A 57,671-nucleotide genomic window follows, 5' to 3' on the forward strand; every position below is an offset into this window, starting at 1 on the left:
GCTGGACCGGCTACGACAGTGACAAGGGCTGCGGACCCATCACCATCCGCGACGGCCTCGAACGCTTCTACGCCATCGTCGATGGCTACTCTCTCGCAGCGCAACATCTGTGCGCAAGTTAGCCCGCTTGCAGGAGAGGAGAACCCACAAAGAAAAAGAGCGGTGTCCGAAGACACCGCCCGAGTTTTAGGGAGGAAACGCCCAAGACGGGCATATGACAAACACAGAGGCCGCACAGCGGCGTTTGTCACGAACCGAATATGGTGCACCTGCGAACAGGAATCAAGCTTCTTTTTCCCTTTCGTTTTCAACAAGCTAAATGGTGGTTCACAGACGTCCTGGTGTTGCATTTTTGCAACGCAGCAGAAACCCGCATGCGGGTCATGCGGAGAATGCATCGATCGGGCTCTTGGACGCCGCGGGGCGAAACCGGCAACATCGTGCCGGATCAATCACTTGCGTCCGGACAGCCGGACGCGGCCAGGGAGGATAGCATGGCCCGCCGCAAGATCGTCGTCGCGATGATGATGCACGAGACGAACACTTTTTCCCCGGTGCCGACCGCGATCGAGTCGTTCGGCCGCATGGGCGCCATGAGCGGGCCGGCGGCGATCGCCGAGCTGATCGGCACCAACACCCAGGTCGGCGGCTTCATCGGCGTCGCCCAGGCGGCCGGCGCCGAGTTCACCTTGCCGATGGCGGCCAGCGCCCATCCCTCGGGCCCGGTCCAGAAGGCGGCCTATGAGGAGATGTGCGACGCCATCGTCGGCGAGATCCGCAAGGGCTGCGATGCCGCCTTTCTGGCGCTGCATGGCGCCATGGTGGCCGAGCATGTCGACGACGGCGAAGGCGAGCTTCTGCGCCGCGTGCGGGCGATCGCCCCCGACCTGCCGATCGCGGTCGGGCTCGACTTCCACGCCCAGATGACGGCGGCGATGATCGACAACGCCACGGTCGTCACTGGCTACCGCACCTACCCGCATATCGACATGGGCCACACCGCCGAGCGCGCCGGCCGCACCCTGATCCGGGCGCTCGACGGCGAGGTCGCGCCGAGGATGGTGTGGGGCTTCCGCCCGATGCTGACCAGCACGCTCTCGCATACGCCCTCGCGCCAGCCCATGAAGGACATCATGGACCGCGCCAATGCGGCCGAAGACTCCGGCCAGGTGCTGAACGCCTCGGTGTTCGGCGGCTTCCCGCAGGCCGACATCCCGCACCTCTCGTGCTCGGCGGTGATCGTCTGCGACCAGCGCACCGCCGAGGGCGAGATCCTGCTCAACCGGCTGCTGGACATGGCCTGGGAGCGGCGCGAGGCCTTCCTCTATACCGGCGAGGCGCTGTCGGCACAGGTCGCGCGCGCCAAGACGCTGGACGGCGGCCCGATCATCCTGGCCGACCACGGCGACAATACCGCCTCGGGCGGCACGCAGGACGTGATGAGCGTCGTCGAGGAGGCGATGAGGCAGGGCCTGGAGGACGTCGCGGCCGGACCGATCTGGGACCCGGGCTGCGTGGCGCAGATGATCGCTTCAGGAATCGGCGCCACGGTCACGCTCGAGCTGGGCGGCAAGGTCGACATGCCGCAGCTCAACCTCAAGGGCAGGCCGCTGCGGGTGACGGGCACGGTGAAGTGCATCACCGACGGCGAGTTCGTCGTCACCGGCCCGATGGCGACCGGCACCAGGGTGCGCATGGGCCGCACTGCCGTGCTCGACACCGGCAAGATGCTAATCGTGGTGTCGGAGAAGCGCAGCGAGCCGTTCGACCTCGGCGTCTTCACCCACTGCGGCATCGACCCGCGGCGCAAGAAGTACGTGCTGATCAAGTCGCGGCAGCATTTCCGGGCCGGCTTCGAGCCCATCGCCAAGCATATCGTGATGTGCGACGGTGACGGCGTCACCAGCTCGGACCTCAAGCTGTTCGACTACAAGAACCGTCGCCAGCCGCTCTACCCGTTCGAGCCCGACCTGCAGCTCGGCCGCAACGAGGCATAGTCAACACCCCGTCTTTGGCTGTTTGGGATCCCTTGTTTGTATTGTAATCTGCATATCTGGTTTCGGTTGGGGGGCGACAATGAAGACGGCAAAATCGCCGAAGCGAACTGACAGGGGGTACCATCCGACACGATCGCGGCGCGGCTGAGGGCCGCCGCGATGCGCATGTCGTCCGGAAGCACTGCCCGCGGTGCCGCGGGCGGAACCGCCGTGGCCGGCGGTCCCGAGCTCTTCCACTTCGTCATGATCAAGCCGACGCACTACGACGACGACGGCTATCCCATTCAGTGGCTGCGCTCGGCCATCCCCGCCAACACGCTGGCGGCGATCCATGGCTTGGCGCTCGACTGCCAGAAGCGCCGGGTGCTGGGCCCCAACGTCGTGATGCGGCTCTCGGCGTTCGATGAGACCAACATCCGGATCCGGCCGCACAAGATTGTCGCCGCCATCAGGCGGGCAGGCGGCCGCGCGCTGATTGGCCTCATCGGCGTGCAGTCGAACCAGTTCCCACGCGGGGTCGATCTTGCCCGGCAGTTCCTCGCGGAAGGCGTGCAGGTCGCCATCGGTGGCTTCCATGTGTCCGGCTGCCTCGCGATGCTACCCGAGCTGCCGCCGGAGATCCGGCAGGCCCAGGCGATGGGCATCTCGATCTTCGCCGGTGAATCGGAGGACGGCGGCCTCGAGGAAGTGCTGCGCGATGCCTACGCCGGCACACTGAAGCCGCTCTATAGTCGCATGAAGGATCTGCCGGCGCTCGAGAGGCAGCCGGTGCCGATGCTGTGGCGCGACGCCGTGCGGCGCACCGAGGGTCACCGCTCGAGCTTCGACCTGGGGCGCGGCTGTCCGTTCCAGTGCTCGTTCTGCACCATCATCAACGTGCAGGGTCGCAAGAGCCGCTTCCGCACGGCCGACGATCTGGAGCTGATCATCCGCGACAACGCCAAGCAAGGCGTGCGCAAGTTCTTCATCACGGACGACAATTTCGCGCGCAACAAGGACTGGGAAGCGCTGTTCGACCGCCTCATCTGGCTGCGCGAAACCGAGGGCTTGAAGTTCAAGCTGGTGATCCAGGTTGACACACTCTGCCACAAGATTCCGGGCTTCATCGAGAAGGCCAGCCGCGCCGGCGTCAACCGCTGCTTCATCGGGCTGGAGAACATCAATCCCGACAACCTGATGGCGGCGAAGAAGCGCCAGAACAAGATCACCGAGTATCGCTACATGCTGCAGATGTGGCGGCGCCACGGCGTGACGACCTATGCCGGCTACATCCTGGGCTTCCCCAACGACACGCGCGAGTCGATCCTGCGCGACATCGAGATCATCAAGCGCGAGCTGCCCGTCGATCTGCTGGAGTTCTTCGTCCTGACGCCGCTGCCGGGCTCGGAGGACCATCGCAACCTGCTCAGCAGCGGGACCTGGATGGACCCCGATCTCAACAAGTACGACCTGAACCACCGCGTCACCCATCACGCGCAGATGTCGGATGTCGAGTGGGAGCAGGTCTACGAAGAGGCCTGGCACACCTACTACAGCCCGGAGCATTTCAAGACCGTGATCAGCCGCGCCGCGGCGCTGCCCGCGGGGCGGCCACGCGCCAAGATGCGGCTGATGCTGTGGTTCTACATGATGCTCTGCATCGAGCGGGTGCATCCGCTGGAGGGTGGTGTGCTGCGGCGCAAGCACCGAGTCGATCGCCGTCCTGGCCTGCCGATCGAAAGTCCCTTCGTGTTCTATCCGAAATACTGGGCCGAGACGGTGCGCAAGGGGTTGCGCTACGCCGGGATGTTCTACGACGGCTACCGCATCTATCGCAGCGTCGAGCGCAATCCGGCGAAGGGAGCCTACACGGACCTCGCCATCGCGCCGCCCAGCGCCGATGAGCTGGAGACGCTCGAGATGTTCAGCGTGACATCCGGCGGCAAGGCCGCCGTCGCCAAGAAGCAGCGCGACGACGACCAGCGCGCCAGGCTGACACGGCTGCAGGCGACGACGTAGTCACCATCGTCGCCGTCGGAAACACGCACGCCGCGATATCCGGCCGCCGCGCCGCGGCGTGGAGCACCCTGGGCGACTGATGCTCCCGCCTTGCATCCTGCCCGCGGTATGTGATCTCGTGCACCTCGTCACGTCAGCCAGGACTTCGGCCATGCCCGCTTATGACCTGCTTCTCCGCAACGGCACGCTGCTGGACGGCAGCGGCGCCCCCCGTCGCGTCGCCGACGTGGCGATCAAGGACGACCGCATCGCCGCCATCGGCGCGGCCGGCAGCCTGCGCGGCGACAACGACATCGACGTCGCCGGCAAGGCGGTGGCGCCGGGCTTCATCGACGTGCACACGCATGACGACACGGCCCTGATCGAGAACCCGACCATGGCCATGAAGGCGAGCCAGGGCGTCACCACGGTGGTGTGCGGCAATTGCGGCGCCAGCGCCGCGCCCTATGTGCGGCTGCAGAACACGCCGCATTTCCTGTCCCTGATCGTGAAGCAGGACGCCTTCCTGTCGCGCACCTTCGCGGAGTTCGCGGGCAAGGTCGAGGCGGCGAAGCCGGCGATCAACGGCGCCTTCCTGGTCGGCCATTCGACCCTGCGGCTGAGCGTGATGGGCAACGACCTGGAGCGCGCCGCGCGGCCCGACGAGGTGGCGACCATGCGCGGCATGCTCGACGGGGCGCTGGCCGACGGCGCCGTCGGCATGTCGAGCGGCCTCTTCTATCCACCGGCCATGCATGCCACCACCGACGAGGTGGCCGAGATCGCCAGGCCGCTGGGGACACACAAAGCCGTCTACACCGCCCATATGCGCGACGAGGGCAACGAGATCCTCAAGGCGATGGACGAGACCTTCGAGATCGGCCGCCGCGCCGGCGCCGCGATCGTGGTGTCGCACCACAAGTGCTCGAGCCGCCAGAACTTCGGCCGCATGCGCGAGACGCTGCCCAAGCTCGAGGCCGCCGCCAAGGACTGGCCGATCGCGTTCGACGTCTATCCCTACGTCGCCGGCTCGACCATCCTGCGCAAGGAGATGATCGACCGCGCCGAGAAGGTGCTGGTCACGTGGTCGGACGCGCTGCCGTCGGCCAGTGGCCGCGACCTGCGCGACGTCGCGCGCGACATGGGCTGCTCTGTCTACGAGGCCGCCGACCGCCTGCAGCCGGCCGGCGCGATCTACTTCCAGATGAGCGAGGACGACGTGCAGAAGGCGCTGTCGCATCCGATGGCGATGATCGGCAGCGACGGGCTGCCGCTCGACAAGCACCCGCATCCGCGCCTGTGGGGCACCTTCCCGCGCGTGCTGGGCCATTACAGCCGCGACCTGAAGCTGTTCCCGCTCGAGGATGCGGTGCGGCGCATGACGTCGATCTCGGCCAGGAATTTCGGCCTCTCCAAGCGCGGGCTGGTGCGCGAAGGCTACTATGCCGATCTCTGCGTGTTCGATCCCGCGACGGTGGCCGACACCGCCACGTTCGAGAACCCGATCGCGCCCGCGGCCGGCATCGAGATGACGATCTGCAACGGCGCGCCGGTGTGGCAGGCCGGCAAGGTCACCGATCGCCGGCCCGGCCGCGTGCTGCGGCTGCAGGAACTGCAGAAGGAGGCATAGTGGGAGGGCCGGCTTCCAGCCGGCCCCGGGCGGGCGATCAGGATCAGAATGTCGACCGTGACGCATGATCAAGACAACTCGCGGACAGACAAAGGCTGGTATTCACGGGGATACCTTCCCCACTTCGACGGCACCGGCATAGTCCAGACCGTCGTGTTTCGACTGCACGACAGCGTGCCACTGCATTTGCGGCAGCAACCGACGCCGCGAGAAGTGGAGCGTGCTTTCGATGCCGTTCTGGACTCCGGCTTTGGCGCTTGCTGGCTGCAGGATCCCCAGATCGCCGACATCACCGAGCGCGCGCTGTTGCACTTCGATGGAGAACGCTGCAGGCTGATTGCGTGGTGCGTCACGCCGAACTATGTCCACGCGATGCTTGAAACATTGGCGGGCTATTCCCTGCCCGCAGTCGTCCATTCCTGGAAATCGTTTACAGCGACAGTTGCAAACCGTTTGTTGGCACGCACGGGACCATTCTGGGCGCGGGAATTCTTCGATCGCTACGTGCGCGATGATCGCCATTTCACCGCGGCTCGAAACTATATCGAAGACAACCCCGTAAAGGCTGGGTTGGCGACGCGACCGGGCGATTGGCGTTGGAGCAGCGCTCGTCATCGACTTCGCGAATGAGGCCGGCTGGAAGCCGGCGCTCCCATCGTCACGCGAACGGATCGGCCATGAACGGCCACTGCGCGCGCGAGGCCTTGGCGTAGGGCATGTTGAGGAAATCGGGCGCCACGGCGCCGGGCACGGCGACGTAGAGGATCTCCGATGCCACCGGCGCGTATTCAGCATGGAAGTGCTGCATCGACTTCACCACCACCACCTTCAGCGAAGCCGGGTCGACACCGACATTGGTGAAGGCGTCGATGCTCTTGCACTGAGCCCGCAGCGTGTTGCACACGACCGCGATGCCATTGATGTCGAACGCGGCCATGTCGCCGACATAGACGTGGCTGCCGCCGAAGCCGTGCGTGCGCGCATCGCGCTTCAGGCCAATCACCCTGGCGCGCACGTCCAGCGCCGGCCCCGACATCGGCCCCAGCTTGCCGCCCAGACGCAGGTCGATCTCGGCGCCTTCGCCGATCTCGAAGCCCAGGCGCACGGCCATCGGATCCCAGAACATGGCGATGGCCGCATCCTTGATGCCGCGCGCCAGCATCGCCTGCAGGATGAAGGTGGAGTCGCTGGCAGCTCCGCCGCCGGCATTGTCCGAGACGTCGGCCAGCACCAGCGGCTTGGGCAGGTTGTGGCTGGCGGCACGCGCCATGGCCTGGTCGAGCGTGCTGTAGGCCGGCTGGGTCTGCTGCCGCAGCCCGAAGAACTCCATGCCCAGCTCGCGCGCCAGGCGGTCGGCCTTGGGCTTGTCGTTGTCGGTGATCACCAGCAGCTTGCTGCCCATGTCGGCCACGTCGGCCCAGGGGAAGCCGTGGATCACGGACACCGACAGCACGCCGTCCTTGCCCTGCAGCGCCGTGCACTTGTCGACGAAGCCGCGCATGGGCTGGCGCGTGGTGTGGAAGACGCCGATGGTGCGGCAGTCGAACCAGCCCATCACCGGCCGGGTCTTGCCGTCGAGCATGTCGGCGATCAGGTCGAAGACGTCGACGGCGCGCTCGGAGACGTCGACATGCGGATATTCCTTGAACAGGACGATGACGGAGGCGTTCTCCAGCTTCTGCCGGCCGACATTGGCATGCAGGTCCAGCTCGACGCCGATTGGCACGTCGGGACCGACCACGCGCCGCACATGGGCCATCAGGTCGCCTTCGGCATCGTCATGGCCCTCGGCCACCATGGCACCGTGCAGGCACAGCAGCACGGCATCGACCGGCAGCGCCGCCTTGAGGTCGGCGATGATCTCGTCGCGGAAATCCTCGTAGACCTTGCGCACGGTCTTGCCGGCCGGTTGCGCGAAGGCGCACAGGCTCTCGGCCACCTGCCAGCCGCGCGCCTGCGCCATGCGGCGCCACACCGCCAGCGGCGCGCCGAACATCGGCGTCTTGTCGCCGTAGTCGCCCTTGCGGAAAAGACAGGTGTCCTGGAAGAGCTGCAGCCCGGTCGGCAAGGACGAGAAGGTGTTGGTTTCCGTGCCGAGCGTGGCGGTGAAGATCTTTTTCATCGGACAGCAGGCCCCCCTTGTTGGAGGCCCGACGCTACCCGCTCTTCACGCTGCCGGGAAAGACGCACGCACGGACGCGCGGCGCAAACCGGTCATGCAGGCATAAAATCGCCGTCCCGGCGAAGGCGCAGGTCTGCCGCGCCCGGGACGGCGGCAAGGCCGCTCAGCGGCGGTCGATGATGGTGTAGTCGGCGTCGCTGACCCGCGTTCTCGTGGCAGGCACACGCACCGGTACAGTGCGGCGCGGGCGGGCCATGCCGCTGAACCAGTCCCGCGTCTTGTAGACCAGCACGCCGATCGCCACCGCAACCACCGCCGCGGCGACAATCGCCAGGCCGAACGCCAGCATTGCGATCACGCCGATGGCGACCACGAAGCCGCGCAGCCAGAGGGACAAGGGCAGACGAGACAAGGAGCGCAGAAAGGTCATTGTTGTAATCCCCGGAAGCCCGCCCATGCGCGCTTCCACGCAATATGTAGGGTGGCCAGGTGCCTTTGTCACCCCCTCCCACCTAACCCCTTGAAACGACTACCTTAATCTCGCCCAGGCTGATGCGCGCGCCGTCGCGGAGGGGAATTGGCTGGTAGGGTGCAATGCGCTGCCCGTCGACCGCGGTGCCGTTGGTCGAGCCCAGGTCCTCGACCGTCAGCACGCCACCCGGGCCGGCCCTGAAGCGGGCATGTCGGCGCGAGATGCTGTCGTTGTCGATGGTGAGCTGGCAGTAGCGCTGCATGCGGCCGAACACCACACCCTCGTGCTGCTGCAGCAGGCCGCCGTCGAGGCGCATGTCCACGCGCGTGCCGGCACGGTCGGCGCCGACCAGGCGCCAGCCGACCGGCTCCGCCGATGACGGCGCATAGGAGATCGATGCCAGGGGCGCCGACACGGTCGGCGCGTGCGGCGCCCCGAGCGACGGCTGTGGCGCCGCCTGCGAGGGCGTCTCCATCGTGGCGGGGCGCTGCGGCGGCAGCGATGTCGGCGCCTCGGCCCCCCGGTCGACGGCCATCACGCGATGCACCCGCACCGGCCGTGATATGTTCTTCACCTGCTGGTCGCCGAGATCGAAGAAGCCGAAGCCGATCTTGCCCTCGACCGCCTCGCGCACGCGCGCCGAGACGACGACGGTGCCCGGCTCGGCCAGCGCCTGGATGCGGGCCGCCACGTTCACCTCGTCGCCGAAGATGTTGTCGCCGTCGACGATCACCTCGCCGATGTTCAGGCCGATGCGCAGCAGGACGTGCCGCTGCGGCGGCCGGTCGGCGTTGCGCTGAGCCATGGCCACCTGCAGCTCCATCGCGCAGCGCACGGCGGCGACGGCGCTGGTGAACTCGACCAGCATGGCATCGCCGGCCGTGTTGACCAGGCGCCCAGTATGGCGCCCCAGCGCCGGCAGCCAGACGTGGTCGAACAACGTCTTCAGCTCGCGGAAGGTCTGGGTCTCCGCCCCTTCCATGAGCCGGCTGTAGCCGACCACATCGGCATGCAGGATGGCCGCCAGTCGCCGGTCCATCGTGCTCCTACTCCTTCATCTCGAAAAAGGTGATCTCACCCGGCCGCTCGATATACCACGCCGTGCTGGGCGCGATCTGCCCCGGCGGCACGACCGCCGGACCGGTCGGCTCGAGCATCACCCATGGATGGCCGCCATGGGCGATCGTGACGTCGCCCTCCTGCGGCGGCAGGTCGACGGCCAGCGCCACGTGCTGCGGCAGGACGACGAACAGCAGGCGCCGCGCCGGCGTCAAGGTGCGCAGGATCGCCGCCAGCGCCACGGTCTTGCTGTCGCAATCGCCGCGGTTGAGCTTGAACATGGCCGGCGGTGGCGCGAACTCGATGCCGCCCGTGGTCAGCGGGCTGATCAGATCGTCGTAGGGGATCGCCTGCACGAAGCTCAGCGCCCGGGCCAGGCGGGCGCGCTCGTCGAGCCCGCCCGTCTGCGCCGACAACGCGCCTGCCACCGGCCGCAGAGCGGCCACATAGCGCAGCGCCGCCTCGGGATAGTCCATGTGGATGGCGTCGCCCACGGCGCGGCGCGCGTGCTTGCGCAGCCATTCCTGCCGGGCGGCCTCGATGATGCCGTCCAGGCGCGCCTCGAAGGCTTCGCGCCGGGCGGTGCTGTCGGCCAGGACCACGAAGGAGACGCCGCCGCCGCGGGGGATGGTCTGCACGGTCACGCCGGCGCGCCTGGCCTCCCGCTCCAGCGCTGCCTGGATGTGGCCGTAGAGGTTCGGCATCGAATAGTCGCGAAACAACGCCATCGCCGCGTCGATTGCGGCCGACGGCAGCGGGAACGACAGGCTGCGGGCCGCCCCGCCGGCATCCTTGAACGCGTAGGAGAACTGGACGTCGCTGCCGGCCGGCCGCCAGCTGAAGGCGCTCTGCTGCGCGCTGGCCGGCGACGCGCCGCACGCCAGCATGGCACCAAGCGCGGCTGCCGCCGCGACACGCCCGATCCGACCCCCACGCAAACCCGTCCCCATCAGCCGTGTCCATCTCATACAAGCCCGGCGGCGGCGATGCCACCCCGCGCGCGCTCACAAGGCGATCGCGTATGGTCCTGTTGTCATCCCGAGTGGCGCTGCGCGCGGCCAGCAGAGACAGGAACCTATTGGTGCCGCAGATTGAGGGTGCACTGGGGCCGGAAGGCATCGGGCCGGCCGCCGATGGTGCGCGCCGAGCCGGTGATGGCGATCGCATCACCTGCAGGACGGCCGCGCAGCGAGGCCATCCACTCGCGACCCTCCTGGCCGATCCAGGCCAGATCGGACACCGCCGAGCTGTCGCTGACCCGCAACGCGATCGTCATGCCCTGCACGGTCGCGCTGCCCTGCCCTGCCGCCACCCGCATCGTCACCGGTCCTTTCGGACCACCGGGAAAGCATTCCACCGTGCCGCTCCACGTGCCATCGACCCCGGCCGGGCGCGGCACCGGGGGAGGCGGCGTGGGCGGGATCGGCTCGGGAGGACGGCGGGCGGCCTCCTCCTGCCGCCGTCTCGCGTCGGCTTCGGCCTTGCGGCGGGCTTCATCCTCCTGCCGCCGCCGGGCATCAGCATCGGCCTTGTGCCGCGCGTCCTCAGCCGCCTGGCGGCGCGCCGCCTCCTCCTGCTGTCGCCGGGCATCGGCGTCGGCCTGGCGACGAGCCGCTTCGGCCGCCTGACGGCGGGCTTCCTCCTCCTGCTGGGCGCGGGCTTCGTCCTCGGCCTTCCGCCGTGCCGACTCGGCTTCCTGCTCGACCTGGGCCTGGTGCTTTGCCGCCGCCTCCTCCGCGGCGCGGCGCCGGGCTTCCGCCTCGGCTTGCTGGCGCGCCTGCTCGATGCGCTGGCGTTCCGCCTCGGCCTGGCGCTGCGCCTGCAGCTCGCGCTGCCGCGCCTCGGCCGCCAGGCGCTCGGCTTCGCGCGCCGCTTCCCGCTCCCGCACATCGCGCACGTAGAGGGTGCCACCGGCCACGCCGGCAACGACCAGCAATCCTACGACCGCGGCCACGATCCATTTCCGGCTGCTCCCCGCCGGCCGGGCCGGCCTGGGCGGCTTGGCCGGCCTGGCCGACGCCGCGCGCGGGACATGAGTCTCGTCATCATGCGCCGCCCGCTCCGGCGGCGCATCGGCGCAGATCGGCGCGAACGCGGTCGGCCGCCGGCCGTCGAACACGGCCCGCCACGCCGCGATGGTGGCCGGGCGATCCTGTGCCCGCACCGCGAGGCCGGCATCGATGCCGGCCAGCAGCCCCGATGGATAGAGGCCGGCGGCAACGCGCGACGCCGGCTCCAGGCGATCGCCCATCACCCGCTCCAGCGCGTTGGGCGGCATGCCGCCGGTGACGCACTGGTAGAGCGTGGTGGCCAAGGCATAGATGTCGGTGTAGGGCCCCTGGGCTGCCGACGTGAACTGCTCGACCGCGGCGTAGCCCGGCGTGTAGACCGCCGTCATCGCCTGCGTGCGGCCGGCGACCGCAGCCCGCGCGGCGCCGAAGTCGAGCAGGGTCGGGCGACCTTCGTCATCGAGCGTGATGTTCGACGGCTTGATGTCGCGATGCAGGATGCCGGTCTCGTGCACGCTCTGCAGGCCATCGAGCAGCGGCGGCAGGAGGCGCTCGATTATCTGCGGCGGCAGGCGGCCCTCACGCTTGAGGCGCGCCTCCAGCGTCTCGCCGCGCAACAGCTCCATCACCATGTAGGCGGTGCCGTTGGCCTCGAGGAAATCGTAGACGCGCACGATGGCGGGCGCGTTCTCGAACCGGGCCAGGGTCTGGGCCTCGGCCAGGAAGCGCTCTCGGCCCCAGCGGAAGTCGTCGGCCAGCCGGGTCGAGCGCGGCAGCACCTGGGTGCCGCCATGGCGCACGGCCAGCGCCACCGGCAGGTATTCCTTGATCGCCACGGCGCGGTCGAGCTGGCGGTCATGCGCGCGGTAGGTGATGCCGAACGTCCCCTGTCCCAGGGTCTCGATCAGCTGGTAGCGCGCCAGCGGATAGCCGGCCGGCAGCGAGACGAGGTTGTCGCCGACGGCATCGCCTGAATGCACCGATCCGGTCCGCGTCTGGTCCAAGAGGCGGCTCCCCTGCCGTCCAACGGCAGCCGCACGCTGCAGCCGGATTATGGCAAAATGAGTACCACCTCACAAGTAACGTTTTAGGAACCGAGTCACGCCCGCAGCGGCCACACCGAAAACTGCTGTCGGTCGAGGAACCTCGCCGTCTGCGGCGCCACTTGGCCCACCGGCGCCATGGCCGGGCCGGCCGCTTCGACGGCGATGAACACGCGACCATCGCGCCGCACCCAGGCATCGCCCTCGCGCCAGGGCACGTCGACCGCCAGGATCGCATGCCCGGGCATGGTCGCCATGGCGCTGAGGCGGCCCGGCATCACCGCCCGCAGCACACAAGCCAGCGCCACCGCCTTGCTGTCGCAGTCGCCCCGGTTGAGGTCGACCAGGGTCGGCGGCGGGGCGAAATCATAGCCACCGTTGCGCACGCGATCGGTGAGCTCGTCGTAGGGGATGGCCTGGAAGAACGACAGGGCCAGCGCCAGCCGGGTGCGCTCGTCGGCATTGCCGGCGATCGCCAGCAGCGCCTGCGCCAGCGGCCACAGCGCCCGGACATAGCGGCGCGTGGCCGCCACGTAGTCGACCGAGATGGTGCTGCCATCGACGCGGCGCAGATAGGCGCTGGTGTAGCGCGCCCGTCCCTGCTCGATCGTGTCCTTGATCTGGCGGCCGGCCTCGCCCAGCAGAGGCGGCGGCCCGAGCAGGCGATAGGAGATACCCATCGTGTCGACCGCCATCGGGCGACGCTCGATCTGCAGCGTCACCTCGGTCCAGCCGGCGGCGGCCTGGCGCATGGCGGCTTCGAGATAGTCCCGCATGGCCTCGAGCGAGAACTCGCGGAACAGGCGCGCGGCCTGATCGATCTCGGCCGCCGCCAGGGCAAAGCTGATGTCGCGCTCGCGCTGGTCGTGGTCGAGCCAGCGCACCCGGTATTGCGTCTGCGCGCCGCGGCGGCGGCGCTCGAACGACAATTGCCGCGCCGCTGCCGGCAGCGGCGCGCCGGCCACGGCCAACGCGATGCCGCCCAGCAGCACATCCCGTCGCCGAGGGCGGACGCCGCCGGGACCTGCCCCGGAAGACTGGGCCAGCACGCATGGCCTGGCGTCATCCCGAGCGCAACGAGGGATCTCCTGCGGCAGGACGCACCGCGCGCCATTCGCGGGAGATCCCTCGCTGCGCTCAGAATGACGAGGGCGTCCCGGCGCGACCATCGGCGGTCAGCGCCCGCGGAAGACCGGCTTGCGCTTGTCGTTCACGGCAGCGATGCCTTCGACCAGATCCTCGGACATGGCGCAGGTGCGGATGCGCTGGCGGATGATGTCCTCGTCGAAGACGCTGCAGGCGATATCGTTGATCGATGCCTTCATGCCGGCCAGCGACAGCGGCGCCAGGCCGCTGGCGGTGGCGGCCAGCCCGTCGACCTTGGCCGCTAACGCGGCGCGCTCGACCAGCCAGTCAAGATAGCCGATGCGGTGCAGCTCGTTGCCGTCGAACTCCTCGGCCAGCAGCAGGAAGCGCTTGGCGACGCCGGGGCCGAGCCGTTCGGTGAAGCGCCGCAGGCCGCTGGGATAGTAGTGCAGGCCCAGCCGGCCGGCCGGCAGGAAGGCGCGCATGCCGCGGATGCCGACACGGAAGTCACAGGCCAGCGCCAGGTCGGTGCCGCCGCCATAGACGCTGCCGTTGAGCGCGCCGATGGTGGGCACGCGGCTGGCCTCCAGGCGGTCGCACAAGATCTCGAAGCTGTAGCGCCGGCCATCGCCGCCGCCATCGTCCGGCGACGCCGCGACGCCGGGCCGCAGCGATCCCAGGTCGAAGCCGGCGCAGAACGTCTTCTCACCGGCGCCGGTGACCACCAGCACGCGGAGATCCGTCGCCGCGTCGATCGTATCGAGATGGCCGATGAAGGCCTTGATATCGGCCGGCGCCAACCGGTTGTGAACCGCCGGGTTGTTGAGGGTGATGGTGGCCCGCGGGCCGTCGATGGTCAGCAGGATATGCTCGCTCATGGCGGCATTTTAGCCCCCGCGCCGGCGCCGGGGAAACATTGATGGACCGGCCCGGCGCACATAAGGTGCGGATCGGACCATTCTGCCGAGACCCAGACCATGACCTACGCCGCGCCGCTTGCCGACATCCGTTTCACCCTGCGCGAGATCGCGGGTCAGGCCGACATCGCCGCCCTGCCCGGCTACGAGAACGCCACCGACGACATGATCGACGCGGTGCTGGAGGAAGCGGGCAAGCTGTCGGGCAACGTGCTGGCACCGTTGAACCGCACCGGCGACCAGCAGGGATCGCGCCTGGAGAACGGCGTGGTGCGCACACCCGAGGGCTTCGTCGGCGTCTACCGGCAGTTCATCGACGGCGGCTGGAACTCGCTGCCGTTCGATCCCGAATTCGGCGGCCAGGGCATGCCGTGGCTCCTGGCGACGGCCATGCAGGAGATGTGGCAGTCGGCCAACATGGGCTTCGGACTGGTGCTGCTGCTGAACCAGGGCGCCATCGACGCCATCCATCATCATGGCTCGCCCGAGCAGAAGGCGACCTACCTGCCCAGGATGATCGAAGGCGCCTGGACCGGCACGATGAACCTGACCGAGCCGCAGGCCGGCTCCGACCTGGCGCAGTTGCGCAGCCGCGCCGTGCCGCAGGGCGACCACTACCTGATCACCGGCCAGAAGATCTTCATCACCTACGGCGAGCACGACCTGGCCGAGAACATCGTGCACCTGGTGCTGGCGCGCACGCCCGATGCGCCGCCGGGCGTGCGCGGCATCTCGCTGTTCATCGTGCCCAAGCTCCTGCCCAATCCAGACGGCAGCCCGGGCAAGCGCAATGACGTGCGCTGCGTGTCGATCGAGCACAAGCTCGGCATCCACGCCAGCCCGACCTGCGTGATGTCGTTCGGTGACGATGGCGGCGCCATCGGCTGGCGCATCGGCGAGGAGGGCCGCGGGCTGTCCTACATGTTCACCATGATGAACAACGCCCGGCTGGCCGTGGGCGTTCAGGGCCTGGCCATCGCCGAGCGCGCCTACCAGCAGGCCGTCGCCTACGCGCGCACGCGCGTGCAGTCCAAGGACGACACCAGGCCCGATCCCAAGCCGGTGGCGATCGTGCGGCACGCCGACATCAGACGCATGCTGATGACCATGCGCAGCCAGATCGAGGCGATGCGCGGCCTGGGCTACTACACGGCCGCGGCCATCGACTGCGCGCTCAAGCACCCGGACACCGACGCAAGGCGCAAGGCCCAGGACCGCGTCGACCTGCTGATCCCGATCGTGAAGGCCTGGTTCACGGACCTCGGCAACGAGATCGCCTCGCTGGGCGTGCAGGTGCATGGCGGCATGGGCTTCATCGAGGAGACCGGCGCGGCGCAGCATCTGCGCGACGCGCGCATCCTGCCGATCTACGAGGGCACCAACGGCATCCAGGCGCGCGACCTGGTCGGCCGCAAGGTCGCCAAGGACGGCGGCGAGACGATGCGCGGCCTGACGGCGGAGATGCGGGCCCTGGCCGCGGAGCTGGAGGTCGTGGCCGGCGACGACACTGCCGTGCTGGCGGATGCGGTCGCCAAGGCGGCCGACGCGCTCGATGACGCCACCGCCTGGGTGGCGGAAACCGGCAAGGCCGATATCGGCGCGGCGCTGGCCGGCTCGGTGCCCTTCCTGCGCCTGGCCGGCACGGCGCTGGGCGGCTGGATGCTGGCCAAGGGCGCGCTGGTGGCCCACAGGCGGCTCGCCAGCCGCGAGGGCGACCCCGCCTTCAACGAGGCCAAGATCGTCACAGCGCGCTTCTACGCCGAGGTGATCCTGCCGCCGGCGCTGGCGCAGCTGGGCCCCCTCAAGAGCGCCGGTCGCACGGTCTTCGCGCTGGCGGAGGAGCAGTTCTGACCTCTTGAGCGCAAGCGTCGGCCTCCGCATAAGCGGGCGCAACGCCCCGCTCCGGGGTATGATACAGGTGGTCGCGCCCATGAATGCCGCATCGACATCCGGCGTCATCGAGCTGCCCGAGGACAAGGCGCGTGCGTTCGTCGAGTCTTTCGACCTCACGCGCCTGACGCGGGACTTCCTCGATGATCCCTTCCCGCGCTACCATGCGCTGCGCCGCTTTGCGCCCGTCAAGCGCCTGCCCGACGGCAGCGTCTTCCTGAGCCGCTATGCCGATATCCAGCTCTGCTACCGCGACGCGCGCATGAGCTCGGACAAGAAGGTCGAGTTCGGACCCAAGTTCGGCGTCGGCACGCCGCTCTATCGCCACCACACCACCAGCCTGGTGTTCAACGATCCGCCGCTGCACACGCGCGTGCGCAGGCTGCTGGCCGCCGCCTTCACGCCGCGGGCGCTGAAGGCGCTGGAGCCGCGCGTCGCGGCCATCGTCGACCAGCTGCTGGACCAGGCGGCCGACGCGCGGCGGATGGACGTGATCGAGGATTTCGGCTTCGCCCTGCCGGTCGAGGTGATCTGCGACATGCTGGGCGTGCCGCGCGCCGAGCGCGGTCCGTTCCGACGCTATTCCCTGGCCATCCTGGGCGCGCTGGAGCCGGTGATCTCGGCCGAGAAGCAGCGGATCGGCGACGATGCCGTCGCAGAGTTCTCGGCCTATCTCGACGACCTGATCAGCGCGCGCCGCAAGCGGCCGGCCGACGACAACGACGTGCTGGGCACCTTGATCCACGGCGAGGTCGATGGCGAGCGCCTCACGCATGAGGAGCTGGTGCAGAACTGCATCTTCCTGCTCAACGCCGGGCACGAGACCACCACCAACCTGATCGGCAACACGCTCGATGCGCTGCTGCGCTTTCCCGACCAGCTGGCACGCCTGCAGGCCGATCCGACATTGATCCGCAGCTGTGTCGAGGAAGGACTGCGCTTCGAAAGCTCCAACCAGCTGGGCAACCGCCGGCTGATGGCCGACGCCGAGATCGGCGGCGAGCGGCTGGCGGCCGGCACCTACATCCATATCGGCATCGGCGCCGCCAACCGCGATCCGGCCGAGTTCCCCGAGCCCGACCGCTTCGATGCGGGGCGCACGCCCAACCGCCATGTCGCCTTCGGCGCCGGCGTGCACATGTGCCTGGGCGCGACCCTGGCGCGCATGGAAGGCACCATCGCGCTCGACCGCTTCATCCGGCGCTTTCCGGCCTGTCGCCGCGACGGCGACTTCGTACGCGGCGGCCGCGCCCGCTTCAGGGGCTTCGCGAAATATCCCGTGGCATGGTGATCCCCTCTCCCGCTTGCGGGAGAGGGAGGGGCCCATCGCGCAGCGATGGGAGGGTGAGGGCCCCAAGGACTCGGCGCTGTGCGTGAACCCCTCACCCGCCGGTCGCTTGCGCGACCATCGACCTCTCCCGCTTGCGGGAGAGGTAAAAAAACCTACTCCGCCGCTTCCGCGGCCGGCGCCGGGTCGGGCCGGCGTGTGCGCATGGTGACGAACTCCTCGCCAGCCGTGGGATGGATGCCGACCGTGGCGTCGAAGATCGCCTTGGTGGCACCGGCCTTCACGGCGATGGCGATGCCCTGGATCAGCTCGGCGGCATCGTCGCCCGCCATGTGCACGCCGACCACGCGGTCGGATGCGGCATCGACCACCAGCTTCATGAAGGTGCGCTGCTCACGGCCGGACAGCGTGTACTTCATGGGCCGGAAGCGCGCCTCATAGATGTGCACCTGGCCGTGGACGCGCCGCGCCTGCTCCTCGCTGAGGCCGACGGTGGCGAGCTGCGGCTGCGAGAAGACGGCCGACGGCACGTCGTGGTGATCGGGCTTGCGCGGCCGGTTGCCGAATACCGTATCGGCGAAGCAATGCCCTTCCATGATGGCGACCGGCGTCAGGTTCAGGCGGTTGGTGACGTCGCCGATGGCATAGATGCTGGGCACGGTGGTGCGCGACCACTCGTCGACCGCCACCGCGCCGGCCTTGTCGAGATGGACCCCGACCTTGTCGAGGCCGAGACCTGAAATATTGGGATGGCGGCCGGTGGCGTACATCACCACATCGGCCTCCAGCACCGTGTCGTCGGCGAACGTGGCCGCGATCGCGCCGCCGCGCCGCTCCAGGCGAACGATCTGCGCACGGGTGCGGAAGGCGACGCCCTTGGCCTGCATGCCGTCCTGCACCGCCTGGCGGCAATCCTCGTCGAAGCCACGCAGCACCCGCTCGCGGCGCACCACCATCGTGACCTCGGCGCCCAGCCCGTTGAAGATGCCGGCGAACTCGACGGCAATGTAACCGCCGCCGACAATAACCACACGCTTAGGTAGAGTTGGCAGATGGAAGGCATCGTCAGAGACGATCGCCAGGTCGGCGCCGGGGATATCCGGCCGCCACGGCCGCGCGCCGGTCGCGAGCAGCACCTTGTCGGCGGTCACGATGCGCTCGCCGACCGCGACGGTGTGCGCATCCATCAGCCGCCCGCGCCCCACCACCAGCTCGACGCCGGCCCCCTTCAGCAGGTTCTTGTAGACACCGTTGAGCCGCATCACCTCCTTCTGCACGTTGTCGCGCAGGGTCGGCCAGTCGAAGCGCGGGTGCGGGATGGTCCAGCCATAGGCGGCGGCGTCCTCGACCTCCTCCGCGACATGCGAGCCGTAGACCAGCAGCTTCTTGGGCACACAGCCGCGGATGACGCAGGTGCCGCCCACGAGGTCGTCCTCGCAGATGCCGACGCGCGCGCCATGACCGGCGGCGATGCGGCTGGCCCGCACCCCGCCCGACCCGGCGCCGATGACAAAGAGATCGTAATCGAAGCCCGCCATGGGGCACTCCTATAAGTTGCATAACACTGCCGCAATATCGCCAGATTCGCGGCCTCAAATGATCGCGTCCCTACCTAACCATATCGGCATCGAAAGAAAAACGTGAAGCACAGAAGGGATGCCGAGCCGACAGTCCGCGTAACGCCAACAACACCCGGGCCAACCGTCCCGCTTGGAGGAATTCGTCATGCACCGTTCCCGCCCGCTGATCGCTGTCCTGCTGGCCGCTGCCGCGCTGGCGGCCACGCCCGCCCTGGCGCAGAACCCGCCCCGCCCCGCCGGCACGCCGGACCGCGACGCCCAGCGGCGCGCCGCGTTCGATCGCCTGGACACCAACAAGGACGGCTACATCGACCGCGACGAATCGCACGCCGCACGCGCAACCGTCTTCGACCGCCTCGATGCCGACAAGGACGGGCGCCTCACGATCGATGAGCTGGTAAGCACCCGCCGCGGCCGTGGCCAGAGCCTGAAAAGCCAGGCTGGGGTCAATGCTCAGACCGACACGGCCGCACCTGTGACGGATGTCCGGCGGGCACGCGCCGAGCGTCAGCTGAAGCGGCTGGACACCGACAAGGACGGCACCATCAGCCGCGCCGAATGGCTGGCGGTGGACGACAGGCGCTTCGATCGGTGCGACGCCGACAAGGACGGGAAGCTGGCCTTCGGCGAGTGCCGGGTCGCCCAGGCCACGCGCGGCGACCGCCGCGGCACGACAGTGCGATAGGGGGATCGCCGGAGCGCGCCACTCCAGTGGCGCGCTCCGGGCGTGTGCTCTACTCGCTCTCGTTGGTCAGCACGTCACCGAACAGCTCCCAGGTCTCGCCCTTGAAGCGCTGCAGGCGCACCGACTGGATCGGATAGAAATCGGTGTCGCTGGTGTTGATCTTGATGCCCGGCAGCAGCAGCGGCACCTCCAGGCCATGCAGGCTGGCCGCCTGCTTCATGATATTGGCGCGGGTGAGATTGTCGCCGCAGCGCTTGAGCACCTCGCGCATGGTCGCCGACACGGCGTAGGCGTAGACATTGAAGGAGTCGGCCAGATTGGCGCCGGGGTTGTACTTGGCCATCCACGCCTTCCACTGCACGAAGTCAGGCGCGGCTTCCCACTGCTTGTCGCTCGGATCCTTCAGATAGGCTGCCGTCATGATGCCCTGGCTGTTGTCATAGCCGGCGGGCTTCAGCACCGAAGTCACCGACGCCGAGATATTGGCGAGATAGAACGCCTCGGGCTTCCAGCCGAGCTCGCCGGCCTTGCGGATGGCCTGTGCCGCCGCCTTGGGCGCGGCGTCGTCGAAGAAGACGTTGGCGCCCGAATTCTTGAGCTGGATGATCTGCGAATCGACTGTCGGATCGGTGACCTCGTAGCTGACCGAGGCAACGACGAGCTTCTCGTTCTCCTTGCCCAGACCCTTCATGAAGCCGGCGACATAGTCCTTACCGGAGTCGTCGTTCTGCCACAGGATCGCGATCTTGGGATTCTTCACCGTCGCCAGGATATGCTTGGCGTAGATGCCGGCTTCGGTGGCGTAGTCCGGCTGCCAGCCCATGGTCCACGGGAAGTGCTTCGGGTCGCCCCATTTGGAGGCGCCGGTGGCGACGAAGAGCTGCGGCACCTTCTTGGCATTCAGGTATTTGTGAACGGCCGTGTTGGTGGGCGTGCCCAGCAGCTGGTAGATCGCCAGCACCTGGTCCTCCTCGACCAGCTTGCGCACCAGCTCGACCGTCTTGGGCGTCGAGTAGCCGTCGTCATAGGTCAGGAAGTTCACCTTGCGGCCGTTGATGCCGCCGGTGTCGTTCACCATCGCCCAGTAGGCCTTGATCGCCTGGCCGATCGCACCGTAGGCCGACAGCGGGCCGCTATAGGGATTGGTATGTCCGAGCTTGATCTCGGTATCGGAAACGCCGGGATCGTACTTCTTCTGGGCGCTCGCCGTTGCCGGCATCAGGGCCAGCGCTGAAGCGCCACCAACCAACGTCCTGCGTGTGATGCTTGCCAAAATCGTCCTCCCTCATGGGCCGCTGCCGGCGACCAGCTGAAGACTGGCACCGACACCCGCCGGCGACCAGCCGCCACTTCCGCTTGACGAACCTGTCGGACATGGCAACGGCCGCCGGGTCTCCGGCGGCCGTCGGCCCGCAGGCATCTTGATCAGGAGCTTTCGGCCGCCAGCACCTCGCCGAACAGCTCCCAGGTCTCGCCCTTGAAGCGCTGCAGACGCACCGCCTGGACCGGATAGAAGTCGGTGGGGCTGGTGCTGACCGTGATGCCGGGTAGCAGCAGCGGCACGTGGAGCTGCTGATGGCTGGCGGCTTGGCGCATCAGGTTCGCCCGGGTGAGCTCGTCGCCGCACTTCTTCAACGTCTCCTGCATCGTGAACGACACCGCGTAGGCATAGACGTAATTCACGTCCTGGACGTTTCCACCGGGATTGTACTTGGCCATCCAGTCGCGCCAAGCCAGCATCTCGGGATCCTTGTCCCACTGATGATCCGTCGGGTCCCGAAGCCAGGCCGCGGTGATGACCCCTTGCACGTTCTCAAAGCCGGCCGGCTTCATCGTTGTCGACACCTGGCCGGACACGTTGTTGAGGTACTGCTCCGGCCGCCATCCGATCTCGGCCGCCTTGCGCATCGCCTGGGCGGCGAACTTGGGGATGGAGATGTTGAAGAAGACGTTGGCGCCGGAGTCCTTGAGCTGGATGACCTGCGAATCGACAGTCGGATCGGTCACCTCGTAGGTCGCGTGCTTGACGATCCGGCCGACCTCCTTGCCCAGGCCTTCGCGGAAGCCCTCGTAGTAGTCCTTGCCGTAGTCGTCGTTCTGCATCAGCACGGCGACCTTTGGGTCGTTGACGTTGGCCAGGATGTGCTTGGCGTAGATCACGGCCTCGGTGTGGTAGTCGGGCTGGAAGCCCATCGTCCATGGATATTCCTTCGGCTGCCCCCATTTGGATGCGCCTGTCGCCACGAACAGGTGCGGCACCTTCTTGAGGTTCATGTACTTGTGGATCGCGGTGTTGGTCGGCGTGCCCAGCGTGTTGAAGGTGCACAGCACCTTCTCCTGCTCGACCAGCTGGCGCACCACCTCGACCGTCTTCGGCGGGCTGTAGCCGTCGTCCAGCGAGATGAATTTGATCTTGCGGCCGTTGATGCCGCCCTGGTCGTTCACCATCCGCCAATAGCCATCGATGGCGCGGCCGATCACGCCATAGGACGAGGCCGGGCCGCTATACGGGTTGGTGTGGCCGATCTTGATCTCGGTGTCGCTGGCACCCTCGTCATACTTGCCCTTCTGCGCGTGCACGGCGCCCGCCGCCAGCAGGGCAGCCGTCGCCGACGCTCCTCCTACGAAACCACGTCTCGTCGTGCTCATGATGATCCTCCCGTTCGAGCCGGGACTGACGCCCGGTACCAGGGGAGGATGCTGCTATTCGGCATGGCCGGGAAGCGAAATTCCGTTACGCGATATTCGAGTCGGCGTGCCGGCAGGCAGGTCCAAGTGAAACGACCGCCGGACGGTAGCGGCGGTCGTTCCGCTTTTTGAAGCCCTTAGGATCAGGCGTTCTCGTGGGACATCACGTCACCGAACAGTTCCCAGCTTTCACCCTTGAACTTCGCCAGCCGCACCGACTGGATCGGATAGAAGTCCGTGGGGCTGGTGTTGACCACGATGCCGGGCAGCAGCAGCGGCACCGCGAGCTTCTTGAGGTTGGCCGCCTGGCGCATCAGGTTCTCGCGCGTGAGGTCGTTGCCGCACTGCTCCAGGGTCTTCTGCATGGTGTAGCAGACGGCATAGGCGAGCACGTTGGCGGCGTCAGCCGTGCTGCCGCCGGGGTTGTATTTGGCCATCCACTCACGCCACACCTTCATGTCCTCGTCCTTGTCGAACTGCTTGTCGGTGGGGTCCTTCAGGTAGAAGGCCGTGATGATGTCCTGGCTGTTCTCGAAGCCAGCCGGCTTCATCACGGAGGCCACCGAAACGGACACGTTGTTCAGATAGTGGGCCGGCTTCCAGCCGATCTCGGCCGACTTGCGTATGGCCTGGGCGGCGAATTTCGGCGTCGTGATGTTGAAGAAGGCGTTGGCGCCGGTATCCTTGAGCTGGATGACCTGTGAATCGACCGTCGGGTCGGTTACTTCATAGGTCACGTGCTTGACGATCCTGCCGACGTCCTTGCCCAGACCGTCGCGCAACCCCTCGTAATAGTCCTTGCCATAGTCGTCGTTCTGCATCAGCACGGCGATCTTCGGGTCCTTGACGTTCGCCAGCATGTGCTTGGCGTAGATCACGCCTTCGGTGTGGTAGTCGGGCTGCCAGCCCATCGTCCACGGGAATTCCTTGGGCTTGCCCCACTTGGATGCGCCTGTGGCCACGAACAGGTGCGGTATCTTCTTGAGGTTCACGTATTTGTGGATCGCGGTGTTGGTCGGCGTGCCCAGCGTGTTGAACAGGCAGAGCACCTTGTCCTGCTCCACCATCTGGCGCACCACCTCGACCGTCTTGGGCGGGCTGTAGCCGTCATCCATCGTGATGAACCTGACCTTGCGGCCGTTGATGCCGCCCTTGTCGTTCACCATCTTCCAATAGGCTTCTTCCGACCGGCCGATGACACCATAAGCCGACGCCGGGCCGCTGTAGGGGTTGGTGTGCCCGATCTTGATTTCGGTGTCGCTGGCGCCCTCGTCGTACTTGCCCTTCGCATGCGCCACGCCGCCGGCCAGCAACGCCGTCGCCGCCGTGGCGCCACCGACAAACCCGCGCCTTGTCGTCGTCCTCATCGATTTTCCTCCCGTTCAAGCCGGGACTGCTGCCCGGTACGCCTGGAAGGATGCGTCGATTCGGCGCGGACGGAAAGCCTTCTCTATGATCTGCCGAACACCGCCATCCTCACGGGCAGGAGGCGCGCTTTTGCGATGAGGCGCCGGGCACATTGCCGGAAAATCCCTCACCCCGCTCCGGGATGACAGTCGTCGTCACCTTCTGGTGATCGCGGACGCCAGTGCCGGGAATCGCAGATCGCTGATACATCCGTCATCCCGAACGCCCCTTCGACAGGCTCAGGAGAGGGATCTCCCGCGTCGGACGCACAGTGCGCCACTCGCAGGAGATCCCTCGCCACGCTCGGGATGACAGTCGCGACTCATCTTCCACCGATAGGCGGTGCTAGGCGCTTTCGTGGGACATCACGTCGCCGAACAGCTCCCAGATCTCGCCGGCGAACCTGGCCAGGCGAACCGACTGGATCGGATAGAAGTCGGTCGCGCTGGTGTTGACGGTGATGCCTGGCAGCAGCAGCGGCACCGCGAGCTTCTTGAAGCCGGCGGCCTGCTTCATCAGGTTGGCGCGCGTGAGCTCGTTGCCGCACCGTTCCAGCGCCGTGTGAAGCGTGAAGCACACGGCATAGGCGTAGATGTTGCCGGCGTCCGCGGGATTGGCGGCCGGATTGTACTTGGCCATCCAGTCGCGCCACGCCTTCATGTCGGCGTCGTTGTCCCACTGCTTGTCGGTGGCATCCTTGATGTAGGCCGCCGTGATGATGCCCTGGCTGTTCTCCAAGCCGGCCGGCTTCAGTACCGCCGCCACCGAGCCCGAGACGTTGTTCAGGTAATGATGGGGTTTCCAGCCGATATCGGCGGCCTTGCGGATCGCCTGGGCGGCGGCCTTGGGCGAGGCGATGTTGAAGAAGGTGTTGGCGCCGCTGTCCTTGAGCTGGATCACCTGTGAATCGACCGTCGGATCGGTCACCTCGAACGTCACATGGCGGACGATCTTGTCGACGTCCTTGCCCAGGCCCTCACGGAAGCCGTCGTAGTAGTCCTTGCCGTAGTCGTCGTTCTGCATCAGCACCGCGATCTTCGCATCCTTGATGTTGGCCAGCAGGTGCTTGGCGTAGATCACGGCCTCGGTGTGATAGTCGGGCTGCCAGCCCATCGTCCATGGGAACTCCTTGGGCTTGCCCCACTTGGAGGCGCCCGTGGCCACGAACAGCTGCGGCACCTTCTTGAGGTTCAGATATTTCTGGATCGCCGTATTGGTCGCCGTGCCCAGGGTGTTGAACAGGCAGAACACCTTCTCCTGCTCCACCAGCTGGCGCACCACCTCGACGGTCTTCGGCGGGCTGTAGCCGTCATCCAAGGTGATGAACCGCACCTTGCGGCCGTTGATGCCGCCCTTGTCGTTCACCATCTTCCAGTAGGCTTCTTCCGCCCGGCCGATCGCGCCGTAGGCCGAGGCCGGACCGCTATAGGGATTGGTGTGCCCGATCTTGATCTCCGTGTCGCTGGCACCCTCGTCGTACTTGCCCTTCTGCCCGTACGCGACGCCACCGGTGAGCAACGCCATCACCGCCGACGCACCACCAACAAAACCACGCCGAGTTGTTCTCATCGCCTTTTCCTCCCAAGCAGCTCGGGCTTGTCGCCCGGTACAATTGAAAGGATGCGTCGTTTCTGCGGGCTAGTGAAGCCTCTTGTCGAGCAAAACGGCCGCCGGAGATTCCCGGCGGCCGTCATGCAATCGATCACTGCCGGGCCGATCAGGTGCTTTCGTTCGACATCACATCGCCGAACAGCTGCCAGGTCTCACCCTTGAAGCGCTGCAGCCGAATCGACTGGATCGGATAGAAGTCGGTCGGGCTGGTGTTGACGGTGATCCCCGGCAGCAGCATCGGCACGACCAGCTTCTTGAGGCTGGCGGCCTGCTTCATCACGTTGGCGCGGGTCAGATCGTTGCCGCATTGCTCCAGCGTCTTGTGCATCGTGGCAGCGACGGCGTAGCCGAACACCGCGAAGGCGTCTCCAAGGCTGGCGCTGGTGTTGTATTTCACCATCCACGCGCGCCATGCCTTCATGTCGTCGCTGTCGTCCCACTGCTTGTCGGTGGGATCCTTGAGATACTGCGCCGTGATGATGTCCTGGCCGTTCTCGAAGCCGGCCGGCTTCATGACCACCGCCACCGATGCTGACACATTGTTCAGATAGTGCGCCGGCTTCCAGCCGATCTCGGCGGCCTTGCGGATCGCCTGCGCGGCGAACTTCGGCGTCGTGATGTTGAAGAAGGCGTTGGCGCCGGAGTCCTTGAGCTGAATGATCTGCGAGTCGACCGTCGGATCGGTCACCTCGTAGGTCACATGCTTGACGATCTTGCCGACGTCCTTGCCCAGGCCCTCGCGGAAGCCCTCGTAGTAGTCCTTGCCGTAATCGTCGTTCTGCATCAGCACCGCGATCTTCGGGTCCTTGACGTTGGCCAGCAGGTGCTTGGCGAAGATCACACCCTCGGTGTGGTAGTCGGGCTGCCAGCCCATCGTCCACGGGAACTCCTTGGGCTTGCCCCACTTCGAGGCCCCGGTCGCCAGGAACAGGTGCGGCACCTTCTTGAGGTTCGCATATTTCTGAATGGCGGTGTTGGGCGCGGTGCCCAGGGTGTTGAAGAGGCAGAGCACCTTCTCCTGCTCGACGAGCTGGCGCACCACCTCCACCGTCTTGGGTGGGCTGTAGCCGTCGTCCAGGGAGATGAATCTCACCTTGCGGCCGTTGATGCCGCCCTGGTCGTTGACCATCCTCCAGTAGGCGTCGATGGACTTGCCGATGATCCCGTACGACGACGCCGGGCCGCTGTACGGATTGGTGTTGCCGATCTTGATCTCAGTGTCGCTCGCGCCGTCGTCATACTTGCCCTTCTGGCCATATGCCACGCCCGCGGCGAGCAACGCCGTCGCCGCCGACGCACTACCAACAAAGCCACGCCTGGTCGTCCTCATCGAATTCCTCCCGATCATGCCGGGACTGCTGCCCGGTACAGCCGGAAGGATGCGTCGTTTTTGCGCGACCGTGAAGCCCCCCGCTTAAGCAAACGGCCGCCAGGAAACCCGGCGGCCGTCAGAGCACCGACAAGTCGCGGAAAGATCAGGCGCTCTCGTTCGACATGACGTCGCCGAACAACTCCCAGGTCTCGCCTTTGAAGCGCTGCAGCCGCATCGACTGGATCGGGTAGAAGTCGGTCGGGCTGGTATTGACGGTGATGCCGGGCAGCAGCAGCGGCACCACGAGCTTCTTGAGATTGGCGGCCTGCTTCATCAGGTTCGCCCGGGTCAGCTCGTTGCCGCACTGCTCCAGCGTCTTCTCGAGCGTGGCGGCAACGGCATAGCCGTAGACATTGAAGCCATCGCCCATGTTGGCGCCGGGATTGTACTTCGCCATCCACTCGCGCCACGCCTTCATGTCGTCCGCGCCATCCCACTGCTTGTCCGTAGGATCCTTCAGATAGGCGGCCGTGATGATGTCCTGGCCGTTGTCGTAGCCGGCCGGCTTCATGACCGCCGCCACCGAGGCCGACACGTTGTTCAGATAGTGTGCCGGCTTCCAGCCAATATCGGCCGCCTTGCGGATCGCCTGCGCGGCGAACTTCGGCGTGGCGATGTTGAAGAAGGCGTTGGCGCCCGAATCCTTGAGCTGGATGATCTGCGAGTCGACCGTCGGATCGGTCACCTCGTAGGTCACGTGCTTGACGATCTTGCTGACGTCCTTGCCCAGGCCCTCACGGAAGCCCTCGTAGTAGTCCTTGCCGTAGTCGTCGTTCTGCATCAGCACCGCGATCTTCGCATCCTTGACATTGGCCAGGATGTGCTTGGCGAAGATGACGCCTTCGGTGTGGTAGTCGGGCTGCCAGCCCATCGTCCACGGGAACTCCTTGGGCTTGCCCCACTTCGAGGCCCCGGTCGCCAGGAACAGGTGCGGCACCTTCTTGAGATTCATGTACTTGTGGATCGCGGTGTTGGTCGGCGTGCCCAGCGTGTTGAACAGGCAAAGAACCTTTTCCTGCTCGACGAGCTGACGCGCCGCCTCGACGATCTTGGGCGGGCTGTAGGCGTCGTCCAGGGAGATGAACTTCACCTTGCGGCCGTTGATGCCACCCTTGTCGTTCACCATCTTGAAGTAGGCGTCGATCGCCTTGCCGATGACGCCGTAAGCCGACGCCGGCCCGCTATACGGCATGGTGTTGCCGATCTTGATCTCAGTGTCGCTCGCGCCGTCGTCGTACTTGCCCTTGCCTTGCGCATGGGCAGCCGCTCCCGCGAGCATCGTCGCCGACGACGCGCCGACGACGAAACCACGCCTTGTGACAGACATTACGCTTATTCTCCCTGGGGCAGCGCCGTTGGCGGCGCGCCGTTTTGGCGGTTGCAGAAACCTGGGCGAACCTCCCTCGCACCGCCGCGGACTATCGCCGCAGTCGACGCCACGCCATCACCACGCCGCCGGCAATGCCGGTCGGCATGACGTACATCAGCACCAGCAGCAGGATGCCGTAGACCGAATAGGGCGACAGGTCATATGGCAGGCCGATATCGTTCTTGACGAAGTTCGACAGCGCCTGCGCCGAGTTCTGGACCAGCACGGTGAAGATGCCGCCGATGATCGAGCCGGGCAGCGACGCGACGCCGCCCACCACCAGGCCGATCAGCAGCGAGATCGACAGGAAGAAGCCGAAGCTGTCCGGCGCCACGAAGGCGATGGCGCTGGCCGACAGCGCCCCGGCGATGCCGGTGTAGGCGGCGCTGATGCCGAACGTGACCGTCTTGTAGCGGGCCGTATCGATGCCCATCGTGCCGGCAGCCATGCTATGGTCGCGAATCGCCATCATGGCGCGCCCGCTGCGGCCGCGCAGCAGGTTCCATGCTGCCCAGAAAAGCAGCACAGTGACAATCAGGCAGTAGTAGTAGAGCCACTGGTCTTCGGTCAGCGGCAGGCCGAACGGCGCTTCCGGCTTGAGCAGCACGATCCCCTGCACGCCGCCGGTCAGGTCTTCAAGCCACCTGTATTTCAGCATCTGCGGCACTGCCAGCGCCAGTGCGAACGTCGCCAACGCGAGATAGTGGCCTTCCAGGCGCAGCGCCGGCAGGCCGAACAGGAATCCGACGACGAAGCAGACCACGGCCACGATCGGCAGCAGCGTCCAGTAGGGCAGGCTGAGCTTGTCCATCAGGATCGCAGCCGTATAGGCGCCGACAGCGTAGAAGGCGCCATGGCCCAGCGAGATCTGGCCGTTGAAGCCGGTCAGCAGATTGAGCCCGAGCACCGCGATGGCCGCGATCATCATGGTGCTCATCAGGAACAGGCGGTAGTCCGAGATGATGTCGGGCACGACCGACCGCAGCAGCGGCAAGGCCGCAGCCGCGGCGACGACGATCCAGACCCAGCGGCGGTCGGCGCCGGCGGCCGCCATCGGCGACGCCGGAACGGCGGGGGTGGTGGCAGTGTCGGCGGGAGTGGCGGTCGTCATGGCTCACACCCTCTTCACGACGACGCGGCCGAACAGGCCGCTGGGCTTCAGGGTGAGCACGGTGATGACGATGATCAGCGCCACCGTCAGCTTCTCGCCGTTGCCGATGATGTAGACGCCGAACCCCTTCTCGATGGCGTTGCCGAGATAGGCCACCAGGTTCTCGAGCACGCCGACCATGAAGCCGCCCAGCACGGCGCCGCCTGGGCTGGAGATGCCGCCCAGCAGGGCGCCGGCGAAGGCGTAGAGCAGGATGCCGGCCATCATGTTGGGGTCGAGATAGACGATATGCGCCACCATCATCCCGGCGACGGCGCCGACCGCGGCGGCCAATCCCCAGCCCAGCGCCAGCATCCAGTCGACCCGCACGCCGGCGAGGCGGGCCGAGACGGGGTTCTGCGCCGCCGCACGCATCGCCAGGCCCAGGGGCGTGTATCGGAAGAAGACGAACAGCAGCGACAGGACGAGCAGCGTGACGACGACAACCCCGAGCTGATGGGCCCCGATCAGGCCGGAGAACCCGAACACCTCCTTGGGAAACGGCGTCGGATACTCCTTGATCAGGTAGCTCCACACCGTGCCTGCCACGGAATTGCAGATGGCCAGCAGGCCGATGAAGACGACGATGATCGACAGCACCGGTGCCGTATGCAGCGGCCGCAGCACGATGCGCTCGATCAGCACGCCGGCCACGAAAGAGATCGCTACGGCGGCGAAGAATGCGATCCAGTAGTCCAGGCCCCACTGGATGAGCTGCCAGGAGATGTACGTGCTGAACATCGCCATCTCGCCCTGGGCGAAATTGATGTGGTCGGTCGACACGAAGATCATGACCAGGGCCAGCGCGACACAGGCGTAGATGGCGCCGTTGGCGAGGCCGGAGGCGACCTGCTGGATAAGCTGTTCCATGGTGCCGCCCCTCAGTAGCCGAGATAGGATTTGCGGATGTTCTCGTCGTTCTTCACGACCGAGGATGGGCCGGCCATCACCACGCGGCCGGTTTCGAGCACATAGGCGTGATCGGCCAGGTCGAGCGCGAGCGCGGCGTTCTGCTCGACCAGCAGCATGCTGACCTTCGATTCTTCGTTGATGCGCCGCAGGATGCGGAAGATCTCCTGGACGATCAGCGGCGCCAGGCCGAAGGACGGTTCGTCCAGCAGCATCAGCCGCGGCCGCAGCATCAGCGCCCGGCTGACCGCCAGCATCTGCTGCTCGCCGCCGGACAAGGTGCCGGCCTGCTGCTGGATGCGCTCGCGCAGGCGCGGGAAGTATTCGAACACCTGGTCGAGGTCGCGCTTGACCTCGGCGCTGCGCCCGCGCGTGTAAGCGGCGATGCGCAGGTTCTCCTCGACCGTGAGCGTGGTGAACGTGCCGCGGCCCTCGGGCACGTGCGCCACACCCAGCCGCACGATCGACTCGGTGGCACGGCCGGTGATCGGCTGGCCGTCGAAGGCCACGCGGCCTTCGGTGCGCACCATGTTGCAGATCGCCCGCAGCGTCGTGGTCTTGCCGGCGCCGTTGGCGCCCAGCAGCGTCGTGATTCCGCCCTGCTCCAGGGCGAAGGCGACATCATACAGCGCCTGGGTCTGGCCGTAGAAGGCCCTGAGCCCATTGACTTCGAGAAGAGCCACCATGCTACGACGAGGTCCCGAGATAGGCGCGGATCACTTCGGGATCGCGCTGGACTTCCGCCGGCGTGCCGTCGGCGATCTTGCGGCCGAAGTCGATGGCCACGACCTTGTCCGACACGCTCATCACAAGACTCATGTGGTGCTCGACGAGCAGCACCGTGACGTGCTGCAGGTCCCGCACCCGCTTGATCTGGCCCTTCAGGACCTCGATCTCGTCGTGATTGAGGCCGGCCGCCGGCTCGTCGAGCAGCAGGAGCTTCGGGGCCGAGGCCAGCGCGCGCGCCAACTCCACCCGCTTGCGGATCGGGAACGGCAACGGCCCCGCCGGCATCGCCGCGTATGGCAACAGGTCCATGAACTCGAGCAGTTCCATCGCCCGCGCCGTGATCCGCGCCTCCTCGTTACGGACCGAAGGTAGGCGCAAAGCGTTCGCGAAGAAGCCGCTGGATCCCTTGCTGTGGTAGCCGACCTTGACGTTGTCGAGCACGCTCATGCGGTCGAACAGTGCCACGTTCTGGAACGTGCGCGCGATACCGATCACGGGGATGTCATGACGCGGCGCGTCGAGGATCGAGCGGCCCTCGAACAGGATATCGCCGTCATTAGGCACGTAGAGCCGGCTGAGGCAGTTGAACAGGGTCGTCTTGCCGGCGCCGTTGGGCCCGATCAGGCCGGCAATCTGGCCGGGAAAGACGTCGAAGGTGATGCCGTCAAGCGCGACGATGCCGCCGAACCGTACCGAGACACCACGCACACTCAATTGCGGCTCAGCGCCGTGCGGTCGCGAGGACATACGGGCCGCGGCCGCTTCCATAGCGGTGGACACCAGTCTCAACCTCCTCCCTGCAGAGCACACGCCCAGCTTGCGGTTGTCTGACCGGCATCGCGCCACCAAACATGCCGCATTGCGGAAATACGTGTTCTCCCAAACAGTTGCGGGCTTGTGTACGCCCGTTCAGCGGCGCGCACCTTGGCCTATAAGCGGGCCGGATTCAATAGCCGGTGTCGTCGTCACCCGACATGGCGAAAATCGATGCATGCGCGCAGCGGCTCGACATTTCGACGGCGCTTGAGCTGCCACGCCGGCGGCCGGCATAGCGGCCGGATCACGCCGCCATTTGGCCGCAGTTCATGTTCATTGGGTTGACAGTCCGGCGGCCGCCAGTCGATATCGGGCGCCACGCCGTGGCATGCCGCGCCTGCCGTTCCCCCCTCGCCCGGCAGGTCTGTGGGGAGATCCCAATGAACAAGATTCCAATGAACAAGATCATCACGATGGCTGTGATTGCGACCAGCCTCAGCAGCGCAGCCGCCCTGGCACAGCAGCCGCCCTCGCCACAACCCAAGCCCGGACCGTCCGCACCACCGCAGACCGCGCCGCAGCCGCCTGCCGGCGCGCCGCCGGCAGGCACGCCCCCAGCCGCGACGCCCCCGGGCGTGCCGTCGGCGCCGCCGCAGATCGACACCCCGCCGCCGCTGCCGGAGTGGTTCACGGAGATGGACGTCAACAAGGACGGCGCCGTGACCCGTGAGGAGTTCGTCACGGTGCGCATGAAGCTGTTCGACCAGCTCGATGCCAACAAGGACGGCTTCCTGAGCAAGGAAGAGTTCCTGAAGCTGGCGGAGCCGCCATTCTCGCAGGATACGCCCGGCGGACCGCCGCTGGACCAGCGTCGCCGCTTCTACGAGGCGCAGTTCAACCAGATCGACACCAACCGCGACAGCAAGCTGTCGCGCGAGGAGGTGCAGGTCTTCGTCAACCTGAACTTCAACGAGTTCGACATCGACCGCGACAACCGTGTCACCGAGGCCGAGCTGCGGATGGTGATGCAGAACATCGAGGAACGGCGGCGACGGACGGAAGAGGAAGCCCGCCGGCGCGACGACGCGCGTCGACAAAGCCCGGAGATCGACCGCAACAACGACGGCTTGGTCGACCAGCAGGAGTTCCTGGAGTTCAACATCGCCGGCCTGATGCAGCTCGACGCCGACAAGGACGGCAAGATCAGCCTGCAGGAATATCTGGTGCTGGCCGGCCAGCCCAACGAGAACCCGCCGGGCCAGCCGAACTTCGAGCAGCGCAAGCAGATCCTGACGGCGCGCTTCCGTGAGATGGACGCCAACAAGGACGGCTTCCTGACCACGGCCGAGCTGACGACGTTCCTCACCACCGTCTTCAAGCGCCTGGACCTCAACGGCGATCGCAAGATCAGCAAGCAGGAATTCGAGGTCCACCAGCGCGGGCCGCAGCAGCCGGCGCCGCCCCAGGGCGCCACCAAGCCCGGCCCTGCCCCGGCGCCCCGGCCAGGCCCTGCGCCGGCGCCCAAGCCGGCGCCGCCGGGCCCCGGCGGCCTGCCGCCCGGCGGCCTGCTGCCCGGCACCGGTCCGAGCCGCTAGACGCCGCGCAACTTCGCTGTCATCCGGGGCGCTCTTCGACAGGCTCGGGATGACAGCCCCGGTTTTCCAGGCTCACGCGCTATTCGACCACAACGCTCTTGGCGAGGTTGCGCGGCTGGTCGACGTCGGTGCCCTTGGCGACGGCGGCGTGGTACGCCAAGAGCTGGACGGGCACGGCATACAGGATCGGCGCCACAAAGGGGTCGACCGCCGGCATCGTCAGCGCGGCGAAGGCCTTGGCACCAAGCCGCGCCACACCGGCGGCATCGGACAGCAGCACCGGCTTGCCGCCACGGGCATGGACCTGCTCCAGGTTCGACGCGATCTTGTCGGCCAGCGAGTCGGTGGGCGCCACCACCACCACCGGCACCTCCTCGGTGATCAGCGCGATGGGGCCGTGCTTCATCTCGCCGGCGGGGTAGCCCTCGGCATGGATGTAGCTGAGCTCCTTCAGCTTCAGCGCGCCCTCCAGCGCGATCGGGTAGCAGACGCCACGCCCGAGATAGAGCACGTCGCGCGCATCGGCGATCCTGTGCGCCACGGCGGCGATGGCGTCATCGTTGTTGAGCACTTCGGCGATGCGTGACGGCACCTCGACCAACGCCGCGACCAGCTCGGCCTCGCGCTCGCGGGAGAGCGTGCCGCGGGCCCGGGCCGCCGCGATGGCCAGGGTCGCCAGAACGACGAGCTGGGCGGTGAGCGCCTTGGTCGAGGCGACGGCGATCTCGGGCCCGGCCAGGGTCGGCATCACGACACTGGACTCGCGTGCCATCGCGCTCTCGGGCACGTTGACCACCGACAGGATGGTCTGGCCCTGCGTCTTGGCATAGCGCAAGGCTGCCAGCGTGTCGGCCGTCTCTCCCGATTGCGACACCGCGATGCAGACGCCACCCGCCGGCATCGGCGCCTCGCGATAGCGGAACTCGGAGCCGATATCGGCCTCGACCGGCAGGCGGGCCAGCTGCTCGAACCAGTACTTGGCGATCAGGGCGGCGTAGAACGCCGTGCCGCAGGCGGTGATCGTCAACCGCGGCACATCCTTCCAGTCGAACGGCAGATCCGGCGGGGTCACGGCGCGGGTCGTGGGATCAAGGTACGAGCGCAGCGTGTTGCTGACCGCCTCGGGATGCTCGTGCATCTCCTTCAGCATGAAGTGACGGTGATTGCCCTTGCCGATCAGCGCGCCCGACAGCGCCGTGGTGGTGATCGGCCGCTCGACCGGCTGGCCGTTGTTGAAGATGCGGGCGCCATCCTGGCGCACGACGACCCAGTCGTCCTCATCGAGGTAGCAGATGCGCTTGGTCAGCGGCGCCAAGGCCAAGCCGTCGGAGCCGAGATACATCTCGCCCTCGCCATAGCCGACGGCGAGCGGACAGTTGCGCCGGGCGCCGATCAGCAGGTCGTGCCGGCCGGCGAACATGCAGACCAGGGCGAAAGCGCCCTTGAGCCGCGCCATCGCCTGGCCCATCGCCTCCTCCGGCGTCATCTGCCGCTCGAGATACGAGGTCAGCAGCTGCGCCACCGCTTCGGTGTCGGTCTCGCTGTCGAACCGCCGCCCCTGCGCCAGCAGCTCCTCCTTCAGCTCCTGGAAGTTCTCGATGATGCCGTTGTGCACGATGGCGACGCGGTCGGTCGCGATCGGATGCGCATTGCGCTCGCTGACGCCGCCATGCGTGGCCCAGCGCGTATGGGCGATGCCGGTGGTGCCGGCCAGCGGCTCGGCTGCCACCCGCGCCTCGAGGTTGGCGATCTTGCCCTCGGCCCGGCGACGGCCGATATGGCCGTTGACCAGGGTCGCGACCCCGGCGGAATCGTAGCCGCGATACTCGAGCCGCCGCAGGCCGTCGATCAGGCGCGGCGTGACCGCGTCCTTGCCGATGATGCCGATGATGCCGCACATGTCCTTGGCTCTCCTGCTCAGCGCCGCGGCGCCGTTGCCTGCATCTTCCAACCTTCGGCCTTGGCCGTCGCCGCCCGCGCCTTCATCTTGGCGCGCAGCGGCCGCGCGGCCGCCGGCTTGTCGACCTGGCGCGCGCGTCCGAACGACACCGCATCCGCCGCGACGTCGGCCGTGACCACGCTGCCGGCCGTCACGTTGGCGCCGCGCCCCACGCGCACCGGCGCCACCAGGGATGAATTGGAGCCGATGAAGGCATCGTCGCCCACCACCGTGCGCCATTTGCCGTAGCCGTCGTAGTTCACGAAGATCGTTCCGGCGCCGATGTTGACGCGCTCGCCGACCGTGCCGTCGCCGAGATAGGAGACATGGTTGGCCTTGGCGCCGTCGCCGAGCGCGGTGTTCTTCAGCTCGATGAAGTTGCCGACATGCACCTCGCGGCCGATGCGCGTGCCGCCGCGCACACGGGCAAAGGGGCCGACCGTCGAGCGCGCGCCGATCACCGCCTCCTCGATATGGCAGAAGCCGTGGATGGTGACGCCGTCGCCCACCGTGACACCCGGTCCGAAGAGCGTGTTGGGACCGATGGTGACATCGCGGCCGAAGCGTGTGTCCGCCGCAAGCCAGACGCTCGCGGGATCAATCATGGTCACGCCGCCGTCCAGCGCCGCCCGGCGCAGGCGTGCCTGCATCGCTGCCTCGGCTTCCGCCAGGTCGGCCTTGGAGTTGACGCCGCGGAACTCGGCCTCGCTGCCCTCGACAACGACACAGCGATGCCCGGCCCGCCGCGCCAGCCCGACCAGGTCGGTGAGATAGTACTCGCCCTTGGCATTGTCGTTGCGCAGCCCACGCAGCAGGCCGGCCAGGAGCGTGCCATCGATGGCCATGACACCCGAGTTCACGACGTCGATCCTGCGTTCCTCGGCTGACGCGTCCCTGCCCTCGACGATGCGCTCGAGATCGCCGGCTGCGTTGCGCACCAGCCGCCCGTAGGGTGTCGGATCGGCGGCCCGAAAGCCCAGCACGCCCAAGGCGATGCGGCGCTTTGGACGGCCTGGGGCCTTGCGCCGCGCCGCCAGCAGGCGACGCAAGGTCGCGGTGGTCAGCAGCGGTGAGTCGCCGAATGCGACCAGGACATCGCCGCCAAACCCCTTAAGCGCCGGCAGCGCCGCCTTCACGGCATGGCCGGTGCCCAGCGGCCGATCCTGGATCACACAGCGATGAGGCGCAGCCGCCTGCGCCACGTCGTCGCGGCCCGGTGGCCCGACGACGATGATCCGGTCAGGCCGCAGCGCCTCGGCCGCCGCCAGCACATGCCGCAGCATGGGGCAGCCGGCGACCGGATGCAGCACCTTGGGGAGCGTGGACTTCATGCGGGTGCCGGCGCCGGCAGCCAGCACGACGACGGCGAGGGGACGTGTCATAGATCACAGACTTCGTGGGCGAAACAGCCGGCCACACTATGGCGTAAACCGCGGCCGCCGTCACCATCGCGCCGAGCCGGCGATGATGCTCAGGCCTCGATCGCTGCCGGTCCGCCGGGATCGCGCACACCGAGCAGCTTGAGTACCGCGGCAATATCGGCGCTGATATAGGGCTTGCCGAAGAAGCGCACCAGGGGGTCGCCTTTGAACTGCGCGCGCAGGGTTTCGTCCTCGTAGCCGGTCGCGATCACGATCGGCAGATCGGCGCGCGAGGCCCGCAGCTCGGCCGCGAGGATATCGCCTGCCCGATCGGGCAGGCCGACATCGAGGATCGCTGCGTCGACACGTCCCTGCAGCTGGCCCAGCCGCTCGAGCGCCTCCGTGGCGGAGCCCGTGGGCTCGACCCGGAAGCCGAGATCGGCGAGCGCATCGCACAAGACCATCCGCACCAGGGCGTCGTCCTCGACGACCAGGATCGACGGCGCGGCAACGTCGCTATCCATCATGGCCGCAAGTGTGGCAGCCGGCGATCCCCCTGCCAAGCGCGGCGGGACGCTTGCGCGGTTGCTGTCAATTGACGCATCTAGCCATCCATGACTGTCGACATCGCCGATTTCCCTTTTCGCACCGTCATCTTCGACCTCGACGGCACCCTGATCGACAGCGCCGGCGACGTCGGCGCCGCCGTCAACCGCGTGCTCGCGGACCACGGCCTGGCACCGATCGATGCCGAGGCGCAGCGATCCCTGATGGGTGAAGGTGGACGCGTGCGCACGCGCAAGGCCTTTGCCCTGCGCGGCAAGGATCTCGACGAGGCCGAGCTCAGCGCCTGCGTCCGCGACTTCGTGCGCTACTACGCCGAGCACCCGATCGACAGCACCGTGCCCTACCCTGGCGTCATCGGCACCCTGAGGCGCTTGGCCGACGCCGGCGTGCGCATGGCCGTCTGCACCAACAAGTATGAGGGCTCGGCGCGCGACGTGCTCGCCCGCCTCGGCCTGATGCCACCGATAGAGGATGCCGCCGGGGCCGATTCCTTCGACGTGCGCAAGCCGCACCCCGGCCACATCCTGAACCTCCTGGCACGGATGGGCGCGGCCCCCGGCGAGGCCCTGATGGTGGGCGATTCGATCCACGACGTGAAAGCGGCCAAGGCCGCCGGCCTGCCGGTGATCGCCGTGTCATGGGGCTACACCCTCACGCCGGCCCGCGAGCTCGGCGCCGATGCCGTGATCGACCGGTTCGACGACCTGCTCGCCGCCGCCGCGCAGCTGCCCCGGCCGCAGCCGCAACCCGGCTAAGCCGCCTTCTCCCGGCGCTCGGCGGCGTTGGCGACGAGGTCGCAGACGTCGGACACGGTGCGGGCGATCGGATATGGCGGCGAGGCCGACCCACCCGCCGTCTGCCCGATCTCGGCCCCGAACGCCCCGATGACGACCGGCACGTCGCGAACGCCGTGCAGGCGCAACCGGCGCAGGAGATGGTTGATGACGGTGGCCGAGCCCGGCAGCAGGACGCAGAAAGCGACGACGCTGGGCGCCGGCTCCTGCGCCGCCGCGACCGCCAGCTCGCGCAGCGCATGGACCCGAGCCGGAATGTTGCGGTGGATGAGCGCGGCGGCGGTCAGGACCGCGGCAGCACGGTCGAGGTCGCTGCGGCCGCCAATGCATAGCACCTGGGCATTGCTCGCCGGCGGCGACGCCACCGCCGCTTCCTCGCCGTCGCTCGAAGCCGTGTCCAGCTCCTCGCGTGCCGTGTCGACGATCTCCTCGATGCCCTCGGCGATCAGCGACTGCCGGTCGCTGTCCAGGGCACCGCGCCGGCGGTCGGTCTCGGCCAGCACCAGCAGCGGCAGGAGCACCTTGTCGAACAGCGCCGGCGAGCCGCTTTCGCGCGCGTATTCGACCGCGATCTCGATGGCGTCGAACGGCGAGTGCGCCAGCAGGCGATGATAGATCTGCGCCTCCACCGGCAGGGCCGGCTCGTCGGCCAACAGGATGTCCAGGAACGCCAGCTGCGGCACGTGGCGGCCGATCACGACCAGGCAGACTGTGAGCGGCATGGCCAGCAGGAGCCCCACCGGCCCCCAGAGGGCGGCCCAGGTGATGGTCGATATCAGGACCGCCAGTGGCGATATGCCGGTGGAGCTGCCGTAGAGCAGCGGCTCGACGACCTGGCCCGCGACCACCTCGCACAGCACGATCAGGCCCAGGGTCATCAGCGGCAGCGTCCAGCCCGGCGACACCGCGAAGGCGACCAGGGTCGGGACCAATGCGCCGATCACGGCGCCGGCATAGGGCACGAACCGCAGCACGCCGCCCAGCAGGCCCCAGACCAACGGGTTGGGCATCCCCATGAGCCACAGGCCGATCGCGATGGTGGTGCCGTAGCTGATATTGATCAGCACCTGCATCGCGAGGAAGCGGCTCAGGCGTGACACCGCATCGTTGATGGCCTCGGTGGTGCGGCTGATGTCGCCGCGGCTGATCAGGTGGATCAGGCGATCGCGCAGCGGCTCGCGCTCCAGCAGCATGAAGACCACGAGCACGATGATCAGGCCCATCAGCAGCAGCGGCACCACGACCGGCAGCAGGAACGATGCCACGATGTCGAGCGCCGTGCCGTCCATGACAGCCGCTGCGGGCGCCGGCGGTGGCGGCGGTGCCGACGCACCGGGCGCGGCCGTGCCGGCGGCGCCCTGCGGCCGAGTCAGCTCGCCGATCAGCTCGCGCACGCCGCCCACGGCGTCGGCCAGCACGCCGCCACCGCCACGCAGCTCCTCGATCTTCTGATGCAGGTTGCTGCGATACTTGGGAAGGTTGGCCGCCAGGTCGGTGAGCTGCCAGGCCAGCAGGAAGGTGAGCCCGCCCACCACCAGGACGGCGACCAGCACCGAGAGCGCCACCGCCGCCTTCAGGCCCACGAACCGGCGCAGCACGGACACCAGTGGCCCCAGCGCGAAGCTGATCAGCGCGGTAAGGGCCACCGGAATGAGCACATCGCGGCCGAAATAGAGGAAGCCGATCACGACCGCCGCCGCCAGCAGAGCCGCCGCGACCGACTGGATCGACGCGGCTGACCGCGTCGACTCGGCACTCGATGAGGAAAGGGGCTTTAGGACCGCTGGCATGAAGGCCTGTGAGACAGGGTGGACGCCCACCCGCCCAAGCCCAGTTCCGAATGAACGGCACTGCGGATGAAAGGTTCCTCGGCTTCCTTGACAGGCGGGGCGTCTACGCCATATACGGCGCCTCCAGGATCTACGGGCGCTTAGCTCAGCGGGAGAGCACACCCTTCACACGGGTGGGGTCGTAGGTTCAATCCCTACAGCGCCCACCATTCCTCCTCGAAAGACGACCCGCGCGATCACGGCACGGAACAGCGCAGCAGCGCTGCTGTCCCTTGCCGCAGCCACGCTTGCCCTCAGAACCGGTAGGCGAGATTTCCCTTGATGCTGTGGTCCTGGGCATCACCAGAGACGACGCCGGCATAGACAGCACCGATGGTGAGAGATTTGCCGATCTCGAGATCGAAGCCGGCCTCGATAACCGCCGCGTCGCGCGCGATCGGCACACCCTCGACGCCGAACGAGGCGCCGCCGGCGAAGGCCAGCCGGGCAGCCGGCGTCACGTCACCGAAGGCGTGACGCCAGCCCAGCGTGCCGCGCACGGTGAGCGTCTTGCTGTCGTCGTTCCACACCTGCGCCGCAGCACGCACACCCAGGGTGGTGAACAGGTTGCTGTCACTGCCGCCGCGGGCGCGCAGGGCGGCAGGGCCACCGGCTTCGCCGAAGCGGTCGGTGTCGAGATGCACCCAGGCGAGGCTGGCAAAGGGCTCGACTGCTGCATTGCCCAGCGCCAGCGCATAGCCGGCTTCGCCGAAGAGCTGCGTGGTGCGCGCATCGTAATCCGCCTTGGCGCTGTCGGCGAAGCCGGGGAAGGCGATGCCGCGGCTGGTGTCGATGCTGTGCCAGGTGTGGGCCGCGCCCAGGCGCAGGCCAAGCGCGCCGAACCGGGCGCCGCCATAGAGGGCCAAGTGATAGCTATCGATCGAGGCATGTGACGCGCGGCCATCGACATCGAGCGTGGTGCGGCTGTAGCCGGTGGCGAGTCCGACCGTCCAGGTGCCATCGATCGTGGTGTCGGCACCGATGAAGAAGCCGCCCGTGGTGCGGTCCAGGCCCGCGGCGTTGCCATCGTCCCCGACATGGCCCCAGGCGCCGAAGGCCTGCGTCCAGGCGGTGATCGCGGTGCCGTCCTGCGGCCGCTGCGCCTGATCCGACATCTGCGCCAAGGCGGCGAACTGCGGCGCGGTGCCACCCGCACCGGTGCCGGCCTGGCGCGTGCGGCCGATGACAGCGGCGCGCAGATAGTGGCTTTCATCGATCAGCACGCTGCGCGTCGAGGCATGGATCTCGCCGGAGAGCGTATTGAAGGCCTGCCGGACGGCGGCGGTGTCGGGCAGGCTGGCGATGGCATCGTAGAGCGCATTGCCGACACCCAGGCTCTCGGCACCGCGGCCGGCCGCGCACTGGTTGCGCGCGGCGGCGACATCGCAGAAGGCGACGGCGTTGCGGGTGACGTCGAGGTAGACGTTGCTGGGATCGTAGGTGAGCGCGAGGTTGAGGAACGGCAGGTTCTGGGTGAAGCCGTCGAAGGCGCCGCTGACGCCGGCATCGGCGGTGAGGATGGTGTAGCGGCTGCCGATGGCATAGCTGCCGCCGGCCTTGACGACCGAGACGGTGCCGCCGGTCAAGGTCGCGGTGCCTGTCGCGTGCAGCAGGTCGCTCTGGCCCCCCGGATTGATCTCGACTTCGTAGGTCGAGCCGGGCGCGAAGCCGATGTTGCCAGCGACGTTCAGCGTCCCGATGGAATTGCCCGGCGCCACGGTGCCGCCTGAGGCGACAATGCCGCCCACGCTGCCGGTGCCAGCCAAGGTGCCGCCGGTGACGCTGACGACTGAGCCAGCGATGCTGCCGTTGACCGCCAGCCGTCCGCTCTCGACGGCGGTCCCTCCGGTGTAGGTGCTGGTGCCGGTGAGGATGGTGGTGCCGCTGCCGATCTGGCGCACGCCGCCGCTGCCGGCGATCACGTTGTCAAACGTGGCGGCATCAGACCGGTTGAAGGCCAGCGTGCCGTGGTTGGCGATGGTGCCGGCGACGGAGCCCGTGGCGCCGCCATTGCCCAGCTGCAGCGTGCCGGCGTTGATGGTGGTGCCGCCGCCATAGGTATTGGCCGCGGTCAGCACCGTGGTGCCGGTGCCGTTCTGTTGCACCGCGCCGGTGCCGGAGATGGTGCCGGTAAGCACCAGCGTGTCGGAGTGGTTGATGCTGAGCGTGGCGTTGTTGACGACGTCGCCCGCGAGCGCGCCCGACGTGCCGCCGTTGCCCAGCTGCAGGACACCCGATGTGATCGTCGTGGGACCGGCGTAGGTGTTGTTGCCGATCAGGACCAGGGTGCCGGTGCCTGTCTTGGTAAGGCCGCCGGCGCCGCCGATGACGCCGCTCACGGCGAGGTCGGCATCGGTCCGCACGGTGCCGCCGGCGCTGTCCAGCGTGACGCTGCGTGCGGTGGCGAACGCGGCCGTGGTCTGCAGGGTGCCGCCGTTGAAGGTCAGCCCGCCGCTGGCGGCGCCGAGGTTGGCGTCGGCGGCGACGGCGAGCGTGCCGGCGTTGAGCACTGTGCCGCCGCCATAGGTGTTTAGAGCGGTCAAGGTCAGGGTGCCGGTGCCATTGTGCTCGACGGCACCGCTGCCGGAGATGACATTCGCGAATGTCACGGCATCGGAACGGTTGAAGGCGAAGATGCCGTTGTTGACGACGTCACCCACGATCGAGCCCGTCGTGCCGCCGTCGCCGAGCTGCAGGCGGCCGGCACTCACGACAGTGCCGCCGGTGTAGGTGTTGGTGGCGGTGAGCGCCGTGGTGCCGGTGCCGACCTGGCTCACCGAACCGCCGCCGCTGATGACGCCGGCATGGACCAGCGTATCGCTGCGGTTGAAGGCGAGCGTGCCGTCGTTGGCGACGTCGCCGATGATCGAGCCCGTGGTGCCGCCGTCGCCGATCTGCAGGGTGCCCGCCTGGATCTGCCACGGCGTGGCGACGGTACCATTGCCGGTCAGGATCCAGGTGCCGGTGCCGGTCTTCTCGAAGCGGTCGAAGTTCTGGTACTGCGGGCCGACCGCCGAGACATCGAACGTATCGGTGCCCGTGCCGCCCAGCCGCAGCGTGTCGTTGATCTCCACGGCGCTCGCGATCACGTTGCCGATGATGATCGACCCGGCCTGCAGCTCCAGGGTGCTCGTCCGTGCGGTCGACAATACGATGGCGTCGGTGCCACCGCTGCCGGCGCGGATGGTGCCGCTGTTGGTCAGCGTGGCATTGATAACGAGTGCCGTGGTGGCGATCCCGGCGCCACCGGCGCCGCCCGCGATCGTGCCGCTGTTGGTCAGCGTGAGATTGATAACGTTCGCAGCGTTGGTGAGCCCGGCGGCACCGGTGCCGCCCTCGATCGTGCCGGTATTGATGATCGGCAGTGTGTTGATCCGCACCACGACGCCGGCGTTGCCCGTCATGACGCCGTTCAGGTCGGATCCCCCGCGGATCGTGCCATGATTGATCAGTGTGCTGCCGCTGCCGCCGAGGCCGCCGATATCGACGCCCGAACTGCTGATTGCGCCCTGGCTGTTGGCCCCTTGAATGAGGCCGTAGTTGGTCAGCGTGCCACTACTGGTGACCAGAACGCCGGGTCCTCTGGTCGTACCGACGGTAGCCGTCCCACCGCTGATCGTGCCGTAGTTCACCAGGTTCCCGCGGCTGGACAGAACGGCGCCAGGACCGGCATCCGTACCGTCACCGCCCCGGATCGTCCCATTGTTGATGACCGACGAGTCAAAGTTCACGCTAAGGCCCGCCTGGCCCGCGCCTATCCCGGCGTTGCTGGCGCCCGTGACCGTGCCCACGATCGTCACCGGGCCGCCGGCGCCCGCGAAGATGAGCGCGCCCACGCCCGGGAGTGTGCCCGAGATCGTGAAGCCCTGCGTGTCGATGGTTATGGGCTTCATAGGGGTCGGCAGCACCGTGGTCCCGGTCGCGAAACTCCCGGTCAGCGTGATCGTCGAGGCGGGGTCGGGGCTGGCGTTCGCCGCGGCGATGGCGTCGCGCAATTGCTGGTCGGTGCCGGCTGGGAAGTCCGCTGCCCATGCCGGCGGCGGCAGCCAGCAGGCGACGGCCAGAGCGGCGCATGAGACGCCCGATAGAAGTCTTCCCTTGCCGGTGATAGATGCGCTTACCAGACCACGCCCCAACCACGCACACATGTTTTTCTACCGTATAAGACATGAGCAATAAGTATCTGATATTCGTCAGACAACACTGATGCCGACAAGCGTGGGAAAGGCTCGCACGGCGACGTAACGCTCCACGGCGGACCAGATTGTCGATCCTTGCGCGGCGACTCCCGGCGCGTGTATTTCGCAGCCGGGATCGCCGTCAGGGGTTGCGGATGAGGGTCGAGACGCCGCGATGCCAGTCCTTCAAGGCGTCCGAAACGTTGTCGGTCGGCGGATGCTTGTGCCACTCGATCAGGAAGGCGTAGTCCTGGCCGGCGATGGTCCGCACCACATGCGCGCCGACCGGCAGGCCGTTCGGGTTCGCCGGCGACTTGACCGTGGCCAGGACCTTTTTCGCCTCGGCGCCGACCAGCACCGGGACGGCGCCGACAAGCCGGCGATATCCCTGCGGCGCGGGCACCGGCCGTCCGCGCGCCGGTTCCGGCCCGGTCGTGCCGGAGAGCAGCGACAATGCCGACTGCAGCACGGCTGTGGCGCCGCCCAGCCCGCCCGTCAGCGCTGCCGTCCACGACGTTCCTGTCGCCGCCGTCGCCTGCTCCATCGCGGCCTCGGCCTTTGCCTTGGCCTTCGCCTTGGCTTCAGGGGTGTTCTCCTGCTTGGTGGCGTGCTCGACCATCGCCCACAGCACTGCCACGCTCCTGGTGACCGGGTCGGCGTCCCACCAGGAAGACGTGTCGTTCTCGGCCGTCTTTGTCGGCTTGATCGAGACATGCATGTGGTGCGTATGCGGCTTCTCGCCGGTGTAGTCCCGCCAGACCCAGTCGGTGGCTTCGACCGTGCGGCGGTCGAAGATGATCTTCCGCACGCGCGCGTCTTGCCGGATCGAGAGCAAGGCCGCCAGCAGCAGGCAGTGCACGCCGTTGTTGGGATCGTGCGTCAGATCAAAGGCATGCACGATGCCGCTCGCATCCGGATTGTGATCCGACTGCCGGCGCGCGTGCTCGGCGTCGCCGATGATGCCATCCCCGCCCCGCTTTCGTTTCGGCCACAGGGTGTTGGCTTCCGTCAATGCCGCTGCCACGGACGGGGCGGGACGCCAGGACATGGTTTTCTCCTGATCCGTGTCTCATTTCACACCCAGTCTACGGAAGGTGACCTGCGATGGCGTCAACCCTAGGGTTGATGCGTTGGTTGATTCACGGATTGCACGGCTTGTCGCGAGACGCACCGCCCGTCGATCGGTATAGTCGTCGCGGGCCGATGCCGACGCCGGATGTGGGCAAGACAATTTGCGAAGCTCGAGCGGAACAGCGATCGCAAGAACGCCCTAGACGTTGAAGCAGATACGCTCCCCGCTGCCTCCGGCGTCGTCGCTGCGGATACCTTGAAGCGAGCCGGGGCCATGCACGAAGATCAGGCGGCGCACAGCGTGGAGGGGGATCGCCGGGCGAGCAGCCTGGACGGGATCTGGCGCATGGAATGGGGCCTCGTCGGATCCGACGATGGCGGCTTCGGCGGCATTCCGTTCGCCGTGCTGGTGCAGCGGCGGCGGGCCTGCGGCATCGATCGCCGCGGTGTGCTGCTCACCGCCGTGTTCGGACGGCAGACGGAGGACAGCGTCGAGGTGGCGGCCTGGTCCGACACGGCGGTCGTAGACGTCGATCATGTGCTGCGGCCGGCGGACGGGATCCATGTCCGCCAGGAACAGTCCTACCGCGGCAGGCTGGACGTCGTGCGCCAGAGCGGCCTGCTGCGCCTGGTCGGGACCATTTCGCACGGGGGCAAGGCCTTCAACGTGCGGCTGGAGCTGGTGGGAGCATTGCCGTAGACCAGCGTCGATGCTCACGATCGTCATGCCCGTCCTCGACGAGGCCGCCACCGTCGTGGACGCCCTGCGGCGCCTGCAGGACCTGCGTGCCCGCGGCTGCGCGGTGATCGTCGTCGACGGCGGCAGCCACGACGCGACCGCGGACCTGGCGCGGCCGCTGGCGGACCGGGTGGCAGTGGCGCCGCGCGGCCGGGCGGTGCAGATGAACGCCGGCGCCGCCCTGGCGCAGGGCGATGCGCTGCTGTTCCTGCACGCCGACACGCTGCTGCCGCCGGACGCTGACCGCTGCATCGCAGACGCCTTGGCCGGCGGCGCCGATTGGGGGCGCTTCGACGTGCGCATCGACGGCGCGCATCCGATGCTGGCGGTCGTGGGCTGGTCGATGAACCTGCGGTCGCGCCTCACCGCCATCGCCACCGGCGACCAGGCGATGTTCGTGCGCCGCGACGTCTTCACCGCCGTTGGCGGCTTTCCGGACATCCCCCTGATGGAGGACATCGCGCTCTCGCGCACGCTCAAGCGGCGTGGCCGCCCCGCCTGCCTGCGCCCGCGGGTCACGACCTCCGGCCGGCGCTGGCAGAAGCATGGTGTCCTGCCCACCATCCTGCTGATGTGGCGGCTGCGCCTGGCCTATTTCCTGGGCGCCGATCCCGGTGAGCTCGCGGTGCGCTATGGCTATCGACCGGCCCGGCGCTGAGGCCGTCGCCATCTTCGCGCGGGCGCCGGTGGCGGGCCAGTGCAAGACCCGCCTGATCCCGCTGCTGGGCGCCGACGGTGCTGCCGAGCTGCACCGGCGCATGATCGTGCGCACGGTCAGGAGCGCGCTCGCCGCCGGGATCGGACCGGTGGCGCTGTGGTGCACGCCCGGCACGGCGCATCCGCTGTTCGCCGCCCTGCACCGCGACCACGGGATCGTGCTGCATCCGCAGGCCGGCGATGGCCTGGGCGAGCGCATGCTGGCGGCCTTCCAGGCGCAGCCGGCCGGCCGGCCCCTGCTGCTGATCGGCACCGACTGCCCGGCCCTCACCCCGGCGCATCTGCGGGCCTGCGCCGACGCCCTGCTTGCGGGCGACGACGCCGTGTTCCTGCCCACCGAGGACGGCGGCTATTTCCTGGTCGGCCTGCGGGCGCCGCGGCCCGACCTGTTCACCGCCATGCCGTGGAGCACCGACCAGGTCATGCCGATGACGCGCCGGCGCCTGCATGATGCCGGGCTGCGCTGGCGCGAGCCCGCCATCCTCTGGGACGTCGACACGCCGGCCGACGTCGCGCGCCTGCGCCAGTCGGGGCTGATGGCGGTGCCGTAGCTATCCCAGCACCCGGCCGGCGACGGCGTCGAGCTTGCGCAGCAGCGCGGGATCGCGGGCTTCGGGGGCCGTGATGATGGCGTAGGTGAGCGCCGTGTCCGAGCCGATCGGACAGGGCTCGTGCTCGGCCGGGAAGTCGGCGGCCAGCCGCGCCACCAGCCGCTTGGCGCTGTCAGCATTGGCGTGCATCACGGCCAGGATCTTGGCCACGTCGACGGTGCCGTGGTCCTCGTGCCAGGAATCGTAGTCGGTCACCATGGCCACCGAGGCGTAGCAAAGCTCGGCCTCGCGCGCGAGCTTGGCTTCCGGCATGTTGGTCATGCCGATCACGGCGCAGCCCCATTCGCGATACAGCCGGCTCTCGGCCAGGGTCGAGAACTGCGGCCCTTCCATCGCCAGGTAGGTGCCGCCGCGGTGCAGCGCGATGGCCTCGGCCCTGGCTGCCGCCTCGAGCCGGTCGAGCAGGCGTGGGCTGACCGGATCGCCGAAGGCGACATGCGCCACGCAGCCGGTGCCGAAGAAGCTCTTGGCCCGCGCCACGGTGCGGTCGATGTACTGGTCGACCAGCACGAACATGCCGGGCGCCAGGTCGGCGCGCAGCGAGCCGCAGGCCGACAGCGACACCACGTCGGTGACACCGGCGCGCTTGAGGGCGTCGATATTGGCACGGTAGTTGATCTCGCCCGGCGGGATGCGATGGCCCCGCCCATGGCGCGGCAGGAACACCATCGGCAGGTCGCCCAATGTGCCGAAGCAGAGCGCGTCGGACGGCTCGCCCCACGGCGACTCCACCTTCTGCCACCGCACCTCGCGCAGGCCCGGCAGATCGTAGATCCCCGACCCGCCGATCACGCCCAGAACCGCCTTCACCATCGCTGCGCTCTCCTCTTCACCACTCTCGAATTCTTGATGCGCCGGCATGGGCCGGCCCTGTAGGCTGCCGCCATGAATGCGCTCGCACCACGCCTCGACCCGGCCAAGTTCCGCGATCCCTGGACGACCGCCAAGGGCGAGCAGCGCGCCGAGGTCGCGCTGCAGTCGCTGGACACCTTGTGGTTCAACACCGGCACGCTCTGCAATCTCACCTGTCGCAACTGCTACATCGAATCCTCGCCCCGCAACGACCGGCTGGCCTATCTGACGGCCGCCGAGGTGGCGGAATACCTCGACGAGATCCAGCGCGACAATCTCGGCACCCGCCTGATCGGCTTCACCGGCGGCGAGCCGTTCATGAACCCCGAGCTGCCGGCGATGCTGGCGGACGTGCTGGAGCGCGGCTTCGAGGCGATGGTGCTGACCAACGCCATGAAGCCGATGCACAAGATGAAGCCGGCGCTGCTGGCGCTGCGCGCGCGCCACGGCGAACGGCTCACGATCCGCGTCTCGCTGGATCACTACGGCATGGCCCTGCACGAGGCCGAGCGCGGGGCGCGCACGTGGCAGCCGACCCTGGATGGGCTGGTGTGGCTGGCGCGCAACGGCTTTGCCGTGCACGTGGCCGGGCGGCGCTTCTCCGGCGAGCCGGAGGACGCCCTGCGCGACGGCTATGCGCGCCTGTTCGCCGACAATGGCGTGCCGATCGACGCCCATGATCCGGTGACCCTGGTGCTGTTTCCCGAAATGGATGCCACGGTCGACGTGCCCGAGATCACGGTCGCGTGCTGGGGCATCCTCAACAAATCGCCCGACAGCGTCATGTGCGCCTCCTCGCGCATGGTGATCAAGCGCAAGGCCCAGGCGCACCCGGCGGTCGTGGCCTGCACCCTGCTGCCCTACGACGCCCAGTTCGAGCTCGGCCGCACGCTGGCCGACGCCAGCGGCGCGGTGCGCCTGAACCACCCCCATTGCGCCAAGTTCTGCGTCCTGGGTGGCGCCGCCTGCAGCCGGAGCTAAATAAAGGCCATGACCACCGTGCACGACAACAAGGCGCAGGGGCGCTACGAGCTGACGGCAGGCGACGCGCTCGCCGTCGCCTACTACCACCCGCAGGACGGCTGCCTGGTGTTCACGCACACCGAGGTGCCGCGGGCGCTGCGCGGCCAGGGCATCGCCTCGCGGCTCATCGAAGGCGCGCTGGACGATGCCCGCGCCCAGGGCCGCTGCGTGGTGCCGGCCTGCTCCTTCGTCGCCGACTTCATCGACCGCCACCCCCAGTATCGCGACCTGCTGCGATAGTCGCATCGCTGCGCAAGAAAAACCCGGCAACCAAAGCCTTCCGGCCGGCGTTGTGTCCACATCATGGCGGGCCGGTGACGGCCCAATGGCGATTCTGGAGCAGGAAATGGCCGACGACCCGATCGCGCGCTTCCCGCATCGCGAGGTGCCCGAAACCGCTTATCATACGGATGTGGATGACTTCGATGACTTCGACGACTTCGTCGACCCGGACGATGGCGAGGATTGCCGGGCCGGCCTGCTGGACCTCGACCGGCCCGAAGACGACGACATGTAGCCCGGGGAGCGCGGGCGTATCGCCCGCATCATGATCATGAGCGGGCCGGAGGCCCGCGCTCCGAGGACGCTCAGGCCAGGACCTCCCTGTTGACGACGTTGTCCGGGTTGGGCTTGCCGTCGAAGACATCGAGCACGTTCTGCACCGTCGCCGCGGCCATGCGCGCCAGGGCCTCGGCGGTGACGCCGGCCATGTGCGGCGCGAAGATGATGTTGGGCAGCGCGCACAGCTTGTGCGCTTCCGCCGGCGGCTCCTTGTCGAGCACGTCGAGGCCGGCGGCCCGGATGGTGCCGCCCTTCAGCGCGTCGTAGAGCGCATCCTCGTTGATGATGCCGCCGCGGGCGGTGTTCACGATGTAGGCCGTGCGCTTCATCGCCGCCAGCTCGCCGCGCCCGATCAGGTCGACAGTCTCGGCGTTCTTGGGGCAGTGCACGGTCACGAAGTCGGCACGCGCCAGGCCGTCCTTGAGGTTGGCCACCGGCTCGCAGCCCGAGCCGCGGATCACGGCCGGCGGCACATAGGGATCGTAGACCAGCACCTCCATGTCCATGGCCAGGCAGCGCTTGGCGGTGCGCGAGCCGATGCGCCCGAAGCCGATGATCAGCAGGGTCTTCTGGAACAGGTCCACCGGCAGCTCGCCGAAGCGGTCGCCCCAGCGGTTCTCGCGCACCATGCGGTCGTAGTCGGCGCCGCGCTTGGCCAGGCTCATCATCAGGAAGATCGCATGCTCGGCCACCGACACCGAGTTGGCGATGCCCGTGACCATCAGCGGGATCTTGCGCCGCGTCAGCGCCGGCACGTCGACGGTGTCGTAGCCGACGCCGATGCGGGCCGCCACCTTCAGCTCGGGCGCCGCTTCGCATTCGGCCTCGCCGAACGGCGTCAGCCCCAGGGTCACGCCATGCGCGTCCTTCAGCGCGGCATGGAACGCCTCGGTCGAGAACTTCCCGAGCACGACCGCCTCGACATCGGGCCGGACCTTCAGCAGCGCCATGCCCGCCGCCGGCACCGGCGTCGGCATCACGATCTTCCACTTGTTCTGCATTATCGTTCCTTCTGCTTCGGCGCGTGCCCGTCATCCCGAGCGCAGCAAGGGATCTCCCGCGAACGGAGCCTCGATCCTCGGGAGATCCCTCGCTGCGCTCGGGATGACGGGTTGGACAGCGCGCTACTCCGCGGCGACCTTGTTGCCGGCGCGGGCGGCCTGGATGGCGCGCCAGATCGAATGCGCCGTGGCCGGCATGTCGACATGGGTGATGCCGGTCTGGGGATGGAGCGCATCGACGATGGCGTTGATCACCGCCGGCGGCGCGCCGATGGCGCCCGCCTCGCCGGCGCCCTTCACGCCCAGCGGGTTGGTGGTGCAGGGCGAGTTGTGCAGGTCGAAATGCACGTGCGGCACGACATCGGCCCGCGGCATGGCATAGTCCATGAACGAGCCCGACAGCAGCTGGCCGGTGTCGTTGTCGTAGACGGTGTGCTCGGTCAGCGCCTGGCCGACGCCCTGGCCGATGCCGCCATGCACCTGCCCCATCAGCAGCAGCGGGTTCATCACGGCGCCGAAATCGTCGACCACCGTGTAGCGGTGGATGGTCACGGTGCCGGTGTCGGGATCGACCTCCAGCTCGCAGATATGGCAGCCGTTGGGGAACGTCGCGTGCGTGCCCTCGCGGGTGAACGAGTCGTCGAGGCCCGGCGTCTCGTCGGCCGGCAGGTTCTTGGCGTCGCGCGCCGCCTTGGCCGTCTCGAACAGCGACAGCCGCCGGTCGGTGCCGACGATGGCGAAGCTGCCGTCCTTGTACTCGATGTCGCCGGCCGAGGCCTCCAGCACCGTGGCCGCCACCAGCTTGCCCTTGGCGATGATCTTGTCGGAGACGCCGAGCATGGCGGCGCCGCCCACCGGCGAGGCGCGCGAGCCGCCGGTCATGCCGTCGGGCACCACGTCGCTGTCGCCTTGCACGATGCGGATGCGCTCGGCATCGACGCCCAGCCTGTCGGACAGGATCTGGGTGTAGAGGGTCTCGTGGCCCTGGCCGTTTGTCTGGTTGCCGATATAGGCGGTGAGCGTCTCGTCGTCGTTGAACTTGATCACGGCCGTGTCGGGCGTGCCGCCGCCGCACTTCTCGACATAGGTGGCGAGCCCGATGCCGCGCCACTTGCCGCGCTTGGCCGAGTCGGCGCGCCGCGCCGCGAAGCCCTGCCAGTCGGCCTTCTCCATGGACTTGCGCATGACGGCTTCGAACTTGCCCGAGTCCATCACGTCGCCCAGGGCCGTGGTCCACGGGATCTGGTCGGGGCGGACCAGGTTGCGGGCCCGGATCTCGTCGGGCGTGAGCCCGGTCTCGCGCGCGATGTGATCGACGAAGCGCTCCAGCAGATAGGCCGCCTCCGGCCGGCCGGCGCCGCGATAGGCGTCGGTGGGCACGGTGTTGGTCATGATGCCCTTGACGTTCACGTAGATCGCCGGCGTCTGGTAGAGGCCGGCCAGCATGCCGGTGCCGGCCATGGTCGGGATGAACGTGCTGAAGTGCGACAGGTAGGCGCCCAGCGCCGCGTAGGTGGTGACGCGCAGGCCCAGGAAGCGGCAATCCTTGTCCAGCGCCATCTCGGCGAACGAGACATGGTCGCGGCCCTGCACGTCCGACAGGAAGGCTTCCTGGCGGTCGGGGATCCACTTCACGGTGCGCTTCAGTAGCCGCGAGGCCCAGACCACCATCGGGTACTCGGGATGGACGAAGATCTTCATGCCGAAGCCGCCGCCGACATCGCCGGTGCGCACCCGCAGCTTGTCCTGGCCGATCTTCAGCACCATGTCGGCGACATAGGGCCTGATGACGCTGACGCCCTGGGACGACAGCCACAGCGTCGAGCGGTCGCCGGCGGCCTCGTAGGTGGCGATGGCGCCGCGCGGCTCCATCGAGTTCACCACCAGGCGGTTGTTGACCAGGCGCAGCTTCACCACGCGATCGGCCTTGGCGAAGGCGGCATCGGTGCCGGCGCGGTTGCCCATCTCCCAGTCGAAGCACTCGTTGCCCTTGATCTCGTCCCAGATCTGCGGCGCCCCCTTCTCCGCGGCGCCGAACGTGTCGACCACGGCCGGCAGCGGGTCGTAGTCGACCTCGATCAGCTCGGCGGCGTCCTTGGCCTGCTCCAGGGTCTCGGCCACGACCAGGGCCACCGGGTCGCCGACATGGCGCACGCGGCCCTGGGCCAGAATCGGGCGCCTGGTGTCGCCGCGCATGGAGCCGTCGCGGTTCTGCAGCGGCACCAGGCAGGGCAGGTCGCCGAAGCCGGCGGCCTTGACGTCATCGCCGGTCAGCACGACCAGCACGCCGGGCGCCGCCTTGGCCGCCGCGGTATCGATCTTGCGGATCGCGGCATGGGCATGCGGCGAGCGCAGGACGTAGGCACGCGCCGCCGGCGCATCGAGCCTGGTGTCGTCGGTATAGCGGCCGCCGCCGGTCAGCAGACGCGGATCCTCAACGCGTGTCGTCGACTGGCCGATGCCGAACTTGGTCATGACAGACTCCTGCCCAACAGGGTGATGGCGTATGGCGACGCAAGCTTAGAGGCGGCAGCGCCGGTTGCAAAGCGGCTCGACGCGCCCGTCCCTGTCCCGAGTTTCGCGGTGAAAATCGGAGACATGCGCGCGACCCGCCTGCGCGATTGGCGCCGTCGGCGCGATGATGGATTTGGGAACAATGACAAGGGCTTGCCGCCACCGTGGTCGCCGCTGCGCCGGCAGCGCGAAGCAGCGCGAAGCAGGCTCGATGGCGCCGAGTCCCGCGGGCACGGGCCGCTGTCTGCATTTTCGCGCCGGGAAATCGGGGACAGGCGCCACGCCCGATGCAACGGTCCGCGCGGCGGCAAGGGCGGTGACAACACCTTCACGTGTCGGCCTCGGGTATGATGGGGGGAAGCGATGGTGCTGCCTGCCGCGGCAGCCGGCGCAGCGCCCAGCATGCGGCGCTGATGATTGACATGCTGATTATATCACGCTGGCCGATGGGGCGATACCGGAACGAAAGCAAACATTTTCGACTGCCCTGCCCTCTCGACGATCCGCAGGGGAACAACGGAAGGCGCGGCACTGCAGCTTGCGCTCTGAAGATCAGCGCTGTCATCCCGAGCGCAGCGAGGGATCTCCTGCAAAAGACGCACGGTGCGCCATTCGCGGGAGAGCACCGCGCGCAAAAGGAACCGAGGCGCCGCCCGAATGCGATGAGACGCCGGCTGCTGCGCTGCTGGCGTGACTGCGACTCCACATTCAAGAGCACGACGCGCCGTGGTCAAGGACATCGGCGCGGCAGTTCGCACGTTGAAGACTGCTCGCAGCAACATACATCCATAAATCAGGAGCTGATGAAGAGAGGAGAAGCATCCGTGGCCAGGTCGGACAACAAGCAAGGCACGAAGTCCACGACGGGTGCCGGCGCGCCGGCACCCAGCGACCGCAACTCGCTGACGATCGGCCCCAACGGGCCCATCCTGCTTCACGATGTGCACTTTCTCGAGCAGATGGCGCATTTCAACCGTGAGAAGGTGCCCGAGCGCCAGCCGCACGCCAAAGGCGCGGGGGCGTTCGGCATCCTCGAAACCACCGAGGATGTCTCAGCCTACACCAGGGCGAGGCTGTTCCAGAAGGGCGTGGCCACCGAGATGCTGGCGCGCTTCTCCACCGTGGCCGGCGAGGCGGGCAGCCCCGACACCTGGCGCGACGTGCGCGGCTTCTCGCTCAAATTCTACACCGATGAAGGCAATTACGATCTGGTCGGCAACAACACGCCGGTCTTCTTCGTGCGTGATCCGATGAAGTTCCCGCACTTCATCCGCAGCCAGAAGCGGCTTCCCGATTCGGGCCTTCGTGACAATCACATGCAGTGGGATTTCTGGACCAGCAATCCCGAAACCGCGCATCAGGTCACCTATCTGATGGGCGAGCGCGGCCTGCCGCGCTCCTGGCGCCACATGAACGGCTACGGCTCGCATACCTATATGTGGATCAATGCCGGCGGCGAGAAATTCTGGGTGAAGTACCATTTCCACACGAATCAGGGCATGGCGTTCTTCACCAACGCCGAAGCCGCGGAGATGGCGGGCAAGGATGCTGACTTCCATCGCCGCGACCTGTTCGAGGCGATCGCGCGCAGCGAGCATCCGAGCTGGACACTGTCGGTTCAGGTCATGCCCTACGACGACGCCAAGACCTACCGGTTCAACCCGTTCGACCTGACCAAGACATGGCCGCACAACGACTACCCGTTGATCAAGGTCGGCACGATGAGGCTCAACCGCAATCCCGAGAACTTCTTTGCGCAGATCGAGCAGGCGGCCTTCTCGCCGGGCAACACGGTGCCGGGTATCGGCCTGTCGCCGGACAAGATGCTGCTCGGGCGCGCGTTCGCCTACAACGACGCGCAGCGCAACCGCATCGGCACCAACTTCCACCAGCTTCCGGTGAACCGCCCCAAGGTGCCGGTCAACACCTACATGTTCGACGGCCTCATGACCTACGAGCACAGCGGCAGCGCGCCGGTATACGCGCCCAACAGCGGGGGGCGGAACTGGGCGGACGAGACCGGGCCGGTGCCTGACGGTTGGGAAGCCGACGGCGAAATGGTGCGCAGCGCGTATACGCCGCGCTCCAACGACGACGATTTCACCCAGCCGGGCATTCTGGTGCGTGATGTCTTCAACGACGAGCAGCGGACGAAGCTGGTCGATCAGGTCGCCGGCAGCCTTTTGGGTGGCGTCCGCGAGCCGGTCTTGAGCAACGCGTTCGCCTACTGGACGAGCATCGACGCCGATGTCGGTCGCCGCATCAAGGAGAAGGTCCGCGCCGGCGCGGCATCCAAGCCTGCGTAGTACCGGCTATCGGTAGAAGGTGAGTCGTGACTGTCATCCCGAGCGCCCCTTCGACAGGCTCAGGAGAGGGATCTCTTGCGAAGTGCCCACCGTGCGTCCCGCTCGGGAGATCCCTCTCCTGAGCCTGTCGAAGGGGCGCTCGGGATGACGGATGTATCAGCGACCTGCGATTCCCAGCACCAGGCCATGGGCGACCGCTAAGCCCTTTGCCGCGCGCTCACACGCGCGCCGCCAACGCCAGCAGAAACTCCCAATGCCGGCGCTGCAGCGTCCTGGCATTGCCCAGGCCGTTCGCCAGGGCGTCAAACAGCGCGGTCAACTGCTTGTCCTTGAGGGAAACGGTCGCCTCCTTCAGGGCCGCCAGGCTACGCTTCATCAGTGCAGGGTACTCGCTGGCCGTCACCGCGCGCGCCGCGAAGTCATCGACGAACCTCACCGACTGCCTGACCAGGGCGTTCGCCGATTTCAGCCGGGACAGCCTCCTGCCGCTGAACAGCGCTGCCTGCCAGCGCAGGTTCTGGCAGATATCCGCCAGATCGCCTTCGTTCTTGTCCGCAGTCGTGAGGAGCGAGTCGATGCTCTCCACCAGCGCGCCCGCATGCGACTGAGCCAAGGGAACATCCTTGTCCGACAAGGCGGCTGCCAACGACCTGCCGCTCGCTGCGATACCCAGAGTGTCCTTTCCACCCACGCGCTCCAGCAATCCGGGCAGCCATCGCAGCAGCATATCCGCCGCCCCGGCGATCACCTCGAGGAACGCCCTGCCGGAAATCCGCCCGTCCAGGAGCGACCGCACGCGCTTCGCGACGGGCCCGGCATCAGCAATGCCGAACGCCTCGAGCCGCGTGAGCACCGACAGAAGACGCCCGAGGATATACTTTGAAACCTCGTCCTCGGACTGCAGCCGCGCCGCGACGGCGAAGCCATTGACCGCGAGGCTGCCGACCATCTCGTTGAACACGACGACGGTGTCCCCGGCATCATCGCCTGCCCGCAGGGTCACCCGAACCCAGCGGTGCTCGCCCGGGCTCATATCGGGCACGACCAGGCGCCCGGATTCGCCCAGGCTCTGCTCGCGCCCGCCCGCCAGCATCACCCGGTCCTGCCTGCCCCGCTTCGACGGGCCCAGGCGCGCCCACTCCAGCACGATGTCGCGCCGGATCGTTGCGCCGTTGTGTATCAATCCGTAACGCGTGAACCACCCGCTCGCCGTCGTCGGGCCCAGCCCCATGTTGCGCTGCGCCTTGTTGTTGTCATTGACGACCAGAAGATCCGTTGTCGGCCACCCCGGCGCGCGCCCAAGGAGGCCCGGCGCGACGACAGGATCCTGCGCCGTCGAGATCTCGACTGCCAGGCACAGGTGCGACGAGCTGATCGCGTCGAGATGCCACGGATAGCCCGCCGCCATCGTCAAGACGCTGTCGGCCGCGGTGAAATTGACGACGGCATCGGGCGCTGTGCCGGCATCGACGTAGTTGCTGCCCGTGCCGAACGGCGAGACCAGGAAGTGCGCCGTGACCGCCTGGGCGCTGCCGGTGCCGCGGCGGCGGATCCGGGCAAACGCGAAGTTGTCACCGAAGGCCCCCGGCCCGTTGCGCGGCGCCTCGTTCACCGGACGATTGTTGCCGTCGAAGGCGCCCGGAGCATCGGTCAGGCGTGTCCAGACATCACTGCGCGTGTAGAACTGCGGCTCGGTCGACGGCTCGACACCACGGTCGAACGCCGTGGCGCTGTCGGTCCAGTCGGCGACATAGAAATCCTGATCAGAAGGCATCTCGGTGAGACAGAAGAAGAAGGGGTCGATCGACACGCCAACCGGCGTGACGCCATCGGCAGCCAGCAGCGTGTGCGTCCCGAAGTTCGCGTTGCGCAAGTAGGTCACGCCGATCGGGAAGTTCGCGAGATCCGGCGTGTTGTTGGCCGAGAAGATGCCGTAGAAGTCCTTGCCCGGCGATTTCATGTCCATGTAGTCGCCCAGGTAGGGAAAGAACACGCGCGCGGGGGCATTGGCCGGCACCGTCGCCAGGACGGTGGACGTGATCGTGACGAACGCGTCGTCGCTGCGATCGACCTGTGTCACCCAGCGCTGGTTGGGCGCGACGCCGACAAGCTGCTGGTACAGGAAAGCCACGCGACCACGGCTGTTCACCGCGACAACCGGCGCCTTGGCGTCCGCTACGGTCCGCAGATCGGCCGACCATGTCTGGCCGCGGTCCGTCGAACGACGCACATGCAGCGTCAGATTGACCGTGCCCGGCGGGCGATCG

At 67.7% G+C, this 57,671-nt stretch carries 45 protein-coding genes and 1 tRNA gene (1 of these 46 running past the window's edge); 17 read left to right on the top strand and 29 right to left on the bottom strand.

What is annotated here, in order from left to right; translation table 11 throughout:
- Positions 1-494 precede the first annotated feature (494 nt).
- From FHP25_RS19830 to FHP25_RS19845, 4 genes are all read left to right on the top strand, one after another.
- Positions 495-1,997: a M81 family metallopeptidase gene (locus FHP25_RS19830; protein ID WP_147848698.1), complete on the top strand. Its 1,503-nt coding sequence runs from the start codon at positions 495-497 to the stop codon at positions 1,995-1,997.
- 243 nt (positions 1,998-2,240) lie between these two features.
- Positions 2,241-3,995 (top strand): B12-binding domain-containing radical SAM protein, encoded by a 1,755-nt coding sequence (locus tag FHP25_RS19835; protein ID WP_147848790.1) that lies wholly within the window; start codon positions 2,241-2,243, stop codon positions 3,993-3,995.
- A gap of 151 nt (positions 3,996-4,146) precedes the next feature.
- Positions 4,147-5,604 carry an N-acyl-D-amino-acid deacylase family protein gene (locus tag FHP25_RS19840; RefSeq protein ID WP_218578468.1) on the top strand — a complete coding sequence of 486 codons (1,458 nt, stop codon included), beginning with the start codon at positions 4,147-4,149 and terminating at the stop codon, positions 5,602-5,604.
- Between the two features lie 48 nt (positions 5,605-5,652).
- On the top strand, positions 5,653-6,234 hold the full coding sequence (locus tag FHP25_RS19845; protein ID WP_147848700.1) for a transposase: 582 nt from the start codon (positions 5,653-5,655) through the stop codon (positions 6,232-6,234).
- A 28-nt stretch (positions 6,235-6,262) separates the two neighbouring features.
- Here the strand turns inward: FHP25_RS19845 and FHP25_RS19850 are convergent, their stop codons facing one another.
- The 7 genes from FHP25_RS19850 to FHP25_RS19885 form a co-directional block, all read right to left on the bottom strand.
- Positions 6,263-7,726, bottom strand: coding sequence for a M81 family metallopeptidase (locus FHP25_RS19850; protein WP_147848701.1), 1,464 nt, complete (start codon positions 7,724-7,726; stop codon positions 6,263-6,265).
- A gap of 163 nt (positions 7,727-7,889) precedes the next feature.
- Positions 7,890-8,156 carry a hypothetical protein gene (locus tag FHP25_RS19855; RefSeq protein ID WP_178133646.1) on the bottom strand — a complete coding sequence of 89 codons (267 nt, stop codon included), beginning with the start codon at positions 8,154-8,156 and terminating at the stop codon, positions 7,890-7,892.
- An 82-nt stretch (positions 8,157-8,238) separates the two neighbouring features.
- Positions 8,239-9,237, bottom strand: coding sequence for an adenylate/guanylate cyclase domain-containing protein (locus tag FHP25_RS19860; RefSeq protein ID WP_147848703.1), 999 nt, complete (start codon positions 9,235-9,237; stop codon positions 8,239-8,241).
- Between the two features lie 7 nt (positions 9,238-9,244).
- Positions 9,245-10,207, bottom strand: coding sequence for a hypothetical protein (locus FHP25_RS19865; protein ID WP_178133647.1), 963 nt, complete (start codon positions 10,205-10,207; stop codon positions 9,245-9,247).
- Positions 10,208-10,332: 125 nt separating this feature from the next.
- Positions 10,333-12,270, bottom strand: coding sequence for a protein kinase domain-containing protein (locus FHP25_RS19870; protein WP_147848705.1), 1,938 nt, complete (start codon positions 12,268-12,270; stop codon positions 10,333-10,335).
- Between the two features lie 95 nt (positions 12,271-12,365).
- Positions 12,366-13,301 carry a hypothetical protein gene (locus FHP25_RS19875; protein WP_178133648.1) on the bottom strand — a complete coding sequence of 312 codons (936 nt, stop codon included), beginning with the start codon at positions 13,299-13,301 and terminating at the stop codon, positions 12,366-12,368.
- 183 nt (positions 13,302-13,484) lie between these two features.
- Positions 13,485-14,273, bottom strand: coding sequence for an enoyl-CoA hydratase/isomerase family protein (locus tag FHP25_RS19885; RefSeq protein WP_147848708.1), 789 nt, complete (start codon positions 14,271-14,273; stop codon positions 13,485-13,487).
- A gap of 99 nt (positions 14,274-14,372) precedes the next feature.
- Here FHP25_RS19885 and FHP25_RS19890 point away from each other — a divergent pair, with 99 nt between their 5' ends.
- Together FHP25_RS19890 and FHP25_RS19895 are read left to right on the top strand one after the other, a co-directional pair.
- Entirely contained in the window at positions 14,373-16,163 is a 1,791-nt protein-coding gene (locus FHP25_RS19890; protein WP_147848709.1) for an acyl-CoA dehydrogenase, read from the top strand.
- 79 nt (positions 16,164-16,242) lie between these two features.
- The gene (locus FHP25_RS19895; protein ID WP_147848710.1) at positions 16,243-17,493 is read left to right on the top strand and encodes a cytochrome P450; all 1,251 of its coding nucleotides are present in this window, start codon (positions 16,243-16,245) and stop codon (positions 17,491-17,493) included.
- Between the two features lie 152 nt (positions 17,494-17,645).
- Here FHP25_RS19895 and gor read toward each other — a convergent pair whose 3' ends face one another.
- Positions 17,646-19,028: a glutathione-disulfide reductase gene (gene gor / locus FHP25_RS19900; protein ID WP_147848711.1), complete on the bottom strand. Its 1,383-nt coding sequence runs from the start codon at positions 19,026-19,028 to the stop codon at positions 17,646-17,648.
- A gap of 187 nt (positions 19,029-19,215) precedes the next feature.
- On the opposite strand from gor, the gene FHP25_RS19905 reads away from it, so the two are divergent.
- Positions 19,216-19,755: an EF-hand domain-containing protein gene (locus FHP25_RS19905; protein ID WP_147848712.1), complete on the top strand. Its 540-nt coding sequence runs from the start codon at positions 19,216-19,218 to the stop codon at positions 19,753-19,755.
- A 49-nt stretch (positions 19,756-19,804) separates the two neighbouring features.
- On the opposite strand, the gene FHP25_RS19910 is transcribed toward FHP25_RS19905, so the two are convergent.
- From FHP25_RS19910 to FHP25_RS40870, 11 genes are all read right to left on the bottom strand, one after another.
- Positions 19,805-20,974 carry an ABC transporter substrate-binding protein gene (locus FHP25_RS19910; RefSeq protein WP_147848713.1) on the bottom strand — a complete coding sequence of 390 codons (1,170 nt, stop codon included), beginning with the start codon at positions 20,972-20,974 and terminating at the stop codon, positions 19,805-19,807.
- A 206-nt stretch (positions 20,975-21,180) separates the two neighbouring features.
- Positions 21,181-22,404: an ABC transporter substrate-binding protein gene (locus FHP25_RS19915; RefSeq protein ID WP_147848714.1), complete on the bottom strand. Its 1,224-nt coding sequence runs from the start codon at positions 22,402-22,404 to the stop codon at positions 21,181-21,183.
- A 182-nt stretch (positions 22,405-22,586) separates the two neighbouring features.
- The gene (locus FHP25_RS19920) at positions 22,587-23,810 is read right to left on the bottom strand and encodes an ABC transporter substrate-binding protein (protein WP_147848715.1); all 1,224 of its coding nucleotides are present in this window, start codon (positions 23,808-23,810) and stop codon (positions 22,587-22,589) included.
- 385 nt (positions 23,811-24,195) lie between these two features.
- Positions 24,196-25,419 (bottom strand): ABC transporter substrate-binding protein, encoded by a 1,224-nt coding sequence (locus tag FHP25_RS19925; protein WP_147848716.1) that lies wholly within the window; start codon positions 25,417-25,419, stop codon positions 24,196-24,198.
- Positions 25,420-25,567: 148 nt separating this feature from the next.
- Positions 25,568-26,791: an ABC transporter substrate-binding protein gene (locus FHP25_RS19930; RefSeq protein ID WP_147848717.1), complete on the bottom strand. Its 1,224-nt coding sequence runs from the start codon at positions 26,789-26,791 to the stop codon at positions 25,568-25,570.
- A gap of 145 nt (positions 26,792-26,936) precedes the next feature.
- The gene (locus tag FHP25_RS19935; protein ID WP_147848718.1) at positions 26,937-28,160 is read right to left on the bottom strand and encodes an ABC transporter substrate-binding protein; all 1,224 of its coding nucleotides are present in this window, start codon (positions 28,158-28,160) and stop codon (positions 26,937-26,939) included.
- Between the two features lie 91 nt (positions 28,161-28,251).
- The gene (locus tag FHP25_RS19940) at positions 28,252-29,313 is read right to left on the bottom strand and encodes a branched-chain amino acid ABC transporter permease (protein ID WP_218578470.1); all 1,062 of its coding nucleotides are present in this window, start codon (positions 29,311-29,313) and stop codon (positions 28,252-28,254) included.
- Between the two features lie 3 nt (positions 29,314-29,316).
- Positions 29,317-30,222, bottom strand: a complete 906-nt coding sequence (locus FHP25_RS19945) for a branched-chain amino acid ABC transporter permease (RefSeq protein WP_147848719.1) — start codon at positions 30,220-30,222, stop codon at positions 29,317-29,319.
- A gap of 11 nt (positions 30,223-30,233) precedes the next feature.
- Positions 30,234-30,947 (bottom strand): ABC transporter ATP-binding protein, encoded by a 714-nt coding sequence (locus FHP25_RS19950; protein ID WP_147848720.1) that lies wholly within the window; start codon positions 30,945-30,947, stop codon positions 30,234-30,236.
- Position 30,948: 1 nt separating this feature from the next.
- Positions 30,949-31,737: an ABC transporter ATP-binding protein gene (locus tag FHP25_RS19955; protein WP_147848792.1), complete on the bottom strand. Its 789-nt coding sequence runs from the start codon at positions 31,735-31,737 to the stop codon at positions 30,949-30,951.
- Positions 31,738-31,955: 218 nt separating this feature from the next.
- Positions 31,956-32,126, bottom strand: coding sequence for a hypothetical protein (locus FHP25_RS40870; RefSeq protein WP_178133649.1), 171 nt, complete (start codon positions 32,124-32,126; stop codon positions 31,956-31,958).
- Positions 32,127-32,186: 60 nt separating this feature from the next.
- On the opposite strand from FHP25_RS40870, the gene FHP25_RS19960 reads away from it, so the two are divergent.
- Complete coding sequence (locus tag FHP25_RS19960) at positions 32,187-33,341, top strand: EF-hand domain-containing protein (RefSeq protein WP_147848721.1); 1,155 nt, start codon at positions 32,187-32,189, stop codon at positions 33,339-33,341.
- A gap of 79 nt (positions 33,342-33,420) precedes the next feature.
- Here the strand turns inward: FHP25_RS19960 and glmS are convergent, their stop codons facing one another.
- The 3 genes from glmS to FHP25_RS19975 form a co-directional block, all read right to left on the bottom strand.
- On the bottom strand, positions 33,421-35,241 hold the full coding sequence (gene glmS / locus FHP25_RS19965) for a glutamine--fructose-6-phosphate transaminase (isomerizing) (protein ID WP_147848722.1): 1,821 nt from the start codon (positions 35,239-35,241) through the stop codon (positions 33,421-33,423).
- A gap of 17 nt (positions 35,242-35,258) precedes the next feature.
- Positions 35,259-36,662, bottom strand: a complete 1,404-nt coding sequence (gene glmU / locus FHP25_RS19970; RefSeq protein WP_147848723.1) for a bifunctional UDP-N-acetylglucosamine diphosphorylase/glucosamine-1-phosphate N-acetyltransferase GlmU — start codon at positions 36,660-36,662, stop codon at positions 35,259-35,261.
- An 89-nt stretch (positions 36,663-36,751) separates the two neighbouring features.
- The gene (locus FHP25_RS19975) at positions 36,752-37,168 is read right to left on the bottom strand and encodes a response regulator (RefSeq protein WP_147848724.1); all 417 of its coding nucleotides are present in this window, start codon (positions 37,166-37,168) and stop codon (positions 36,752-36,754) included.
- An 87-nt stretch (positions 37,169-37,255) separates the two neighbouring features.
- Here FHP25_RS19975 and FHP25_RS19980 point away from each other — a divergent pair, with 87 nt between their 5' ends.
- Positions 37,256-37,963 carry an HAD-IIIA family hydrolase gene (locus FHP25_RS19980; protein WP_147848725.1) on the top strand — a complete coding sequence of 236 codons (708 nt, stop codon included), beginning with the start codon at positions 37,256-37,258 and terminating at the stop codon, positions 37,961-37,963.
- On the opposite strand, the gene FHP25_RS19985 is transcribed toward FHP25_RS19980, so the two are convergent.
- Entirely contained in the window at positions 37,960-39,792 is a 1,833-nt protein-coding gene (locus FHP25_RS19985) for an AI-2E family transporter (protein WP_147848726.1), read from the bottom strand. The two genes, FHP25_RS19980 and FHP25_RS19985, sit on opposite strands and share 4 nt — an antisense overlap.
- Before the next feature lie 134 nt (positions 39,793-39,926).
- Here FHP25_RS19985 and FHP25_RS19990 point away from each other — a divergent pair.
- Positions 39,927-40,001: transfer RNA gene (locus FHP25_RS19990), tRNA-Val, on the top strand.
- 84 nt (positions 40,002-40,085) lie between these two features.
- Here FHP25_RS19990 and FHP25_RS19995 read toward each other — a convergent pair.
- Positions 40,086-43,979, bottom strand: a complete 3,894-nt coding sequence (locus tag FHP25_RS19995; protein ID WP_147848727.1) for an autotransporter outer membrane beta-barrel domain-containing protein — start codon at positions 43,977-43,979, stop codon at positions 40,086-40,088.
- Positions 43,980-44,151: 172 nt separating this feature from the next.
- Complete coding sequence (locus FHP25_RS20000; RefSeq protein ID WP_147848728.1) at positions 44,152-45,057, bottom strand: hypothetical protein; 906 nt, start codon at positions 45,055-45,057, stop codon at positions 44,152-44,154.
- 297 nt (positions 45,058-45,354) lie between these two features.
- Between FHP25_RS20000 and FHP25_RS20005 the strand changes: the two genes are divergently transcribed.
- From FHP25_RS20005 to FHP25_RS20015, 3 genes are read left to right on the top strand one after another with little or no spacing between them, the layout of a single operon-like run.
- On the top strand, positions 45,355-45,780 hold the full coding sequence (locus FHP25_RS20005) for a hypothetical protein (protein WP_147848729.1): 426 nt from the start codon (positions 45,355-45,357) through the stop codon (positions 45,778-45,780).
- 10 nt (positions 45,781-45,790) lie between these two features.
- On the top strand, positions 45,791-46,477 hold the full coding sequence (locus tag FHP25_RS20010; protein WP_147848730.1) for a TIGR04283 family arsenosugar biosynthesis glycosyltransferase: 687 nt from the start codon (positions 45,791-45,793) through the stop codon (positions 46,475-46,477).
- The gene (locus tag FHP25_RS20015) at positions 46,452-47,087 is read left to right on the top strand and encodes a TIGR04282 family arsenosugar biosynthesis glycosyltransferase (protein ID WP_147848731.1); all 636 of its coding nucleotides are present in this window, start codon (positions 46,452-46,454) and stop codon (positions 47,085-47,087) included. Before FHP25_RS20010 ends, FHP25_RS20015 begins: the two co-directional genes overlap by 26 nt.
- Here the strand turns inward: FHP25_RS20015 and FHP25_RS20020 are convergent, their stop codons facing one another.
- Positions 47,088-47,960, bottom strand: coding sequence for an S-methyl-5'-thioadenosine phosphorylase (locus FHP25_RS20020; RefSeq protein ID WP_147848732.1), 873 nt, complete (start codon positions 47,958-47,960; stop codon positions 47,088-47,090).
- Positions 47,961-48,032: 72 nt separating this feature from the next.
- Here FHP25_RS20020 and FHP25_RS20025 point away from each other — a divergent pair, with 72 nt between their 5' ends.
- The 3 genes from FHP25_RS20025 to FHP25_RS20035 all read left to right on the top strand — a co-directional run bounded on the left by FHP25_RS20025 (position 48,033) and on the right by FHP25_RS20035 (position 49,539).
- Positions 48,033-48,980, top strand: a complete 948-nt coding sequence (locus FHP25_RS20025) for a radical SAM protein (protein WP_147848733.1) — start codon at positions 48,033-48,035, stop codon at positions 48,978-48,980.
- A gap of 9 nt (positions 48,981-48,989) precedes the next feature.
- On the top strand, positions 48,990-49,262 hold the full coding sequence (locus FHP25_RS20030) for a GNAT family N-acetyltransferase (RefSeq protein ID WP_147848734.1): 273 nt from the start codon (positions 48,990-48,992) through the stop codon (positions 49,260-49,262).
- 85 nt (positions 49,263-49,347) lie between these two features.
- The gene (locus FHP25_RS20035) at positions 49,348-49,539 is read left to right on the top strand and encodes a hypothetical protein (RefSeq protein WP_147848735.1); all 192 of its coding nucleotides are present in this window, start codon (positions 49,348-49,350) and stop codon (positions 49,537-49,539) included.
- Between the two features lie 70 nt (positions 49,540-49,609).
- Here FHP25_RS20035 and FHP25_RS20040 read toward each other — a convergent pair whose 3' ends face one another.
- Both FHP25_RS20040 and FHP25_RS20045 read right to left on the bottom strand, forming a co-directional pair.
- Positions 49,610-50,587 carry a hydroxyacid dehydrogenase gene (locus tag FHP25_RS20040; protein ID WP_408068536.1) on the bottom strand — a complete coding sequence of 326 codons (978 nt, stop codon included), beginning with the start codon at positions 50,585-50,587 and terminating at the stop codon, positions 49,610-49,612.
- A 120-nt stretch (positions 50,588-50,707) separates the two neighbouring features.
- Complete coding sequence (locus FHP25_RS20045) at positions 50,708-53,059, bottom strand: xanthine dehydrogenase family protein molybdopterin-binding subunit (RefSeq protein ID WP_147848737.1); 2,352 nt, start codon at positions 53,057-53,059, stop codon at positions 50,708-50,710.
- 842 nt (positions 53,060-53,901) lie between these two features.
- Here FHP25_RS20045 and FHP25_RS20050 point away from each other — a divergent pair.
- Positions 53,902-55,404 carry a catalase gene (locus FHP25_RS20050; protein ID WP_147848793.1) on the top strand — a complete coding sequence of 501 codons (1,503 nt, stop codon included), beginning with the start codon at positions 53,902-53,904 and terminating at the stop codon, positions 55,402-55,404.
- A 217-nt stretch (positions 55,405-55,621) separates the two neighbouring features.
- Here FHP25_RS20050 and FHP25_RS20055 read toward each other — a convergent pair whose 3' ends face one another.
- Positions 55,622-57,671 carry the 3' portion of a hypothetical protein gene (locus tag FHP25_RS20055; RefSeq protein ID WP_147848738.1) on the bottom strand. 884 nt of this gene lie beyond the right edge of the window, so only the last 2,050 of its 2,934 coding nucleotides appear in the window; its start codon lies off the right edge, out of view; its stop codon occupies positions 55,622-55,624.

Origin of the sequence: Vineibacter terrae (genome assembly GCF_008039615.1) — a bacterium.
Classification (GTDB): Bacteria; Pseudomonadota; Alphaproteobacteria; order Reyranellales; family Reyranellaceae; genus Vineibacter; species Vineibacter terrae.

What these genes read in the sequence shown, in the direction of transcription:
- FHP25_RS19830 (WP_147848698.1), top strand. Translation starts at nt 495, where the DNA reads ATGGCCCGCCGCAAGATCGTCGTCGCGATGATGATGCACGAGACGAAC.
- FHP25_RS19835 (WP_147848790.1), top strand. Translation starts at nt 2,241, where the DNA reads ATGATCAAGCCGACGCACTACGACGACGACGGCTATCCCATTCAGTGG.
- FHP25_RS19840 (WP_218578468.1), top strand. Translation starts at nt 4,147, where the DNA reads ATGCCCGCTTATGACCTGCTTCTCCGCAACGGCACGCTGCTGGACGGC.
- FHP25_RS19845 (WP_147848700.1), top strand. Translation starts at nt 5,653, where the DNA reads ATGTCGACCGTGACGCATGATCAAGACAACTCGCGGACAGACAAAGGC.
- FHP25_RS19850 (WP_147848701.1), bottom strand. Translation starts at nt 7,726, where the DNA reads ATGAAAAAGATCTTCACCGCCACGCTCGGCACGGAAACCAACACCTTC.
- FHP25_RS19855 (WP_178133646.1), bottom strand. Translation starts at nt 8,156, where the DNA reads ATGACCTTTCTGCGCTCCTTGTCTCGTCTGCCCTTGTCCCTCTGGCTG.
- FHP25_RS19860 (WP_147848703.1), bottom strand. Translation starts at nt 9,237, where the DNA reads ATGGACCGGCGACTGGCGGCCATCCTGCATGCCGATGTGGTCGGCTAC.
- FHP25_RS19865 (WP_178133647.1), bottom strand. Translation starts at nt 10,207, where the DNA reads ATGGGGACGGGTTTGCGTGGGGGTCGGATCGGGCGTGTCGCGGCGGCA.
- FHP25_RS19885 (WP_147848708.1), bottom strand. Translation starts at nt 14,273, where the DNA reads ATGAGCGAGCATATCCTGCTGACCATCGACGGCCCGCGGGCCACCATC.
- FHP25_RS19890 (WP_147848709.1), top strand. Translation starts at nt 14,373, where the DNA reads ATGACCTACGCCGCGCCGCTTGCCGACATCCGTTTCACCCTGCGCGAG.
- FHP25_RS19895 (WP_147848710.1), top strand. Translation starts at nt 16,243, where the DNA reads ATGAATGCCGCATCGACATCCGGCGTCATCGAGCTGCCCGAGGACAAG.
- gor (WP_147848711.1), bottom strand. Translation starts at nt 19,028, where the DNA reads ATGGCGGGCTTCGATTACGATCTCTTTGTCATCGGCGCCGGGTCGGGC.
- FHP25_RS19905 (WP_147848712.1), top strand. Translation starts at nt 19,216, where the DNA reads ATGCACCGTTCCCGCCCGCTGATCGCTGTCCTGCTGGCCGCTGCCGCG.
- FHP25_RS19910 (WP_147848713.1), bottom strand. Translation starts at nt 20,974, where the DNA reads ATGCCGGCAACGGCGAGCGCCCAGAAGAAGTACGATCCCGGCGTTTCC.
- FHP25_RS19915 (WP_147848714.1), bottom strand. Translation starts at nt 22,404, where the DNA reads ATGAGCACGACGAGACGTGGTTTCGTAGGAGGAGCGTCGGCGACGGCT.
- FHP25_RS19920 (WP_147848715.1), bottom strand. Translation starts at nt 23,810, where the DNA reads ATGAGGACGACGACAAGGCGCGGGTTTGTCGGTGGCGCCACGGCGGCG.
- FHP25_RS19925 (WP_147848716.1), bottom strand. Translation starts at nt 25,419, where the DNA reads ATGAGAACAACTCGGCGTGGTTTTGTTGGTGGTGCGTCGGCGGTGATG.
- FHP25_RS19930 (WP_147848717.1), bottom strand. Translation starts at nt 26,791, where the DNA reads ATGAGGACGACCAGGCGTGGCTTTGTTGGTAGTGCGTCGGCGGCGACG.
- FHP25_RS19935 (WP_147848718.1), bottom strand. Translation starts at nt 28,160, where the DNA reads ATGTCTGTCACAAGGCGTGGTTTCGTCGTCGGCGCGTCGTCGGCGACG.
- FHP25_RS19940 (WP_218578470.1), bottom strand. Translation starts at nt 29,313, where the DNA reads ATGACGACCGCCACTCCCGCCGACACTGCCACCACCCCCGCCGTTCCG.
- FHP25_RS19945 (WP_147848719.1), bottom strand. Translation starts at nt 30,222, where the DNA reads ATGGAACAGCTTATCCAGCAGGTCGCCTCCGGCCTCGCCAACGGCGCC.
- FHP25_RS19950 (WP_147848720.1), bottom strand. Translation starts at nt 30,947, where the DNA reads ATGGTGGCTCTTCTCGAAGTCAATGGGCTCAGGGCCTTCTACGGCCAG.
- FHP25_RS19955 (WP_147848792.1), bottom strand. Translation starts at nt 31,737, where the DNA reads ATGTCCTCGCGACCGCACGGCGCTGAGCCGCAATTGAGTGTGCGTGGT.
- FHP25_RS19960 (WP_147848721.1), top strand. Translation starts at nt 32,187, where the DNA reads ATGAACAAGATTCCAATGAACAAGATCATCACGATGGCTGTGATTGCG.
- glmS (WP_147848722.1), bottom strand. Translation starts at nt 35,241, where the DNA reads ATGTGCGGCATCATCGGCATCATCGGCAAGGACGCGGTCACGCCGCGC.
- glmU (WP_147848723.1), bottom strand. Translation starts at nt 36,662, where the DNA reads ATGACACGTCCCCTCGCCGTCGTCGTGCTGGCTGCCGGCGCCGGCACC.
- FHP25_RS19975 (WP_147848724.1), bottom strand. Translation starts at nt 37,168, where the DNA reads ATGATGGATAGCGACGTTGCCGCGCCGTCGATCCTGGTCGTCGAGGAC.
- FHP25_RS19980 (WP_147848725.1), top strand. Translation starts at nt 37,256, where the DNA reads ATGACTGTCGACATCGCCGATTTCCCTTTTCGCACCGTCATCTTCGAC.
- FHP25_RS19985 (WP_147848726.1), bottom strand. Translation starts at nt 39,792, where the DNA reads ATGCCAGCGGTCCTAAAGCCCCTTTCCTCATCGAGTGCCGAGTCGACG.
- FHP25_RS19995 (WP_147848727.1), bottom strand. Translation starts at nt 43,979, where the DNA reads ATGTGTGCGTGGTTGGGGCGTGGTCTGGTAAGCGCATCTATCACCGGC.
- FHP25_RS20000 (WP_147848728.1), bottom strand. Translation starts at nt 45,057, where the DNA reads ATGTCCTGGCGTCCCGCCCCGTCCGTGGCAGCGGCATTGACGGAAGCC.
- FHP25_RS20005 (WP_147848729.1), top strand. Translation starts at nt 45,355, where the DNA reads ATGCACGAAGATCAGGCGGCGCACAGCGTGGAGGGGGATCGCCGGGCG.
- FHP25_RS20010 (WP_147848730.1), top strand. Translation starts at nt 45,791, where the DNA reads ATGCTCACGATCGTCATGCCCGTCCTCGACGAGGCCGCCACCGTCGTG.
- FHP25_RS20015 (WP_147848731.1), top strand. Translation starts at nt 46,452, where the DNA reads ATGGCTATCGACCGGCCCGGCGCTGAGGCCGTCGCCATCTTCGCGCGG.
- FHP25_RS20020 (WP_147848732.1), bottom strand. Translation starts at nt 47,960, where the DNA reads ATGGTGAAGGCGGTTCTGGGCGTGATCGGCGGGTCGGGGATCTACGAT.
- FHP25_RS20025 (WP_147848733.1), top strand. Translation starts at nt 48,033, where the DNA reads ATGAATGCGCTCGCACCACGCCTCGACCCGGCCAAGTTCCGCGATCCC.
- FHP25_RS20030 (WP_147848734.1), top strand. Translation starts at nt 48,990, where the DNA reads ATGACCACCGTGCACGACAACAAGGCGCAGGGGCGCTACGAGCTGACG.
- FHP25_RS20035 (WP_147848735.1), top strand. Translation starts at nt 49,348, where the DNA reads ATGGCGATTCTGGAGCAGGAAATGGCCGACGACCCGATCGCGCGCTTC.
- FHP25_RS20045 (WP_147848737.1), bottom strand. Translation starts at nt 53,059, where the DNA reads ATGACCAAGTTCGGCATCGGCCAGTCGACGACACGCGTTGAGGATCCG.
- FHP25_RS20050 (WP_147848793.1), top strand. Translation starts at nt 53,902, where the DNA reads ATGAAGAGAGGAGAAGCATCCGTGGCCAGGTCGGACAACAAGCAAGGC.